The following is a 57,671-nucleotide window of genomic DNA, read 5'->3' as shown; positions in this document are numbered from 1 at the left end:
AAAGGACCTGATATGAAAAAGTTTCTTTCAGTTTTTACAATTCTTTTTGTACTGCTTCTTTTACCTCTGCCTCTGTTTGCAGAAATCAAACTGCTGAGTCCGGTTCAGGGCCAGTTTGCAAACAGACAGATGCTTGTAATTGATAATTCTGCTGGAGGAGACTTTTTCTATTCAATTGATGGGGCTGACCCGGAAACCTTTGGTTTTGCCTATGACGGCCCTGTTCTGCTGGATGTTGCCGGCCAGGTTCAGCTTAATGTAACCCGCATTGCTGCCGGCGGAAAAAAAGAAAAGACTTCTGTTTCATATACCGTTCTGGCAGATGATGCTGCTAAAGCCTCTTATCATGATTTTATCCAGACATTTTTTGATGGCGGTATTTTAAACTACAGCGCAGGAAGCGAGCTTGTTATTCCTGCAGACTTCAGTTTTTATCTTGGGCTCCCTCCGGAAGGCGGAGAGGCTGAAAACTTTAGTCCTGCCCGTACCCTAAAGCTTTCTGCTGCCAGTGTACTTTCCCGCTATGTGCCTTGTACTATTCTGGATTCTGAGCGCGGAGTCCGCTACCGTTTCATCATTAAAACTTATCCTCAGTCGGCAGGTGTCTACAGCCGCCGCGATCTTCCTTTTGAAATTACAGACTGGGAAACAATTACTTTTAATAACGAAGATTTAATTTACAAAATTGATTCTGAATACTGGGGCCTTCCAAAAGAACCTGTAAAAATCGACCGCACTGTAAGTCATATGATTTCATGGCAGCCCCTTGAATATGATTCTTCTAATCCAATTGAGTTTTTTGTACTTCCTCCAAAGCCTGAGATTGTACGAAATGAGCTTGAAGACGGAAGTATCATTTATTCAATTAATGGTGATGATTCTTACGCCCTCAGTGTAATGAACGAAGCAGACGGCTCTTATTCAGAACTCTTTAATCAGATTGGAATTGATGCCTTTTACGGAGACCATGTTTATGGAAATATGACTCTGGGAGTTTTCTCAAACTCTGTTTACCAGGGCAAGTTTAATATTTCTTACAATATAAACAGAAGACCTCCACAGATTCCTGTAATTAAAACTAATGCAGAAGCCTTTGTTTCCCGCGGTTCAGTTGATGTAAAGATTTCTGCAGCACATGGTTCAGAGCTTTATATTGCACTAAGCGAACCTCTGACACTCAGTGAATCAGAGCTTTCATATACTCCTAATGACGAGATATTTAAGAGAGTTCAGACAGGAGCCTATAAAAAGGTAAAAGGTGATTCTTTTACTCTGCACTGGGCACAGAACGGTTTGAATCCGGTTTATTACAAGCTTTCGGCATATTCTAAAACAGATGAAAATGTAAGCAGCCCTGTTGAGTTTGCTGTTGTAATTGATCAGTCTAATTATTATTTTGATGCGGCTGCAGATGCCGGTCTGGCAGATGGAACTGCTGCTCATCCTTTTACAGACTTCAGCCAGCTTGCAGATGCTCTGACAAAACAGCGTGTGGTAAAGCTGAGCGTAAAAGGCGAAATGAAAATTAATTCGGCCTATAATATTTCTGCAAATTTTGAAATTACAGATAATGGAGATGCAAGACTTAAGTTTGGGCCTGACGGTTCTCTTAATGTAAAAGCTTCTACTTTTGAGATTTCAGACTGCAGAATTTCTAATACTGCTGATATCAGCAAGAAGTCTATTCAGCCTCTTATTAAGCTTGAAAACTCCGTTCTTACAATGAAGAACTGTGTTATAGCTGCAGACTTTGCAAGAAATGGTACTGTAATTGAAGCCAGCAACGGAATTATAAATCTTTCTGATGTAATGGCTTCTACGAATGCGGTTTCTTATACGTCATTTATTTCGGCTGTAAAATCTCGTATTTCCATAAAGAATACCTCTGTAAGTGCAAATGCTGATACCAGTGTTATAATTTCTGCTGACGGCGGAAACCTTACTGCTCAGAAAAATGATTTTATGGTTACCGGCGGAAATGGTCGTGTGGCCGAGCTCTTTGGAGTAAAGGCTACATTTAAGGATAATCATTTTAAGGCAAGACTAACAAATACTACAAGTAAGATTCAACCTGTTTATGTAAACAAAGCAACAAAGTTAGTTGATGAAAACAACTCTGTTCAGGGATTCTAAAATGCTGACTGTCGGTTTTGACGAAGCGGGGCGTGGTCCTCTGGCAGGTCCTGTTTCTGCCGCGGCTGTAATTCTTCCCGAAGATTTTCCTGTTGAAATTTTAAATGATTCTAAAAAACTTTCAGAAAAGAAACGCCTGTTAGCAGAAACTATCATAAAAGAAAAAGCCTGCTGGGGCCTTGCCTTTGTTGATCACAAAAAAATTGATGAAATTAATATTCTTGAAGCAAGCATGCTGGCAATGAAGCTTGCTTTTGAGGATATGCTGAAGAAGAATCCGGATTTGAAGCTGAATGAAATCTCAGGAATAACAGACGGAACCCGCTGCCCTGATGTGCCTGTGGAATGCCGCTGTGAGCCTAAGGCCGACGGAAAATACCCCTGCGTAATGGCTGCAAGTATTCTTGCAAAGACAGCCCGTGACCGCCTCATGTTAGAAATGGATAAAAAGTACCCGGACTACGGCTACGCAAAACACAAGGGTTACCCGACAAAGGCACACAGGGAAATCTGCCATAAAATAGGACCATCTCCCATCCAAAGATTATCGTTTAAGTATTAAAGTCAGTACCGGTGGTTTCGATACGATGCTTCGCATCACTCAACCACCGGTGGTTGAGTAGGCCAAAGGCCGTATCGAAACCACATTGTTAATGGATTTATCTGGTGATATTCCTAAGCCAGCCTTTTTTGAAATAATGTCTGATTACAAACGGCATCTTTTCAAACTCATCGAGGAAGAGAACAAAGTATACCCAGAGTGGTGGCAGCTTAAGGACAAATGCCGCAATCAGGCCAAGCGGAACCGAAACGCACCACATGTTGATTGTGTCTGCTACAAAGCCGAACTTTGAATCTCCGCCTGCTCTGAAAATACCGCAAATCAAAACAGTATTTATAGAAGCTCCAATCAGTGAATATGAATTGATAAAGAGAAGAACATTTCTGTAGTGAGCCGCTGTTTCATTTAAATCAGCAATATATGGAATAATCGGGTAAGTACAGAGTAAAAGTACTGCCCCAAGCACTCCCGAAAGAATTGTCACGCGGGCAAGTCGGCTGGCATTGCGTTCTGCAACTTCCATGTCTCCGGCACCCATATACTTACCGACAACTATTGCTCCACCGTATGCCATGCCAAAACAGAGAACTGAGCCCAACTGGCGGACTGTATTTACAACTGAGTTTGCTGCAACAATATCTTCACCAAGGTGGCCCATAATTACCGAGTACATTGCAAAGGCAGAACCCCAGACAAGCTCGTTTCCTACAGCCGGAAGAGAGTAGCGGAAGAAGTCGCGGGTAAGTACTTTATTGCGGCGGAAAACACAGGCAACTGAAAATTTAACATCTGTCTGGCGGCCTGCGTAAATAAAGCAGATTACCATTTCAATAAAGCGGGCAATAGAGGTCGCAATACCAACTCCGGTAATTCCCATCTTAGGCACGCCTAACAAACCGAAAATGAAAACTGCGTTCAAGCCGATGTTTAAGAAGAGGCTTGTTGTAGAAGTGATTGTTACAATCTTTACACGCTCAATGCTTTTAAAGCCTGCCTGGAACATCTGCGAAAAAGAAAGGCAGACATAAGAAAAGCTTGCGGCCCTGAGGTATTTACAGCCTTCAGCAATAAGTGCAGGATCCTTTGTAAAAATCAGCATAAGGATGCGGGGGTAAATTGCCGCAATTAAAGCAACATTAATTTCTACAGTACAACAGATGCGAAGTCCAATGCCAAGAAGTGTTTTGATTGATTCAGTATCCTTCTTTCCCCAGTACTGGGCACCAAGCATTACAAGACCAGAAGAAAGGCCTGTAGATACCATAAAGAGAATAAAGGCTACGTTACCTGCAAGTGAAGAGGCGGCAATGGCAGTCTGGCCTATGTAACCCAGCATAATTACGTCTGCTGAGTTTACGGCTGAGGAAATAAGATTTTGGATGGCCATCGGCTGAACAACATTCCGAAGGTCCTTGTAAAATGATTTTGCCTCTTGTGTCATATATCGAAAATCTGAAAATGCTCCCGTCTGAAAATGACTTGCTTCGCTGGGATGACGCTACGCAAGGTCCTTTTCAGACTCCGCATTTTCACATGTTAGTTATCTGAAGAATCAATATCCTTTTTTGATACGATATGTATAACCTTACCAGTGCGTTTGATTCCGTCGTCGGCGCGTTTTTCTGACTTACCAGCCTTGTCGCCCTTTACGCGGTAAACCTTCTTTGCACCTGAACCGTATTTTTCTTCTTTTGCAGCCTTCTTTTCTTTAGCTGCCTTCTGGCGCTGCTTTCTGTCCTTTTCAACAAAATCCAGAGACTTTTCAAAGCCCTGAAGGAACTTCTGCATATCATCTGCAAAAATAGCAATCTGATGGCGGTCTGCTTCAACACCATCACGGTTTTTGCTTTCTACAATCTGCAGAAATACATCACCAGTACGGTTTTCCTTTACATTGAAAAAATAAGAACGATTGTCAAGATAGATTTGAGTAGTAAAAAGTTCTCCACGTGCTCCCATAATAAAACTCCTTGTCCCGCCGATTCTTGCGGGCTATAAAATTGCGGGTCAGCCCTTAAAAAATACGTAAAGAACCTTCCCTTGTAATTTGATGAATTGAGTCGCATTTATTGCGGTTTTATGTAATCTAACATAATGCAAAATAAAAATCAATCTATCGATTAAACTGAGCGTTAATTTCCGCAACTGCCGCTAGCAGCTCGTCCACTGCCTTATCTGTAGTATGGGGCCCGAAGCTGAAGCGTACTGCATTTTCGCGGAGCTTCGGATCTACGTGCATTGCTTCGAGTACCGGGCGCTTGTTTTTTTTTGCCGAGCAGGCGCTTCCTGTACTTATTGAAAAACCTTTTGAGTCCAGAGCACGGAGCATAACATTTCCCGGAATATTTTTGAAGGAAGCCTGTACAACGTATGGCGAGAAAAGTTGAGGCTTTTCCAGACGGCTTGGTGGTACAATTGTGCAGCCGGGCAGGGCAGCAAGCTTTTCAACAAAGCTATTAGTGCGTTCTACGTCGGAAGTCTTCTGCTTGTTGTAATAACGCTCAAGACATTTTGAAAAGGACACAGCTCCAAAAACATTTTCTGTACCGCTTCTCAAGCCTTTTTCCTGACCGCCGCCACGTAAAAATGGTTCGATAGTATCCTTCATATAAAGAATACCGATGCCGCGTGGGCCGCAGATTTTGTGCGAGCTCAAAGCGGCACTGTCTATGCCTTTGTATGAAAGATTCAAATTGATTTTACCTGCTGCCTGAACGCAGTCTACATGGAACTTAGGGCGGCGTTTACCTTCGCAGGCCTTTGTGATTGCATCTGCAATTTCGTAAATCGGCTGGATGATTCCGGTTTCGTTGTTTACTGCCATTATGCAGACTAAAACTGTATCGCCGGTCAAAAGGTCGGTTACCACCTTAGGCTGAATAACTCCGTCGCTGTCTGCCGGAATCTGAATAACCTCCCAGCCGCAGTTTTTAAGTGCTTCTGCCTGTTCACGAATGGCAGGGTGTTCTATGGAACTAACAAGAACTCTTCCTTTGTTAGGCTTAGCTAATACTGCAAGGAGAGGAATCTGGTCGCTTTCTGTTCCGCCGGAAGTAAAGTAAATTGTTTCAGGCTTTACTCCAAGAGCGGCAGCGGCACGGGCTCTTGCACTTTCAAAAAGCTCGCGGGCTTTTTTTCCGACACTATGTGTACTCGAAGGATTTCCCCAGCATTCAAGGGATTCGTTTAGAGATTCTTTTAATATATCTTCATCTGCAGGACTGGTCGCAGCCCAGTCAAAGTAATGTTCTTTTTCCATAAGTCCTTTTAATGTGGATTGCCACGTCGTCCTAGGCGCTCCTCGCAATGACGTTGTGGTTTCGATACGGCACTTCGTGCCTACTCAACCACCGATAATCACCGATGCGGTGGTTGAGTAGCCCGAAGGGCGTATCGAAACCATTATTTTAATACAGAACTGATGAGTTTCTCATCAACTTCTTCAATAGAAATGTCGGTAACTGCTTTACACAAAATCAGGCGGATTTTATCTGAAATATTTTTCTTGTCTGTACGCATGATTGTGATAAGACGTTCACTAAAGCCGCCGCCTTTAACAAAAGAAGGAACAGCTTCAGTTTCCCAGCCGTAAGCCTTAAGAATTGAGAATACCTCATCACGGAAGGCCATGAGACAATAATCCATATTATAAGCAAGTTCAACTGCACGGCCAATTCCCCATGCAACGGCAGCACCGTGTGTAATTGTTCCAAGACCTGCCAGACTTTCCAGTGCGTGTCCAAAGGTATGACCCAGGTTCAGAGTTGCGCGGATTCCCTGTTCTGTAAAGTCCTCTTCTACAATCTTTCCTTTTGCGCGAACACATTTATTTATAATCATTTCAAGAGTCTTAGAGTCGCGGGAATTGATTTTTTCTGAATTATCGCGGAAGAAGTCATAAAGCTCCTTATCAAAAAGAAGGGCTGTTTTAAAGGCTTCTGCTAAGCCTGAGTTATATTGATTTTCCGGAAGGTACTGAACAAAGTCCGGGAAGTAGAAAAGCTTTGTAGCAGGGAAGAAGGTTCCGATGATGTTTTTGTAATTTTCAAAATCACAACCGCTCTTTCCGCCTACAGAAGCATCTACCATGGCAAGCAGAGTAGTTGGTACAAACTGAACACTGGCACCACGTTTGTAGATAGATGCGGCAAAGGCAGTAATATCACAGATTACACCGCCACCGATTCCGATAAAAATATCTTTTCTGGAATAGTTTGCATCAAAGGCAGCGCGCACAATTGTAAGTACGCTTTCGATTGTCTTATAAGGTTCACCTGAGCCAAGAATTAAAAGATTATCTTTTCCGCAAACGCCGTCATCAAATTTAGAAATAAAAGACTGCATGCATTCAAGACTTGCAACTGTTGCATCAGTTACAAAAAAGCGGCGTCTTGTTTCAGCTGCTTCGTCTCCTTCAAAAAAGAGGGCGGCAAGATCAGGGCTTCCTGAAATAAATTTAATGTGTGATTTATCTGTTCCCGGATGAAGTGATGGATAAGAAATCTTAAAACTTTTCTGACTCATAGTGAGCCTATTTTAGTATTTTTTATCCATTTCGTTAAGTTCTTTTATGTTTTTTTCTAATCTTTCTATTTCGCGATTGAGCATTTTTTCGTAGTTGAGTTCGCCTGTGGCAATGCGTTCGCGCTCATCTTCCCAGTTCTGCTTTGCAGTGATGAACATAAAATTGAAAGATGAGGCATTTGCCTTTTCCTGCCATACCTTTGCTTCCTGCCAGTAGTAAAGACCAGCCTTGTAGCAGGTCAGGGCTTTTTCCATATTGCGAAGATATTCGTCTTTCCAGGGTGCATCATAAAAGTAAATGCACTTTTTATCATAAGTACGGCCAAGGCGCAGGTGCTGTTCAATAAGCTTGAGGTTGATATGCATCTGGAAAAGGTAGCGGTATTTTTCCCATTCCTTTTCGGTTGTGATTTTAGCGTCTGTAAACTGTGGATTACAGAAATCTGCCTGAGCGGCTTTTTCCAGCCAGTAGATATTTTCGATACAGTCATCCGGATACTGCTGGTAGTGAACGTGATAAAGCTTGTACCAGTCTTCCTTAAATTTCACCATATAGGTAAAAGCAGGTGAGGCATGAATGAAAATAATAAGACTGAAAACGATGATTGAAAATATACGCTTTTTCACCTTTACATTATCGGATAAATTAAAAAAATGTTAAGAGTTCTCAAAAATCAAAAATGCTTCCGCTACAAAACATATTCATGCCGCGGGCGAGCTGGTTTTTGTGTAAAAATCCTGCGGTTTTCGCCCGCTTCGCAGTCGAAAATCCTCGGATTTTTTTTATGGCTAAGCGCCAAATACCCCTCGATGCGGCATGATATGTTTTTTCGCTCACGCACTTTTGATTTTTCATCTTCGCTTTATTTTTTCAATTTTTCCCAAATCTCAGCGGAAATTTCATCTATGCTCTTTTCAGCATCAATTCTTATTATTTTCATTCCGCTTTCGGCGGCTGTTTTTTCGTATCCGCTGATAACTTTCTCATACTGAGCGGCGATTTTCTTCTGTTTTTCAATGGTTTCGTAGATTTCCTTCTTTTCGCCGCGGGAAGTTACACGGCCCAGGGAAACTTCCGGGTTAATCACAAAGTAAAAAAGGTATTCCGGCAGAGGAAATGGCGAGTTCAGCAGGCGGGGCAGCTCTTCTCCGCAGGAAACGCTCTGATATGCCATGCTGGAAAAGAAATATCTGTCGCTGACAACGGTTTTTCCGGCCTTACAAAGCTCTTCAACGCCGCCCTTGCCAAAAATATGCTCGCAGCGGTCTGCTGCAAAGAGGTAGGCATTGGTTTTTTCGTCTACAGAAAAGTCTCCGCCAAGCATACGGCGTAAAAAACGGCCTGTTTCGCCTGTGGTAGGCTCTGCGGTGGCAAGAAAAGCCCCCTCGCCACATTCATTACAGCCTTTTTCTACAAGCTTTTTAATCTGGGTAGAAGTACCGGCGCCATCTATTCCTTCAAAAACAATAAAATTCTTTAATACCATAACTTCTATTATATATGGTTGTTTAAAAACATACTATAAAGTAAAGAAAAAATCCGATATAATAGATAGGCTAAAATGGGCTCTTTTTATCGTAACGGCCGTGTCCGCAGTTACATTATGATTCTTCTCGCAATTGCAGCTTTACTTATTGCTGCCCCTGTAAAAAAGGTTATTACCTTGGGTGTAAACGACAGAATCAATAGCTTTACAACAATGCTGCATGACACAACAGGGCTCAGTATTACTTACGAAAGACTTTCTCCATCTATTCTGTCTAACTTTTATATCCGTAATATACGTATTTACGATGATAACGGAAATCCTCTGCTTTCTATAAGTAAAACCAGGGTAACTTACAGTCTTTTAAATCTCATTAAAAAAGATTTACAAAAAGGAATTTCCAGCGTAATTGTAGATGGTATTACACTTGATGTAGATGAACTTGTTTCGCTAATTTCACGATTTAACGGTAGTGAAGGTGGAAAAGTAAATATTGCGGCCGTTAAGAAAATCATTCCGGAAAATATTAAATTAAAGAATATTTACCTTGAGTATAACGATAAAAGAATCTCTTCGCTTGTAAATATCAAAAACATAGGCGTAAGTAATTCTTTACGCAAAAATACAATTGATATTCAGGCAGATGCCCTTATTAATGCAAGTCTGACCGCATTTAAGAAACATATTTCAGGAAAGTTTTCTGCTGCCGGTTCTATTACAGACAATTTTGACGGTTCTCAGATAAATCTAAAGCTTAGGGATTTTACAGATGGAGATTACAGGCTTAATAAACTTAATCTTCATGCATCTTATACAAACGGTACTGTTGAAGCTCATACAATTCAGGCTGTAAATCCTGTTTCGCTTGGAGTTTTTTATGATTTTAAGAGTGGTGACATAAACGGTCAGGTAAGACTGGAAAACTTAAAACCTCTTTCACTGCTTACAATAAACTCAAAGCAAATTGAACTTAAGAAATTTAAGGAGCTTTCGGTTAATACCAATACAATCATAAAATCAAACATCTATGACCGTACCCTCAATTTTATTACAGACACTTCTCTTGTTCTGCCGGATGAAGTTTTTTCCGGAGGGGCAGACATTTCTTTTTCTCTCTTTGGAGATGAAAAGAAAGCTGAACTTACCAGATTTTCTGTAGATGGAGAGAATTGTACTGCCTCGGCAAAGCTTTCTCTGATCTATGAAAGTAAGCAACTGGAAGGTTATATTGAATTGCCTCAATACAAGCTGCCGAATGGAAACATTATTTCTACAGAGCTTTATTTTGACCCTCTTGATCAGGGCTTTATGGCTTTTTCTCCTCAGATATTTATTGGTTCTCGTTCTCTTGCGGCTCTTCAGCTTTCAGTGCTTCCTCAGTCAGATTCCTATGACTTTTCTTTTGAGCTTGCAGATTATTCACATCTGGAAGAAATTGAACCAGGAAGGGTTCGTGTAGACGGAAGTTTCCTTAGTGAATCTAATTATTTTCAGTCTAACATAACACTCAGCAGTCTTTATATAGACAGCCTTACAGGTCTTGCGGCTCAAATTTTACCTGCAGACAAAGCTGGAAAAATAGAGTCCCTTATGCCAAGCCTTGAACCATATCTTCTTTCTGGAGATATTTATGCTTCTACAGATTTAAAGACTTTTTCATACAATATTCCATACGTACTTCTTGCAAACACCCGTTCCGATAATCAGGCGCTTATGTTTGCAATTAACGGAACAGATTCAAGCATTCAGTTAAATCAGCTTTCTCTCATCATTGGAAAATTTGCCCTTGAAGCTTCTGCTTCTCTGGATAGTGCACCGGACTCTTCTGATAAATTCTTTACGGCAGATTTAAATATAGATTCCATTCCATATCATTTTTCCGGTTCAATTATGCCGGAGGTTATTAATATTACCGGCGATTATGGAACTGATGTTGAATTCCGTTTTACAGAAAACAATGCTTTTGATGGTCATCTCAATCTAAAAAGCCTGCCTGTAAAGGTTCTTGATAAATCAATTATTTTTACAGCCGCAATGAATTTTACCTATGATACGGAAAACGGGCCAGATGTTCAGATTAACCATCTTGAGCTTGAACAGGCTGGAGGTGTAATTTCTGTTAATCCAAAGCTGGTTCTTTCTGGTAACGCAACCAAGTATGGAGCCAGAATTGATAATATTGCTTACTCAGATTATTACTCTGTAATGGAAGGAACGGCAGATGCAATTTTGAATATTAATGAGCACCTTTTTGATTCTGTGGGAATTGCTATGAACCTGCGAAATCCTTTTACGGATGAGATGATTATAATAGATGGAAGTATTTCCAATCCGGAGCATCTCCCTATAAATAAAGATACTCTTTTAAAATCTATTTACATGAATCTGCAGATGCAGCTTAAAAACTTCAGTTTAAGCCGTTTTGTTCCTCAGACTAATGATAATAATATGGTTACGGGAATGCTTTTTACATCTGGAACTATAGAGCATCCTTACATAGCCCTGAATATTGATTCTCTTTCTCTTCTTCTGGCAACAGATTTTCTTAAGGGAAAAGGAAACATCATTCTCGAAGACAGAGATCTGACAATTTCAGATTTGAATATTAACTATAAACATATGGATTTTTCAAACATTCAGGCTTCTGCTTCACTTACAGACTGGACCCTGGATGCAACCGGTGAATTCTATTTCGAACTGCTGGATAAAAATCTTACAGCGCCCCTCGTACTTACTGCAGGAAATGCACTGGTTCCAGAAGGAAAACTCTTTCCGGATTCTGTAATGGTAACTCTTTCAACAGCAGCTCTGGGCGGATCCCTTGTAAAACAGGCCTTTCCATTATCGCTTTCAACCCTGTATGCAAACGATGTATTTTCAATTTTTTCTTCTGATAATGGAGGGCTTACCGGTACTTATACAAAAGAAGGTCTTCTTGAACTTAATCTGGATAATAAAGATTTCCTTTCGGCAAAACTTGATGGACTCGTTAATCTAAATGGAATGAATCTTGAATTATATGATGTATTAATTGATTTACCAAAAGCATGTAATTATCTGAATATTGATGAACTCTTTATTGCAGAAAACGGACTTATGTCTGGAGATGTCGTAGTTACAGGTTCCATGAATGATCCTGAGTTAAACGGCTGGGCTCGAATTGTAGAACCGGTTGTAAAACTGCCGACCTTGTTTAAGCAGCGAATATCAGCTCCAGAGCTGGATTTAAGTATTGTCAGCAATGAAATACAAATTCCAGAGACCCTTCTTACAATTAAAAATAATCAGAGACTGCTTGCAGGACTCACAGTCTATTTGAATAAATGGTCTTTCGATCATATGGAAGGAGCTTTCAGTTCTTATAAAACAGATCTTCTGCCTCTCGATCTTAAAACCGATGTCTTTTCTCTGGAAGGAAATGTTTCAGCAGATATAAATCTCTATTTTGAAGAAAATGTAATGGATGTTTCCGGAAGTATTTCTGGTGAAAATATTGACCTTGCAATCAGACTGTTTGCACTTTCAAATCTTTCTTCGGGAGCTCAGGAAAATACCAAAGCTGTTCAATTCATCACAGATCTGGATGTAACGCTTGGAAATCATGCCACTGTGCAGCTGGATCCGGTCCTCAGATGTGTCTTTGTTCCTAATTCTACAATGAAGGTTATGGTAAATCAGCCGGATGATTTGTACATGATAGACGGCGAACTTAAGTTTAAATCTGGTGATGTGGCTTACCTTAACAGAAACTTCTATATTAAATCCGGAAACATTAAGTTTAACGAAGATATAGCAAATCCGACTATTACCGTAAATGCCGAAACACGGGAAAGAGACGATCGCGGACAGAACGTAAAAATCGTGATGTCGGTAGAAGACCAGGAGCTTTTGAATCTTCAGCCTCGTTTCTCTTCAATTCCGGCTAAGTCTGAAAACGAAATCAGGGCTTTACTTGGTCAGATTGTTGTTGCAGATTCTAATTCAGCGGGTGACTTCTTCTTTGCTGCTTCAGATTATGCCCTTCAGTCTATGGTAGTTCGCCAGGCAGAAAACAAGTTGCGGGATTTGCTTAATTTTGATATATTCTCTTTACGAACAAATGTATTGCAAAATACATATAACTACAGTATTTCAAGAAATTCTGCAAAAGAAAACATATCTCTTGGTAACTTTCTTGATAACACAACTGTTTATATAGGTAAATACCTTGGCAGTTCATTATATGTTGATGCCATGCTTCATGTTTCATTTGAAGACAGCAATGTAAATGATATTACATCTGCAGGTAAAATGCTGTTCCAGCCGGAATTCGGTATGGAACTGGAGTCACCATTTGCAAATATCCGTGTAAATATGGCTCCAGACATAAATGCTTTATTAAAAAATCAATTTGTTCCTTCTGCGTCTGTAACGCTCTCATGGAAGTTTGCTTACTAGCGGAGAAGTAGGAGTTTTTAATGTATCGAAAAGTTTTAGCAGGTCTTTTCTTCTTGTGTGTTTCCGTATTTGCACTTTCGGCACAGAGTGATGAATGGTATTGGAATCAACCAATTTCAAAAATTGATTTCAATGGACTTAAGAATGTTAAAAAATCAGATTTAACCGGAATTACAAGTTCTTTTATAGATTCTCCTTTTACCGATGAAACATATAATGAGCTTCTTGATCGACTTTACAGTCTCGAATATTTTGATGATATAACTCCTTATGCAAAGCATGCATCAAATAACAATTCTGATGTTCTTCTTGTTTTTGAAGTAGTAGAACGTCCTGTAATTAAATCAATTACCTTCAGTGGAAACCGTAAAGTAAGAAACGGTGAACTTCGTGAACAGATAAAAAACAAGGCTAGTGATATTTATATTGAATCAAAAATCCTTATAGATGAACGCCTTATCCGAAATTATTATCTTAAAAAAGGATACAACGCTTCTTATGTTACTCACAGCACAGAAGAAACAGATGACGGTATTGTCGTAACTTTTGAAATTAACGAAGGAAGCAGTTCTGTAATCCGCGAAATCCAGTTTTCGGGAAATACGATAGCTTCAAGCCGTGCCCTTAAGAGAAAGCTTGCCTTAAAGGAAGTTGGTCTTTTTAAGGACGGTGCTTATCAGCCTTCTACACTTGAGCAGGATAAACAGACAATCATTAAATACTATCAGGAACGCGGCTATGCAGATATCAGTATTGTTGATGTAAAAATTGATTCAACCTTTAATGAAGAAAAACAGAGAGATGAACTTACAATCCTCTTTATTATTCAGGAAGGAGCTCAGTATACTTATTCAGGTCTCAGAATTTCTGGAAATGAAGTATTTACCGAAAAAGAGCTCTTAAAACAGAAAAAACTTAGAGAAGGGCAGACATACAACGCAACAAAGTTCCAGGAAGACATTCAGTCTATTCAGAACGTTTATCAGGAAAACGGTTATATGATGAACGAGTTCTATCCGGTTCCTGTAAAAGACTCAGACCGTCACGAAATCTCTTATGACCTTACAATTAAAGAACATTCAAGAAGCCATGTTGAAAACATCATCATAAAGGGCAATTCAAAAACAAAAGATTATGTAATCAGACGAGAAGTTCCTCTTAAACCGGGTGATACTTTCTCTAACGATAAAATCGTAAACGGTTTGAGAAACCTCATGAACCTGCGTTATTTCTCTAATGTTGTGCCGGAAGCTCAGCAGGGTACAGAGGCAAACCTTATTGACCTTATACTTTCTGTTGAAGAGCAGTCAACTTCTTCAGTTCAGTTTGGTGTTACCTTCTCTGCTGCTACCGAAAACTCTGGAAGTATGCTGCCGGTTTCTCTTTTTGCAAAGGTTGAAAACTCAAACCTTTTTGGTGAAGGCCGTACAATTTCTGCTTCAACAACCTTTGCTCCTAACGAACAGGCAATAGACTTTACATATTCTCAAAACTGGATTGGTAACTATCCTATAGCATTCAGTACATCTCTTTCTTTGAGCCATGCAAACTCAACAAACTATGTAAACTTCTGGTCTCCGGAGCTTCAGCTTGTTCAGAACAGATACTATATGAACTATCATGACTGGTCTACAACTTTAAGTTCTGGACTTTCAAGAAGATGGACTCCGGATTATGCAATCCTTACTTTAGCAGGTGGTGTTGCAACTTCTTTACAGAAGAATATATATGATGAATCGGTTTATGTTCCTGTAGAAACATCTGTATCTTCTTATGCGAACCGCTGGGGTGTTTCAAACTCTGTATATACAAGTTTCTCAGTTGATAACAGAGATTTGAACTACGATCCTACAAAGGGCTGGTTCTTTAGCGAAAGATTGACCTGGCATGGTCTTATTCCAAATCTGGAAAAAGAGTTCTATGCAAGAACAGATACAAAACTTGAAGGCTACTTAAAGTTATTGGATATTCCGGTAACAGAAAGCTGGAACTTTAAGATTGTACTGGCTGCATATACAGGCTTTTCTGCAATCCTGCCGGTTGAAAATGGTATAAGCGCAAGAAACTCAATCTATGTCGATGGTCTTCTTAATGGACGAGGCTGGAGCGATGTCTATAAAGAATCTACCGGTCTTGCAATGCTTTCAAACAAGGTTGAATTCCGTATGCCTCTCATTCCGGGTATTATAGGTATTGATTTGTTCTGGGATGCATGTGCCGTAAAACCTAGAGTGCAGGACGCCTTCAGTTATAAACTTGATGATTTCTATTTCAGTTATGGTCCTGGAATCCGTTTCCTGATTCCACAGCTTCCATTGCACCTTATGTTTGCATGGCGCTACAGAATTGAAGACGGACAGCATCACTTTGCTGATGAGCCTTTCAAGTTCGTACTTTCATTTAATATTGTGAACTATTAATATTTGTTATAAAATAAAGGTATTATGATGAAAAGAAATATTAAGATTATAATTTCAATTGCGGTATTTGCTCTTGCAGCTTTGCCGGCTTTTTCACAGCAGATTACCAAGTTTGGTGTTGTTGATACAGCAAAAGTTTATCAGGCATATTTTACAAACTCTGCTCCTGTAAGAAGCTATGAAAAAAAGAAGGCTGAATTCCAGGAAGAAATTAATAAGCAGGTAGACCAGATAAAAAAGCTTCAGCAGAAAAAGCTTGATTACGAAAATGCAGGTAATGATGCAATGGCAATGAAGACTGAAGCAGAAATTACTAAGAAAACAGACTATCTTAATGAATATACAAATGCAAAGAATTTTGAACTTGAATCAATGCAGAAAACTTTGCGTAATTCTGATGAGTTTTATAAAAAGCTTTATAATACCCTCGCTAAAATTGCAGAGAGCGGAAGCTACAGTATGATTTTAAGTTTGCAGGAATCTAATGCGATTCTCTGGTATTCTTCTTCTGTTGATATTACCAACCAGGTTATTTCTGAACTGGGGTTGTAGGTTAGGATGGCCGAAGAAGAAACTCTTACCCCGATGATGATTCAATATCGGGGAATAAAAGAAAAATATAAAACCGAGGTTGTGTTTTTCCGCCTTGGAGATTTTTATGAAATGTTTGATGAAGATGCGGTAGAAGTATCGCGTCTTTTGAATTTAACATTAACCCACAGGGCTTCAAGGCCTATGTGCGGCATTCCTTATCATGCTGCAAAAGTTTATATAGCACGCTTACTCCGCCTTGGAAAGAAAATCGTAATCTGCGAACAGGTAGGGGAGATTCCTAAAGGCGGGAAGGGAATTGCAGAGCGAAAGGTTGTAGAAATAATTACACCTGGTACTGCAGTAGAAGCTGAATATCTTGATGGAGGTCGTGCAAATTATCTTGCAGCTCTTTGTATTGTAAAGGGAAAAGCTGCCTTTGCTTATATTGATGTAACAACATCTTCTTTTAATGCTACATCCTGGCCTGCAAACAAAATGGCAGAAAACTTTGGAAAGGAATTAAACCGTGCTTCACCAAGAGAATTACTTTTACCTGCTTCACTAAAAAACAATACCGATATACAGAATGTAGTTTCTTCATACGGGGCTATTTCACTTTCCTATTATCCGGATTGGGATTTTAACGCAGAATTATCTTTCAAGAAACTTACAAATCAGTTTAAAACTGCAAATCTTAAAGCCTTTGGTCTTGAAGCAGAAAGCCCGGAACTTGTACCGGCAGGCTTTCTTTTAGACTATCTTGAAAAAACAACAAATACTATATTGCCTCATATCGGGGCTATCAGAATTTACAATGATAATGAATATTTAATGATGGATGATTCTTCACGTCGTAATCTGGAAATAATTTCGAATATGCGTGAAGGAGGAAGCCAATATACACTTCTTGAATGTGTTGATTTTACTAAGACTGCAATGGGTGGTCGTCTTCTTCGTAACTGGCTTTTGTTCCCGCTTACCAATCTGCGTCAGATTGAAGACCGGCAGACTAAAGTTGCAAGTTTTGTTGAAAACCGCTCTCTGCTTGATAAAGTAAAAATTGATTTAGGCAATATTCTTGATGTTGAACGTTTAGCCGGTCGCATCGCAATGGAAAGAGCTCATGCCAAGGATTTGCAGGCGCTTAGGGCAAGTCTTGAATCATGGACTCACATAAAGGAATATTTAGGCCAGTATGATTTTTCATTTATTTCAGATGAAAGCGCAAAAAAAATATGCGGCCTTATAGAAAATTCTATAATGGATGATCCGTCTACCTCACTCACAGACGGCGGAATAATCAAGGCCGGCTGGTCGGAAGAACTGGATCACTGGCGTGGTGTACACGATAACTTTAATCAGATTTTAAGCGAATACGAAGCTGAAGAACGCGAGAAAACAGGTATAACAACTCTAAAGGTAAAATATAACAATGCAGCCGGATATTTCATCGAAGTAAGTAAAGGTAAGCTTGCAAATGTGCCGCCTCACTTTATTATGCGCCGGGCTCTTGTTAACGGTGACCGTTATACAACTGAACGTCTGCAGCAACTGGAACAGGAACTAAATGAATCATCTACAAAAATTCTTGAGCTTGAACGTGACCTTTTTGTAGAAATCAGAAGTTCTCTTTTACAGTATATTCCATATTTATTGCAGCTCGCACAGGAAATTGCAAATACAGATGCGGCCGCTTCTTTTGCCCAGACAGCAATTGAGCATAACTGGGTAAGACCAGAAATTGAAGAATCTACATATTTCGAAATTAAAAATGGCCGGCATCCTGTGGTAGAAAATCATCTGCCAAGAGGGGAGTTTGTTCCTAATGATTCTCTTCTTTCAGCTGATGATGAAGCAGTTCCCGCTTTTGCCCTTATTACTGGACCTAATATGGCTGGTAAAAGTACATATTTAAGACAGAATGCCTTGATTGCTTTGCTGGCTCAAACCGGCTCATACGTTCCTGCAAGTTCTGCAAGACTCGGAATTGTAGACCGTATTTTCTGCCGTGTAGGTGCTTCAGATAACCTTGCAAAGGGAGAATCAACCTTCCTTGTAGAAATGACTGAAACTGCAAATATCCTTCATGCAGCAACAAAGCGTTCCCTTGTAATTATGGATGAAGTAGGGCGTGGTACTTCTACCGAAGACGGACTTGCAATTGCCCGTGCAGTTTCTGAATATCTGCTTGATACAATCGGCTGTAAAACCTTCTTTGCAACACATTATCATGAGCTTTCCCGCATGGAGCATTCCCGCCTGCAAATGCTTTGTATGGATGTTCTTGAGCAGAACGGTTCTGTAGTCTTTTTACGAAAAGTCAAAGAAGGTGTTACAGAAAATTCTTACGGAATTCATGTAGCAAAACTGGCTGGTATTCCTCAGAATGTAATTGACCGGGCAAATGTAATTCTTTCACATATTCAAGCTCTTGCTGCTGATAATCCAATCATTCTGGATGATATAAAGAAAGAGCTTCCTGCAAGTCAGCCGGCAGCACCTGTAAGTCCCGGCTTGTTTAGTGATGAAGAAATCATTATTTCAGAAATACTTTCTACAGATACGGATAATCTTACTCCACTCAATGCCCTGCAGATAATTGCCCGCTGGAAAAAGACTTTATCCGGAAGGTAATATAAAACTCTTTTCAATTTTTTTTTTCTCTTTTTTTAAACTTTTTTTCTGAAAAAGTGTCATTTTTGATTAAGTTAATATAATTATATATGTATGAAGAAGTTGTTTTTCGAACTGGAACAATTCCTTGTTTCGGCATTCAGAATGCTTTATGTTTTCATAAGCGGCGGAGAAAAATGTGCAGTGTGCGGTGCTCTGGTCTTTACAAAACCTGTATGCAGATCCTGCTTAAAGACACATTTTAACCTTGACCGTATTCTTGAAAAGGAAAGATGCGAATGTTGTGGCAAAGAACTTGTTTGCATGAAAGGAAAATGCATGAAGTGTCGGGAAGAGCCTGTCCTGAAAAGTACAGATTCTGTCTTGCCCCTGTTTTCATATCGATTATGGAACCGGGAGCTTATGTTCAGGTGGAAAATGCAGGAGGAAAGAAGTTTTTCGCCGCTTTTTGCAAGGCTTTTATGTGAGGTTCTAAGAAAGACTGGAAATAAAGTTATTGTACCTGTTCCACCGCGTAAGGGGAAAATCCGTAAAAACGGCTGGGATCAGATAGAAGAGCTTTGTGTCTTTCTCGAAAAACGATATGGCTTTAGGGTGCTTCGGATTCTGGAACGTAATACAAGCGGGCAGCAGAAAAAGCTTTCCCGGTCGCAGAGACTGGAATCAATAAAAAGTGCCTATTCCTTGTGTTCGACATCAGTTTTCGAACGTGCCTTAAAGCCATTTTCCGGCCGTCTGCCTTCTTCTGTTTGTCTTATAGACGATGTTTGTACAACAGGCTCAACTATAGAAAGTTGTGCAGAAATACTAAAGTCGGCAGGAATAGAAAAAGTAAACGCAGTAACCCTTTTTACTGTAGATTAAAGGCCGTGCGCGGCTGTTACAAGGAGGTTAAAAGTTCAGGGTCAAAAATGAAGTTTGCATTGCAAAATCTCTGGTTTCGGAGTATTATTATATAATGATAGTTTTATATATCTTGGAGGGTATCTATGGCTAACGATATAACTTATCAAATGGTAACGTTTCATCTGGGGGAAGAATTATACGGCGTTAACATCATGGATGTTAAAGAGATTGTAAGACTTCAGAATGTCCGTGTTATTCCTAATGCTCCATACTATGTTGAGGGTATTATCAATCTTCGTGGAGAAATTATTCCTATTATTGATTTGCATAAGCGCTTCAAGATACAGTCAGTAAGCCATTCAGAAGATATTGAGATGGAAGGCGGTTTTATCATCCTGAATATCGATGGAAGCAAAATTGGTATTATCATTGATAAGGTAGAACGTGTAGTAACCGTAAAAGGTGAAGACGTTAAAGACCCGCCACAGATGCTGAGCGGTATCGGAACAGAGTATATTGAAGGCGTTGTTCGCGAGGAAACAGGATATCTTATCATGCTGAACACAAGAAAGCTCTTCAACGCAAAAGAATTACAGAAAATTATCGATATCCAGTAAAATAAATGATACAGACATACAGTACAACTATTCGTAGAAAAGAAATGGATGCGGTTTTAACCTGCATGGTCGACGAAAAAATTGGTCCCGGCGAGTTAAACGCAAGATTAATCCAGACGGTAAAGGAATTTACAAAATGTGACGGTGCAGTGGCTCTCAGAAGCCCTGCGATTGCTTTAAAATATGCCCTTCAGGCTCTCGACTTTGAAAAGGGTGGAAAGATTATGATTTCTGCCCTTGCACCTGCCTGGCAGTATCAGACTGTTGAAAGCCTTGGTTTTGAGCCACTGGTACTTGATGTAGATGAAGTAACCGGCCTTGTTACTGCAGAAATTGTAAATGAAGGAATGCAGAAGGGTGGAAGACTTTTACTTCTTCATGAAACAGAAGGTATTCTTCCTGATTTTGAAGGCATAATGGCGCTTGGAATTCCTGTTATCGAAGATATTTCACAGAGTGCAGGTGCTTCTGTTCCTGTTTTGTCTCCGGAAGGAGTTCCAACAGAAGAAAGAAAGCTTGCAGGATCCTTTGGTATTTATACCATTATGGGACTTGAAGAGCGCGATGTATTAACTGCTGGTGGAGGTGCGGTTCTTATGGCACCTGGCCGCCGCGAGTGGATAGTACTTAAAAAGTATTCGGACGAAGCACCTCTTACAGATCTTTTGCCGGATATCAACTGTGCGCTTGCCTGGGTTCAGGTTAAGGAATATCCTAGAAACGAAAAGACCCGCAAGGAAATCTTTTCTATGTTCCATCAGGCCTGCCTTATCGGACGTCACAAAATGTATGCCCGTGAAATGGAAAACGGTTCTACAATGAGCTGCTTCCCTCTGATTCTTGCATCTTCTTTTAAAGACGTTAAACAGTATGCTGCCCGAAAGGATATTGAAGTTCAGCTTGCTTATGATAATTCTGTAATTGCACTTAAGGATGAGCTTTCTGAATCCTGCATACATGCAAAATCATTATATCTGCGCTGTGTCCATATTCCGCTTTATCCGCGTTTGACCCATGCAGAGAGTGCAAAAATCGTAAAGGTTTTAAGTTCTCTGCCATAAAAAAAGGACAGAATGAAAAAGGCACTTATAATTATAAATGTTACAAAAGATGAATCAATGTCTCTTGCAAAGGAAATTGCAGCATGGCTTACAAAAAAAGGTGTAGACCATGATTTCCTTAGCTTTGACGGTTTTGTTGATAATACAGATTTCAAAGGTTATGATTTTGTAGTTTCTCTTGGCGGTGACGGTACTGTGCTTTATGCAGCCAGAAATGCCTCTAAATATGGTCTGCCTGTCTTCCCGGTAAATCTCGGAGAATTCGGTTTTATTGCTTCTGTTCAACCGGAAGAATGGCAGAAGGAATTAAAGCTTTTCTTGGACGGCAAGTCAGTTTTCGAAAAGCGGTCTATGCTTAAGGTTGAAGTACTAAGGGATGGCAAAAAGGTTTATACATCTCTAAGCCTGAATGATGCTGTAATTTCAGCAGAACGCGGGGTTTCTACAATCATGCTTTCTGTAAAGCGGAATTCACTTCCTTTATGCCGCCTTAAGGCAGATGGTCTTATTCTTGCAACACCAACCGGTTCTACCGCTTATTCTGCTGCGGCAGGCGGACCTATTGTTTCGCCAGAGGTAGAAGCTTTTGTTCTTACTCCGCTTAATTCCTTTTCACTTTCAAGCCGGCCTCTGGTTTTAAGCCCGGACAGCAAACTTGAAATATCAGTTGAAAAAAGCCGTATCAAGGGAATATGTTTAACTGTAGATGGACAGGAACCTTTTGCCTTAGCCTATGGCGATACAATAGCTGTTTCCCTCAATAAAAAGAAGGCTCAGCTTGTCGCAGTTTCTGCAGAAAAGTTTTATAACGCACTCAGATCAAAATTAAACTGGTCGGGGGTACCTCATGCTTGAAGATTTAACCATTAAAGACTTTGCTCTTATAGATCAGGATTATCTTGAATTTACTAAAGGCTTTACAGTTCTTTCCGGTGAAACTGGTGCCGGAAAATCTATTCTTATTGGTGCCCTTTCTTTTTTACTTGGTGGCAAAGCTGATGTAAATCAGATTCGAGCCGGTAAAAAAGAGGCTAGTGTGAGCGGAACATTTCTGCTTCCAAAAGGCCTTTCTGTAAGGTCTGATATTCCAGAAGATGACGAGCCCCGCAATGCCCTTGAGTGGCTTAATGTACATGGAATTGAAATAGAAAATGACCGCGTGCTTTTACGCCGGATTATTCGTGATACAGGAAAGGCCGGCGCATGGATAAACGATACACCTGTAACCCGTGGTGACCTTGCACAGTTTTCTTCTTTCCTGGTAGACATTCACGGCCAGCATGAACATCAGTCTTTAATGAAGGTTAGCGAGCATAGAAAATTTCTTGACGCCCGTGCTGGTATTACTGCAGACGTAGATGCCTTTACTGCCAAATACGCCGTTCTTGTTTCAAAGCGCAAGCAGCTTGCCCAGTATAATCTTTCTGACAGTGAACGCCTTCGTAAGCTGGATATGATGACCTTTGCCGTACAAGAAATCGGCGAAGCAAAACTAAAGGCTAATGAAGATACAGAACTCGAAGAAGAGCAGGCTCGTCTTTCATCTTACGAAAAGATTTATTCTGATGTAGATTCTATAGAACAGATGCTTTCAAATGAAGAAAGCGGTGTGGTAGGACTTCTTAAAAAAATCCGCCGCGATTCAATGCATGTAAGCGAACTGGATAAATCACTTTCAAAACTGGACGAACGTCTTGAATCAGCTTTTTATGAGCTTTCAGATATTTCTGCAGAATTTTCTGACTATAAAAACAAACTGGTCTACGATCCTAACCGCCTGCAGACTGTAGAAGACAGACTTTCACTTATTTATAATCTTAAGAAAAAGTATGCCTCTTCAGTAAATGCTCCGCTTTCAGAAGTTTTTGCCTATTTTGATGAAGCCCAGAAATACATAGAAGAAAATGGTGACGGTAACAACAAAAAGGATGCTCTTACAGCAGAAATTAAAGTTCTCGAAAAAGAAATCCTGGCTCAGGCAGAAAAGCTTTCTGCGGCACGTAAATCAACCGCTTCCATATTAAATAATGAAGTTGACCAGATTCTTGCAAAACTTGGAATGAAGGGAACTACTTTTGCCGTTCAAATCAATCAAAAGGCTGGTACAGACCTAGAACAGCTTTGTGGTCCTTACGGAAAAGATGATATTGAGTTTATGATAAGCGCAAATCCTGGAAATCCACCTCTGCCTCTTGCAAAAATTGCTTCTGGTGGTGAACTTTCCCGCGTCATGCTTGCCCTAAAAACTATTTTTGCTCAGACAGATAGTGTTGAAACTCTTATTTTTGATGAAATTGATACTGGAATTGGCGGGGAGGTTGCAGTTGCCGTTGGTGCCCATATCAAAAATCTTTCAAAAAACAGGCAAATTTTCTGCATTACACATCTAGCGAGCATAGCAGTTTATGCCGATAATCAGATAAAGATAGAGAAGAGTGTCTCCGGAGAAATTACCTCTTCAAATGTTTATCCTGTGGAAGGCGAAGCTCGTGTGGCTGAAATTGCTCGTATGCTTTCCGGTGATTCTGATACATCGCAGTCTCTGGAGCATGCACGATCTCTTCTTGCTAAATATAGCGGAGGTGTCTGATGTCAAAAATCTCAGAAGAAACAAGACTTCATTTTAGCGAAGCAATTCAGCCTTATAAGGGAAAAATTACTGCAACCCTTGAAAAAGAAAAAACTATGCTCAACGGCATGCATAAGGGCGATATTGATTATGAAAATAAAAAGCTCCTTTTGTGTGAAGATATGATTTATGCCGCATCACTTTATATGGCTCAGAACAGTCTTTCTTTGCGCCTTATGGAAGTTAAGAATAATGATGCCCTCAACGATGCCCGCAAACTTCTTTATAAGGCAATTATTTATCTTGAAGAAATTGTTTCTGATACAATTGATGTTCCTTATGCTGACTTAACTCCACTTCTGGAACCAATTCACAATGTTCCAATTGTACGACGTTATACAATTATCCGTAAGCTTGGTCTTGCAATTACCATGCTAAAAGATGCTTTTGGCGATAACAGTAAATGGAAGTGGTCTTTTGTTGAACTAGAAGGACGTTTTGCCACTGTTTCAAAGAACTTTATTGATATGAAGGCTGCCTACAAGGATTATTTTGATCCATCCTGTGCAGATTATGAAACAACGGTCCTCTATATAAGAATGATTCAAAAACAGCTTAATGATTCTGCAACTGCCTATCGTGATAAATACGAACTTTCAACCCGTCGTATTGATGATATGCGAAATGCAATCAAATATCTGCTTGCTCTTCGAAAGCTTTATATTGCTATTGGAGATGCAAACCAGGCAGAAGAAGTAAAGAAAAAAGCTGTAGTCTGGAAAGATAAGATGGACGCAGACCATAAGGCTGGTTTGAGCAACTAATATGAATAAGCAACTTGCATATAAAATCTTCGAAGGTTTTTCCATTCAGAGATGGAATGATTTAATACGCCCTTTTGACCTTGTAGAAATGGACAAGGCAGCCGAAAAAATGGTTCTGGCCTATATAATCGGTAAATACGAAGAACACCGCAAAAAGTATGTAGACTGGAAATGGATGATTTACGCATCTCTTTTCGACCTTCTGCGTAAAATTTCTTTGTGTGATATTAAAGCTCCTGTACAGCAGATGCTGCGCCGTGAATTCCCGGACGAATACATGAGACTCAACGAATGGGTTTTAAACGGCTATAAAGATATGATGCCGGATGAAGAACTTTTTTCTGAGTTTACTATTTATGTCGGTCAGCAGTCTGGTAATATTCCTATTCCAACAGAGCTTAGAACTACTGTAAATATTTACAGAGCTGCACATAAGTATTCTACAATTCGCGAACTTGAAATGCTTTCTGTAGTAAATGAAAAAGAGCGTCTAAAGAATATCCGCAATGAGCTTGAAGCAGAAATACAGCCGTATCTTGAACTTGAAGGCTTACAGAAGCTTATGACTCATCAGAAGGCTTTTGATTTTATTCTTAAAATTGAACAGCTTCGTTTCCAGACAAGATGGAATCAGACTCCACGTGTTCCTGCAACTTCTGTTCTTGGTCACTGCTTTTTCGTTGCAATAATGACTCTTTTACTTGGCCGTGAATACAATCCAGGTATGTGCGAACGTCGTGTAATAAATAACTTTTTCAGTGCCCTTTTTCATGATCTTCCGGAATCTGTAACCCGTGACATTATTTCTCCGGTAAAAACTGCAACAGATGATCTTCCTAATATCGTAAAGAAGATTGAAGATGAAATTGTAAATAAAGAACTTGTGCCGTTAATGGAACCATTCTTTGAAAAAGAAATCATTTATTACACAAGTGATGAGTTTACAGACAGAATTCTTGATAAAAACGGAAAGATTAAGCATGTTTCCTGGGAAGAACTCAATACAGAATATAATAAAACTGAGTTTGATCCTATTGATGGTCGTCTTGTACGTATCTGCGACCATTTTTCTGCCCTTATGGAAGCTGATATTTCTATCAAGCATGGAATTACTTCTGAACACCTCACTGGTGGCCGCGAAGGAATCTTAAGCCGCTATGCAAAAGATAAGGTTATCAGCGGAATTAATGTGAATGAGTTCTTTCAGAATATTGTAGCGGAATAAAAAAAATCTGCCGATAATATATTTATGAAAACACTCTTTAGTAAACGCACAGCCATTATTTCAATCTTTATGATTTTAACTTCTGCTCTTTTTGCAGACATTACTTACAAGGTTGAAAAAGGTGATACCCTATATTCGATAAGCCGTAAATATCAGATTACTGTTGCAGAACTTCGTACAGCAAATAATCTTTCAGAAAACGATGTTATTAAAGTTGGCCAGAAATTAATTATTCCGGATGCTGATATTGGAACTGCAGTTGCTCTTTCTTCTGCAAAAACTGCCGGAAATGCTGCACCCGCAGGAAAAGTTACAGAGTATACAGTCAAGAAAGGTGATACTTTATACGGCATTGCCCGCAAAAACGGAATGGCAGTTGCCGATCTTATGGCCTTAAATAATCTTGACTCTTCGGCCGTGATTAAAGTAGGTCAGAAGCTTAAGGTAACTCAAGGTTCTTCAACAGCATCTACAACATCAACAGCAACAAAAACAAGTGAAGCAGCAAAGCCTGGTGAAACTGTAATAAAAGTAAATGAACCTGCGCCTGATACCCGCACTTATGGTGCTACTGTAAATGCAGATTCAAATACAAAATGGCCTGTTGCTTCTCCAAAGATTACTCAGGTTAAAGGAAAGATTTCTGGTGTTCAGCTTTCAGCAAAAAATAATGAACCGGTTCTCTGTATTCACGAGGGAACTGTAATGTACGTTGGTTTATACCGTGGTTTTGGACAGGTTGTTTTCGTACAGACAAAAACCGGTTTGATTTATGCTTATACAGGTCTTGGTTCTGTTAAGGTTCGTAAGGGTGAATATGCAGTTTCCGGGGCAGAACTTGGAACTGCAGGCCTCGATTCAATCAGTCAGAAATATCAGATTACCTTTATGGTATTCCAGAACGGCCAGCCTATAGATCCTGCAAAAGCACCTAGAAACTAAATGCAGCGGTGGTTGAGCCTGTCGAAACCACCTGCTATCTTCTCTCCAAACACTTATTAAAAAGTTCCATACAGGTAATTGCATCGTCTAAAGCACGATGCGAAGAGCCTTTGTCTATTCCCAGAAAATCAGCAAGAAAATCAAGTTTATGATATTGGGCTTCCGGAATTAAAATACGGGAAAGCTGCAGGGTGTCTACTGCCTGATTTTTTGTAAGCGGAAGTCCACAGTTTTCACATTCAGCATTAAGAAAGTTTAAGTCAAACTGGGCATTGTGGGCAACAATTATTGAAGAGTCGAGAAAAGCCAAAAAGTTTCGGATGTGCTTATTTATCGGATCTGCTGCATCAACCATTTCCTGAGTTATGTGAGTAAGATTTATTATAAAAGGTGAAAGTATCTGATCCGGATCAAAAAGCTTTGACCATTTAGAAATAATGCCGTCCTTTGTAAATCGGACGGCACCTATTTCTATGATACGGCTTGTAGTGGGAGTAATTCCACTTGTTTCCGTATCAAAGGCAGTGAAGACTGCGCCTTCTTCGTAAAGCTTGCGCAGTCTTCTTAAATCAGTAATTTTTTTATTTGGATGCTGCATCAATAATCTTCTGAATATCAGCAGAGATTCCATCACAAAGAACGCCGGCCTTCTTTTTAGCTTCAGCTAACCATGCATCTGAACCGTCTCCTGCAGGAATCATAGAGTTGATGTAGAACTTAATCTTAGGCTCTGTTCCAGAAGGGCGGGCACTTACAATTGTTCCGCTTTCAAGATAGAACTGAAGAACGTTGCTCTTTGGAAGATCTGGATCACACAAGAGGTCACGAACCTTGAGAATCTTTTCTCCACCAAGAGTTGCCGGAGGATTGCTTCTCATGCTGGCCATCATAGCCTTCATTGTTTCGCCACCCTGAGCTCCTGGGAAGTACTGAGAAATAGCACGGTCTTCGAAGTAACCATACTCTTTGTACATATCATCAAGATGCTCAAGCAGGCTCTTACCCCTGCTTCTCCAATAAAGAATCATTTCTGCACACATAGCGGCAGCAGAAACACCATCCTTATCCATTACTTCTTTTTCAATCTTATAACCGTAGCTCTCTTCAAGACCGAATACGTAGTTGTTTGTTCCAGCTTTTTCGAATTCTTCTTCTTTAGCTGCAATCCACTTAAAGCCTGTAAGACAGTCGAACATCTTTACGCCGTATTTCTTACAGATGTAATCACCAAATGGAGATGTTACGATTGAGCGGATACAGCCAGGATTTGCAGGCATCTTTCCGAGTTCTTTTCTTGAACTCATTACATAATCCATAAGAAGGGCACCCATCTGGTTTCCGCTGAGGAGTACGAAGTTTCCGTCCTTGTCAGGGAATGCAGTACCAAAGCGGTCTGCATCAGGGTCAGTTGCCATTACACCGTCTGCCTTTTCTTTCTTTGCAAGTTCAACTGCAAGAGTAAGAGCTGGCTTTTCTTCTGGATTTGGCTTTTCTACAGTAGGGAAGTTTCCGTCCGGTTTTCTCTGTTCCGGTACAGTTATAATGTTGAGTCCGAGGTCACCAAGAACCTTTTCAACATGCATAGCACCAGTTCCGTGGAGCGGTGTATAAACGATGCGAACATCCTTTGCCTTTTCCTTAATGAGGTCCGGGCGGAAAAGCTGTGCCTTACACATAGCCCAGAATTTTTCATCAATTTCTTTATCAATCATTACAAGCTTGCCAGATTTAAGAGCCTCGTCCTTAGACATAGTCTTTACTTCTGTAACCTTGTTTACTTCTTCAATAATACCAACATCATGAGGCTCAATTACCTGAGCACCGTTATCCCAGTAAGCCTTGTAACCGTTATACATTCTTGGGTTATGAGATGCTGTAACAACAACACCGGTCTGAGCCTTGAGTTCGCGGATTGCAAAAGACAATTCCGGAGTTGGGCGAAGGCCAGAGAAAAGGTAAGCCTTGATTCCGTTTGCAGCAAAAATGAGGGCTGTAGCTTCTGCGAAAACATCTGAGTTGAGACGGCTGTCATATGCAACAACTGCGCTCAAAGTTCCGGCCTTTGCCTTGTCTGGGAATGCCTTAAGAACATAGTTTGCAAGGCCCTGAGTTGCCATATTGATTTCGAGGGTGTTCATGCGGTTTGTTCCGCCACCCATAATTCCGCGGAGTCCACCAGTACCGAATTCGAGTGTCTGGTAGAAGCGGTCTTCAAGTTCCTTATAATCTTCTTTAGCAATAAGTTCTTCAACTTCCTTGCTGAATCTTTCATCTTTTTCTGCGGCAATGTAAGCTTTTGCACGCTTTAAGATTTCTTCTTTTTCCATTTATAGCTCCTGTATAGGTTTATTATACAAATTTATTTATCTTTTGTCATAGAGGTTTCGATACGTAAGGTGCTTTAACACCTTACTACTCAACCACCCGAAATCTTCCTAACGTCCGGTGGTTGAGTAGCCCGGAGGGCGTATCGAAACCACTATTTATTTATCAGCCTTTTTAATCAGCTCTGTTTCCCATGCAAGCAGTGCCTTTTCCATCTCCGGCTTGTTTCCCTTTACGTCGCACATGATGCGGAATACAGGCTCTGTTCCGCTACCTCTCATCCAGATAAAGGCTATAGGTTTTGCCTCTTTATCTTTGAAAATTACCTTCAAGCCGCCTTTTCCAGATTTGGAAAAATCTTTGACTTCACGGGTTTCTTTTGTGCCGTTTGTAATTACTGCTTCCCAACTTTCAATGCCGTATTTCTTTTTAAGGTCACTGGCCTTCTTTTTCCAGTCTGCTTCAAAGGCCTTCTGGAATGCAGCCTTAAGCTTTGCGTGGTCTGTAGTTTTTACCTTGAGAACGGCTCTTGGTTCAGAAACTCCGGTTGTTGTATAAACAGGCAGGGAGGCAATTACATCAGAAAGTGTAAAATCAGGATTATATTTCTGACCTGATTTTGTGCACCACATTTCGTAAAGGCCGCTTTCCCTCATCATTAAAAGCTTAAGAAGGGCAAAGATTGTATTGAGAGGGTCGCGGACTGCTGCCGGGTAGGTAATTGTTCCTCCGTTTGAGCCTTCTCCGAGAATGCGTACGGTATAGCCTTCTGCTCGTTTTTCGCGGGCAAGATTTACAACATTTGCTTCACCAACTTCAGCACGGAAAACCTGAGCTCCAAGGGCACCTGCAATTTCTTCAATACGCATTGAAGTAGGGCAGTTTACGGCAACAGCAGGCTTAAAGTCTTTTTCATCTCCATGCTGCCAGATAGAATAAGTGAGTTCAGCAAGAACAGAAAGACTGAAAACTTCCTGAGCCTTAAGAATTACGGCCTTGCAGACTTTTTCATCCCAGTAAACTATGTTGCCGCGGTCACCGTCGCAGTCCGGCATATAACCGAGAACAACTTCAGAATGTCCTTCTTTATGAAGTCTTTCCATTTCCGCTGCTACGTGAACAAGGTTTTCTGCTTCCGGAATGATTTCATGGGCAATTTCAAAATCATTTATAGAATAGAAATTGATATGGCGTTCTTTAAAATATTCGCGGTCTATACACTGGTAGCGGGAACTGCCGTTAAAATCACATACAACACCAAGAGGTTTTTCTGCTATAAAGGTATCGAGCATTCCAAAGAAGTCTGTCTGATATTCTTTATTATCAGTTCCGGTGATTGTTTCATTGATGAAGTTCTTGTATGCGGCAAGGGCATTGTGTTTTGAACTGTCCTTTATATCATAAACAGCTTTAATTTCTGAAGTAGTGCAGGAATAAGCTTTTCTTACGGCCTCTGCAACTCCTGCATCGTCTTTAAGTCTGGCCAGAAAGTCTTCTACAAGCTTAGCATTTTCAGCACCGCAGAGAACGCCGCCATCATTTGTACCAAATTTAATTCCGTTATGACCAACCGGGTTATGACTTGCAGAAATATAAATAAAGCCATCAAGCTTTTTCGCATAAGCCATAATTTCTGGAGCTGAGGTAACCGCACTGTACTGGATTATTGCACCTTTTTTTACAAGGGCATGAATCATGGCATCAGCAAGGGCTGGCCCTGTAGGGCGGGCGTCTATTCCAAGTGCTATAACAGGTGCTTCCTGTCCGCTTGTCTTGCTGATATAGTCAAAAAAAACATCTGCCGCAATAACGGCAATGCTTCTGTCAGTTTCTGTAATTTCAGGACTTTTATCCTGCTCGTCTCCGGATGCTGCAAATACCTTACGCCAGCCGGATGCTGACAAAATCATATTATGTTCCAAGTTTATACTCCCATTAAACTTTGATTACAATATTTTAACACGGAACTAAATATTTAACAAATTTATCTTATTACGATATTATAATTGAGTTGTTTAACATTTCCTAACATATCAGAAATAGAAAGTCCTAATGTAACGCGGCCGGGTGTAAACATTGCTTCGCCAAGTAACTGTAAATCATCATTTGGAAAAATATCAGCATCTGTATATTTCTTTTTTCCTATAATACAAAGCTTGTTGTTTTCCTGTGTAATCATATCATAAGAAAGCTGATCTACAATAACACCATTAATTGATACCGATGTTTTATAAGGAGATGCAACGGGATTTCTTTTGAAATAAACCTTATAAAGACCTGAAGTATAGGTTTTATAGGTATTGATATCATAATAATCATTATTTTTGCTTACAATTATGATTCCTGAAAGTGAAAGAGGAATTTCTTCCTGAGCGCGAGGCATAAGAACTATAGGATTGATGGCAGATTTATTTTTTGCATCTATAATCTTGAATTCAAGGTTTCCATGATTTTCCTGATAGCCTGAATTGCCGCTGGAAGCAATAGTTGCACCTGCATCAACAGTGTGCTCATTTTCATTTTTTAAGGTAAGGGTTTCTGCATCGAGATTTCCATATACAGAAATCAATTCATCATTATGTGCAATGATAACTGCTGTTCCGAGAGTAGAAGGAAAAAAGTCTGAATCATCATTATTTTCTGTAATAATTGCAGTGATATAACCGTTTTCTGCAGCTTTAACTTCTTCTGGTTCTGAAAAAATGATTGACGTACTTAAAATGCCGCCACGATTTTGTCCGAAATATGAATTAAATGAATTTTTAGTAACTTCTGCCTGAGGCCAGTCAAATGCAAAAGCAGAGAGACTTATAAGAATTACTGCAATAAAAGTTAAGTATTTTTTCAAAATCTTCTCCTCTTTACTTTATTCTCTGGTAATTGCAATTTTTGAAATTGAATTATTCTTTCCAAGATAAATATTGTTTTTTGCTGCATGAATAAAGGCTGAATCAGCAGTAAAAGAAAATGAACCTTCCATAGTGTCAGTATTATCAATTATGGAAACTGTATAGTTGTTTTTATCTTTTCCCAGAAGTACTGTTAAATCGTCTGTTTCCTGTATTGAAAGAAGTTTATCTTTCAGCTCCAGCGTTCGTTCTGCTTTTGTTTCAAGATTATATATGCCAAGTCCATGATAGTAATTATAGAAGATTCTTTTTCCATCCTTACTAAAGTGAACAATTGTACGGTATGGTGTATCGTGATCAAAAAATCTATGATAGATGATTTTCTGCTGATTTTCTTCTCTATGTGAAAGGACAAAGCGCTGTTGGTTGTGGCCTGAAATTGATGCAATGTATTGTCCGTCATCAGAAATATCAATTCCAAGAATTACCGGATAATCGCTTCCACCTGGGGCGAAGTCAATTTCTGTAGATCCATTTTCATTATTTAATACTTTTATAGAACCATTAGAAAGTCCTACGGCTGTATATTTTTCTTTTGCAACAAAAGCCGTAATAGGGAAGGTTCCTTCAAAAGTCCATAAGATGCTTCCTGTTTCAGAACATTTTGAAAAAGAACATCCGCCAGGCAAAAAAACATAAATAAGATTATCAGAAAAATAAGGAAATCCACTTGCCTGAATAGTTCCGGCTTTTGAACCATCAGCATTATAAAAATCAGTATTTTGTGCTTCCGAATTGTAAGTTGCAAAATAAGAATCTGAAATGGAAACTTTAGAAGGGAATGTTTGATAAAGTGAAATATTTCCATCTTCATCAAAATAGCCAAGTGTCTGTCCAAGGTGAAAATAAGATTTGTGTTTTGAAGCATTATTTGAAATTACCGGATTAGCAGTACTGATTTTCCAGACAGGAGTAAAACTGTATTCTTTATTTAGTGGCTTAGCAGCCAGAATGATATAAATGATTGAAAAAAAGATTAAAAGAAAAATTGCAAGCCCAACATGTTTTTTAGTTTTCATTCCTCCATTTTATCCGATAAAAGGTATTTTATCAATTATAGTAATACAGTGTATGATAAATATCGCATTCGGAGTAAAAAATAGCATAAGACAACATCATCCCGTTGGATTATGCTATTTTTTACGGGAGAAGGCGATATTTACGTAGTCAAATTATTATATATATTGACAAAATACCGCAAAGTATGCAAAATATTACAAGGATTTCAAACGAAACGATTAAAAAAATATAAAAAAGCGAGGAAAAAATGGAAGACGATATCCTTACAATTGAAGAAGTTGCAAAATATCTTCGTGTTTCAGACAGAACTGTTTATGATTGGGCCCAGAAGGGTGAGATTCCTGCCGGTAAAATCGGAACTGTATGGCGTTTTAAGAAGTCAGAAGTAGAAAACTGGGTAAATGCCCGTCTTTCTTCTGATTCAGTAAAACAGTCAGAACAGACTGTTCAGGTAAGAAATATTCTTTCTCCAGACCGCATCGTATTTATAAATCAGACTTCAAAGCATGATGCTCTCGTTCAGCTTGCAGATGTTCTTGCAACTGCTCCTCAGGTAAAAGATGGTGCAGAGCTTATTCAGGAAATCCTTAAGCGTGAAGAACTTATGTCTACTGCAATTGGACGCGGAATTGCTATTCCTCACGTTCGTCTTTCTTCTGTAACTGACCTTGTAATGGCTGTTGGTGTTTGCCGCAAGCCTATTGCAGACTTCCAGACTATTGATGATCAGCCGGTAAATCTTCTCTTTATGATTGCTGCGGCTTATAATCAGCATTCTTATTATCTTAAGACTATTTCGCATTTCTCTGCTAAGTTTAAGGATAAGGATTTGCGCGATGCTATGCTAGGCGCATTGAACGAAAAGGAAGTTTACGATCTTTTGATGAAAGCGTAATCTGAGCTTACTCATCAAAAGATACGCACATCCATTTCGTTCTATCCGCGTGGTTGGCGGCGATAGTACCCCATGTAACATGTGCGGTGGTTTCGCCCATCAGGTATTCGCGGCCGTCTTCCATGGTGAAGGTCTGGCCTGGGGCAGGAATGTCTGTTACTACCATGGCATGGGAATATTCGCGCGAAATCAAAAGGGCAGTGTCGATTCCTGTATAATTCAAAAGGGCAGAAATAAGCATGCTGCGGCTGTCGCAGTCACTGCCTTTTCCGCTGATTGCCGCAGGAAGGCTGGTAAAATCAGATTCATTTTTTGATTTTGCCCGCTCATAGCCAAAGCCCTGTACCCAGCTTAAAAGGGCCTGTGCATATTTGATATCGGCTGTCTGAGGATCTGATTTTTTTAATTCCGGATATAGAGCCTTATAAATATCAGCTGCGGTCTGCTGAAGGCGGCCTGCATTGTCCCTGTAAATCATTCTGTAATAACGCTGCCAGGCTTCCTTCCACATCTTATGGTTTGCGTAAAGGTTTAAAACTGCATATTCAAGATCAATTACAAATTTTGCAGCTTCTTCATCAACTTTGTCCAGGGAAGTTTTTATCTGTTTTCCACCAATTTGAAGTGAAAGTGCCTTGCGTCCTTCCGGTGGAAAAGCGTAACTTGTAATAATACCAGGTCTATTCAGATATTCATCATTAATACAAAGAGAATTAACTGTAGAAATTATAAACTGCTCGCAGGCTTTTTTACTTTCAGGTGCATAACAGAGCAAAACTACATAATAGCCTTTGATTTTTACTGGAGCCGAAACAGACCAGCCGAAATAATTATCATCTAAAGTCATGGTAAAGCTGCTGATTCCGCATTCACTTCCGTTCCAGTTAAAAGAATCAGTATCTCCCTTGGCGCTAAGCTTATTAAGATTTTTTTTAAGTACTTCAGCTGCAGATTTTGCCTGGGACTCTTGGGTAATTTTCATAACCAGGGTAACCGGAATATTGGGATGAGAAAAGATATAAGACATGCCGTCCTGAGTATAATCAGCTATTTCAAAGCCTTCCGGAATATCGAGGGAAAAGCCAAAGTCTCTGTCTGTAATTTTTTCAGCAAAAAGGTTTGAATATGAAAAAAGCAGTGAAATTAAAAGTGCTGCACGAATTATGTTCTTGTAAAATCTTGTCATTTTGGAAAGCCTCCGCTATGATTATCGGATGAATATGATTCCTATTATATACGAGAATGATGAATTATTAATCATAAACAAACCGGCAGGGCTTGCTGTTCAGGGCGGACAGGGGGTTGTTCACTCTGTAGACCGCGATTTTGCCGAGCAGGTAGGCTATAAAATCTATCTCGTACACCGTCTTGATAAAGACACTTCGGGACTCATGGTAGTTACAAAAAATCCTGTGGCAGCCGGAAAATGGACTAAACTTATTGGTTCAAAGGTTGCCAGAAAGGAATATCTAGCCCTTTGTGCCGGCCGCATGCCTTCAAAATCAGGTGTTATAAAGGATGATGTTATTCAGCATGGAGATTCAAAGCCTGCTGTTACTCATTATCAGGTAGAAAAGGAATGGACAGTGCCTTATGAAAATGGGATAGGTGAGATTCCATTATGCCTTATAAGACTTCAGCTTGAAACCGGCCGTATGCATCAGATTCGTATTCATCTGGCAAAACAGGGCTGTCCAATAGCTGGGGATGATCAGCATGGAAATTTTAAGATGAATAAGCTCTTGAAAAAGGTTTGTAAAATAAAACGTTTGCAACTTGCAGCAGTTAAATTAACAATACCGCTTGAAGGTATAGAAAAAAAATTTGAAATACCTGTACCTTTTGATATTGAAGAAAACTAAAAAAAATTAAAGTGCTTCCGCGGCGGCATGAGCGAAACCGCGCGGCTTTCAGTTTTTTGGGTAAGAAATAATCAGTTTTGCAAGTAAAACTGATTATTTCTTTTTATGGCTAAGCGCCAAAAACTTCAAGAGTGCGTTTCGCCCCTGCCTCTGCTCACGCACTTCAATTTTTTACCATCACCGTATCAAATACAATACTGTCAAATACAATACTTTCAAACTTTCTACTAATATGATATAATAGAAGAATGCGAAAACTTAAAAACATTCTTATCACTGGTGGAGCCGGATTCATCGGTTCTAACTTCATTCATTATCTTTTTGGAATGTCCTCAGCTGAGGGAAATCTTTTTAATGATGCAAACTTTGACGGTACTGTTGTAAACGTAGACTGTCTTACATATGCAGGAAATCTTGAGTCTTTGAAGGACGTTGAAGAGAAGTTCGGCGGCAAACGCTACTTCTTTGAAAAAGTAGATATATGCGATCGTCCGCAAATTGAACGCATTTTCAAGCAGTATGATATTGATACGGTAATTCACTTTGCGGCAGAAAGCCACGTAGACCGCTCAATTCTCGGTCCTGAAGCTTTCATGAAAACAAACGTAATGGGAACCTTTACTTTGCTTGATGTTGCAAGAAACTACTGGAAGAAAGAAGATGGAAGTATCCGTGATGACGTACTTTTCCATCATATTTCTACTGATGAAGTTTACGGCTCTCTCGGAGAAACAGGTTACTTCCGCGAAGATACTCCTTATGATCCTCGCTCTCCATATTCTTCAAGCAAGGCCAGCAGTGACCACATTGTAATGGCTTATTTCCATACTTACGGCCTGCCTATCACTTTGTCTAACTGTACAAACAACTATGGTCCATACCAGTTCCCGGAAAAACTGCTTCCTCTTATGATCAGCAACATCCGCGATGGAAAGAACCTTCCTGTTTACGGAAAGGGCGACAATATCCGCGACTGGATTTATGTAGAAGACCACAACCGCGCTGTCTGGCTGATTGTAAACAAGGGTGTAACCGGCGAAAAATACAACATCGGCGGCGAAAACGAATGGCAGAACATCAAGTTGCTTCACAAGGTTATTGAATTGACTGCTGCTGAAACTGGCAAAAAGGTTGAAGATGTAGAAAAGACAATTACTTACGTAAAAGACCGTCCTGGTCACGACAAGCGCTATGCCATCGACTGTACAAAAATCAAGACAAAGCTTGGCTGGGAGCGTAAGATGACTTTCGAAGAAGGCTTGCAGGAAACTGTAAAGTGGTACCTCAAAAACAGCGACTGGATTAACCACATCTTGAGTGGTGACTACAAGAACTGGATTTCTAAGAACTATACAGAACAGGGCCGATAAGGAGTTTATTTTGAAAGGAATTATACTTGCCGGCGGAAGTGGAACCCGCCTTTATCCAATTACAAAAGCAGTTTCAAAACAGATTCTGCCTTTGTATGACAAACCAATGATTTACTATCCGCTTTCATGCCTTATGCTGGCAGGAATCCGCGATGTTCTGATTATTTCTACTCCACGCGACATCAGCTGTTTTAAGGAACTTTTTGGTGACGGAGCATGGCTTGGAATGCATTTTGAATATGCAGTACAGGATAAGCCTCGCGGACTTGCTGATGCCTTCATTATTGGTAAGAATTTTATAGGTAACGACAGCGCAGCTCTTGTTCTCGGTGACAATATCTTCTACGGACAGAGCTTTACTTCAACCCTGCGCCGTGCCCGCGAAAAAGTTGAAAGCGGAAACGGCAGCGTAATTTTCGGCTACTTTGTAAAAGACCCAACCGCTTACGGTGTAGTAGAGTTTGATAAGGACGGCAAGGTTCTTGGAATCGAAGAAAAGCCTGCAAAGCCAAAATCAAACTACGCTGTTCCTGGTCTTTACTTCTACAGCAATGCAGTAGTTGATATTGCGGCAAATGTAAAACCAAGCGCCCGCGGTGAAATCGAAATCACATCAATCAATAACGAATACTTGAACCGCGGAGAACTTTCTGTTGAACTCCTTGGTCGTGGTATGGCATGGCTTGATACAGGAACTTACGACGGCCTTCTTGAAGCAAGCAATTTTATTGCAACAATTCAGAAACGTCAGGGAATGTATGTAAGTTGTATAGAAGAGATTTCATACCGCAACGGCTGGCTTACAAAAGAACAGCTGCTTGAGCTTGCAAAGGGCTACAAGACAGATTACGGCCGCTACCTCGAATACATTGCAGAGAACTAGGAAATAAAAATGGCATTTGAATTCAAAAACTGCACACTTTCAGATGGAACAGAAATAAAGGGACTCTACGAAATTCAGCCAAAGATTTTTGGAGATTCCCGCGGATATTTTCTGGAAACCTACAGCGAGCGGGACTTTTTTGCAGCAGGTCTTACAATGAAGTTTGTACAGGACAATCAGTCTAAATCATCAAAGGGAGTTCTTCGCGGACTTCATTTTCAGACTCAGCACCCTCAGGGAAAGCTTGTTCGTGCCCTTGAAGGCCGTGTTTACGATGTAGCTGTAGACCTCCGCAAGGGAAGTTCTAGCTTCGGCAAATATTATGGCGTAATCCTTGATGCAGAAAAACAGAATATGTTTTATATTCCGGAAGGTTTCGCACACGGTTTTTACGTTCTTTCAGACCAGGCAATATTTACTTACAAGTGTACAGACTTCTACGACCCTAAAGGCGAGGGGGGACTTATGTGGAATGACCCTGCTATTGCAATAGACTGGAAAGCTGTAGCCCCACAAGTAAATCCGCTTTTGTCTGAAAAAGATGGAAAACATCCGGCCTTTGACAAGTCTAAGGATTATTTTGATATTAACGGAAAGTGGATAGGAGCATAAAATGTTTGATGTAAAAGATACCGACTTTTTTGACATGGAAGATGAAGCTTTCGATACAATTGTAGAAAATGATATTGCTTTTACAGGTTCTATTAAAATAAAAAAAGCATTTATGATTCGAGGCAAAGTAAACGGTAAAATTGATTCTACCAGTGATCTTGTAATTGATTCAGATGCTGTTGTTAATGCTGATATTACGGCAGAAAGAGTTTTAATTCGTGGAAAAGTAAAAGGGAATGTAATAGGTAATAAACTGATATTTATTACAGCTTCAGGCTCTCTGGATGGAGATATTACAACAGGTAAAGTTGTCCTTGAGCCTGGATGTATTTTTACTGGAAAATGTCAAATGGTGAGAAATGAAAATGAAAAATAAAATTTGTCTTTGTCTTATCTTTTTAATGTCACTAACCGGCTTATATGCACAGACTTCTGCAACAAAGCAGGATGCTCTGGTTTTGTATCATAATGGAAAGTACCGCGAAGCTGTTCAGGTTTGTGAAGAGGAACTTTTTGAAAATCCAAACCGCGTAGAATCCTACGTTGTAATGTGCTGGGCACTTGTAAAAAACAAGCAGTATGCAGAGGCTGAAGAAAGAGCTTCTGAAGGTCTTGTAATAAGTCCATATGATTTACGTCTTATTGAAGTACTTGGTGAAGCAAAATATTATCTTGGAAAAAATACAGGAGCAATGGAACAGTTTAGAAAATACGTAGCTTCTGCTCCAGAAAGTGGTTCTCGTGTAGGAATTGCCTATTATTATATGGGCGAAATCTTTATTCGTCAGGCTCGTTATCAGCATGCTGATATTGCACTTTCTTCAGCTGTTAAAAAAGAGCCTCTTCTCGACACATGGTGGGTTAGATTAGGCTATGCTCGCGAAATGGCTGGAAATTATTATGAAGCAGTTGCAGCATACGACGAAGCATTGAGATTGAATTCATCTTCTGTAGATGCTTCAAGAGGTCGTGAAAGAGTTAACGCAAAATTGCAATAAATAAAATCAAAGTATAATACCGTGAGTCAAATACATATAGAAACTTTAGGCTGCAGACTCAATCAGATTGAAAGTGAAGCTGCAGCCCGTTTTTTTACAGATTATAAATTTTCTGTTTCAATGGAAGGTCTTTCTTCATCTTCTGAAACTGATAACACAACCTTAATTGGAATAATCAATACCTGTACAGTTACTCAAAAAGCAGAGCAGAAGGCAAGAAGATTAATTCGTCTTATGCTTAAGAAATTTCCTACTGCTCTGATTATTGTTACCGGCTGTTATGCTCAGCTTGCAGAAAAAGAAATAGAAGCAATTGATAAAAGAATCTGCGTAATAGGCGGACAGATGAAAAGCCGTATTTCAAAAGTGCCACAGCTTCTGTCGAATGTACTTAAAGAAAACGAATGGAATCCAGAAAAATTCAAAGAGAGTTTGAAGAAAAATGTAACATCAGAGCCGCAGGCAAAGGCCGGATTTCCTGAAAATTCTTTTACACTTTCTGCAACTTCTTTCCTTTCTCACAGCAGGGCCAGCCTTAAGATTCAGGATGGTTGTAATAACAACTGTGCCTTTTGTGCAATTCATATAGCCCGGGGCCACAGTGTCTCTCTTAATGTTCAGACTGCAATTGACAGGGTGAAAGAACTGGAAGAGAAAGGTCATGATGAAGTTGTCCTCACCTCAGTTAATATTGGACAGTATAAGGCAGAGTATAAAGGTAAATATATAAACTTTACACAGCTATTGTCCTTATTATTGGAAAGTACCAGCAGAATTCATTTTAGAATCTCAAGCCTTTATCCTGATGTAGTTGATGATGATTTTTGCCGTGTAATTTCAAATGAAAGAGTACAGCCGCATTTTCATATTTCTGTACAAAGTGGAAGTACAACAATTCTTGAGCTGATGAATAGACCTTACAGTTCACAATCAGTTATTGATGCCTGCGAACGTCTTAATAAAGCAAAGTCAAAACCATTTCTTGCCTGCGATATAATTACAGGATTTCCCGGCGAAAGTGATGAAGATTTTTCTCAGACAATGGAACTGTGCAGAAAATGTAATTTTGCCTGGGTACATGCCTTTCCATATTCAGAAAGACCTGGCACTGCAGCCGTAACAATGAAAAATAAAGTACCTCAATCTGTTTCAGGAGAAAGGGCTAAAGAAATAACAGAATGGGCTGTCTCACAGAAAATAAAATATGTTGAAGGTTTTATTGGCACTGTTCATGAGGCAGTGCTGGAAACTGTAAAACGTCCTTTAGCCTTAGCTGCCGGAGCTAGAAGCGGTCGATTTATTTATCACGCAGTAACTGATAACTTTATTCATTGTGAAATAATTTCTGAAAAGCAAATTGAAGCAAACAAAATGATTAAAATCCGTATTACAGGTGTCCTTTCAGATAAAATCAAGAAAGGTGGAGATATAGAAGCCTCTGCAGAATTTATATAAAATTTTGAAAAATTCGCCCTTTAGGTATTGATTAACTTTGATAAAAAGTATATATTAATACTCACGTAACGGGCAATAGCGCAGCTGGTAGCGCGTCTGGTTTGGGACCAGGATGTCGGGGGTTCAAATCCCTCTTGCCCGACTTAAGGACTCTTTAATAGAGTCCTTTTTTATTTAACCTTGCCTTTATAATCCTGTTGTAAAGCCGTTTATCATATTGTAAACCTGGCTGGTGGCAGAAAGGTTTCTGTCTGATGCGGAAACGGCTGCTTCTGCTGTGTTTTTCATTTCTTCCATACGTACAGAAACGTTGCTTGATTTATTCATTGTACTTTCAGCAAGAGAGTTAAGTACCCGGATACTTTCAAATACATTTTCACTTTCTCCCTTCATGTGAGCAGAAGCTGATGTGATATCTTTTGTGGTTCCTTCAAGAGTAAGCATTGTGTTAAGAATATTTTCAGCTCCAACTCGTTCTTCATTCATACCACCCTGAACTTCTTCAATAAGCTGTTCAAGATGTCTGATCTTATTTCCTACACTTTCAAAATTCTTTGAAGAGTTCTTTGAAGATTCAACGATTCCTTCAATTGCTTCTGTAATACTCTGGAGCAGGTGAGAAATAGAATCAGACTGCTTTGCTGACGTCTCTGCAAGCTTACGAATTTCTGCAGCAACAACTGCAAATCCTTTACCGGCTTCACCAGCATGAGAGGCTTCGATTGCGGCATTCATAGCAAGAAGGTTTGTCTGATTTGCAATAGAAGCAATGGCCGTGTTAGCAGCAAGCAGCTGTTCGCTTTGCTGAGCAATGTTTCCGATTTGTGTTGAAACTGTATGCTGATGATTCTGGCCTTCGTTTGCTTCCTGAACGAGAAGTTTATACTCACCAAGAATTTCATTTACGTTTTTATCAACCGATTTAATATTAGCAGTAATTTCTTCAATTACAGCGGATGATTGCTGGATTGCATCTGACTGCTGTGTAAGCTTCTGGTCAAGACTCTTAATTTCAGATTCAACTGTCTGCATTCCATGAGTAATTCCTTCTACTTTATCAGACTGTTCAGTAATACTGTTAGCAATCTCTGAAATATCCTGGGTTGCAGCTGAAAGAACAGTAATATGATCTCCCATTTTGCTTGAAAGTTCAGTACCTGTTTCATTAAGAATTCCAGTTTCGCTTTGAAGCTCCTGAATGAGTTTATGTAGGCTTTCTATAACTTCATTACAATGATTTGCAAGCTGACTAAGTTCATTATTATCTCCATGAACAGGAATTCTAAATGTAAGATCAGCATTTCCAGATGCAATTTCTTCCATTGCATTAGAAATTGTTTTCATTGTTCCGAAAATTCTTGAAGTAAATAAAGTGATGAGTACTATACCTATTATAAGTACAATTACACTTACAATTGCTATATAGAGAATTCGTTTATACAACATTTTAAGAATTGAATCTACATTAAAATCAACACCAATAAAACCGACTACCTGACCTTTGGAGTTTATGATTCCTTTATAAGTAGAAATTGAATAACCCCATCTGTCTTGTTTTTCCAGTCCTGAAGAGTGATAGCCGCCATCCTTCATTGCAAGAAATGGGCCTTCGCCGTAATCTTTTAAATCTTCATGAGTTCCTAATTCAGAAAAATTATCTGTATCGCTTGGGTCACAGGAACCATCAATCATATAACGGAAAAAAGTGCCACCAACTGGCATCATAGTATAAAGATACTGACAGTTTACAGTTTCCTTTATTGCAAGCAGTTTTAATCTTGCTTCTTCATAATATGGATTATTTACAGAAGGATTTTGACATAATTCTTCGAATTTATCGCCGTCTATTACTTCATTAGCTTTTTCGGCAATTGGGATTCCCTGCTGCTCACAAAGAGCAACACCGGTGTTTATAATACTGAAGGCTGAAAAAACGCCCATTACGGAAGAGGAAATTAAAATAAAAAGGCCGAAAACAACAATAAATCGAGTTCTAAGGGAGTGCATATAAAAAACCTCGTTGTAATAATATAATTATATTTTACAACGAGGTTTCTTCTTTTTCAAATAAATAATTTGTCATATTTGGGTCTGCCTTGTCTTGATATGGCATGACCCGAACATTCCTTAGATATCAGTACCTTTTTCTTCGTTCTTTTTCTGAACATATGCAATGAATTCTTCAATCTTCATTGTCTTCTGTTCAAGACCGCTGTTCTGGCGGAAGCGAACGGTTACAGTACCTTCCTTCTGTTCATTTTCACCAACAATCAGAATATAAGGAGTTTTGTGTTCCTTTGTGATTGTCTTGATCTTGTTTCTCATGTTTTCTGTAGAAAGGTATGCATTGGCACGGATATCAACACCAATAAGAGACTCATAAACCTTCTTAGCATAATCATCAAAATCATTTGAAACTGGAACAATTGCTGCCTGCTCAAAAGCGAGCCAGGTAGGGAAGTTACCAGCAAAGTTTTCAATGAGGATTCCAAGGAAGCGCTCGAAAGAACCGAGGATAGCGCGGTGAAGCATAACTGGGTGATGTTTCTGGTTATCAGCTCCAATGTAAGTTGCGTCAAGGCGTTCTGCACTTGGAAGCTGATAGTCTACCTGAATTGTACCGCACTGCCATTCACGGCCGATGCAGTCGTAAAGCTTAAACTCAAGCTTTGGACCATAGAAGGCACCTTCACCAGGCTGAATCTCATATTCAAGACCTGCTTCATGACAGGCATCAGCGAGTCCTTTTTCTGCCCTTTCCCAGGTTGCAAGGTCACCAACGTGATCTTCAGGCATTGTAGAGAACTTTACTACAAGGTCATTAAAACCAAAGTCATGGTAAACCTGCTTTAAAAGCTTACAGAACTTTGCAACTTCAGGACCAATCTGTTCTTCTGTACAAAGAATATGTGCGTCATCCTGAACAAAGCCGCGAACACGCATTACACCGTGGAGAGTTCCGCTTGCTTCGTTTCTTACGTCGTGACCGAACTCAGCCAGGCGCAATGGAAGATCCTTATAAGAACGCTGGCGGCTCTTGAAAATCTCAAGGGCGCCAGGACAGTTCATAGGCTTAATAGCAAACATACGTTTTTCAGATTCAGTGATAAACATGTTCTGCTTATAGTGTCCCCAGTGACCTGAGCGCTCCCAGAGAGAGCGTGGCATGATAGCAGGAGTATTAACTTCCTGATAGCCGTCACGGCGAATCATCTTACGCATATAATCCTGCATAACAGTATAGATAGTCCATCCGTTTGGATGCCAGAAAATCTGACCTGGGTCTTCAGGATCGAGATGGAAAAGATCCATTTCCTGACCAAGCTTACGGTGGTCGCGTTTTTCTGCTTCTGCCATCATGGCAAGATAATCTTTAAGATCATTTGGCTTTTCAAAACAGAGAGCGTAAACGCGGGTAAGCATTGTGCGGTTTGAGTCACCACGCCAGTAAGCGCCGGCAACACGGTCCAGCTTAAATGCCTGTCCGTTGATTTCTTTTGTGCTTGCTACGTGTGGACCACGGCAAAGGTCAAGATAACCATCCTGCTCGTATGTAGAGATAGTTTCACCTTCCGGTAAATCGTTAATCAGTTCAATTTTATATGGCTGGTCAGCGAAAAGCTTGAGCGCCTCTTCCTTTGAGATTTCCTTGCGAACGAATTCATGATTACCGGCAAGGATTCTTCTCATCTCTTTTTCAACGGTAGCAAAATCGGTCTCGGTGAAGCGGGTGTCGGTTGGGAATTCAAAATCATAGTAAAATCCGTTTTCGATAGCAGGTCCGATAGCAATCTTAGTGCCCGGGTAAAGCTTCAAAATAGCTTCTGCCATCACATGAGCGCAGCTGTGTCTTACAGTCTGCAAGTGTTCATCAATAGCCATTTTTGTACCTCTTATAATTTAAAAATGTTTAATCATTATATCGCTTTGATTGTAAGTAATCAATAAATCTACTATATTATGTGTATGATTAAAGCACAAATAACAGATAAAGAGCTTATTGCTCACTTAGATAAAATTGAGGCAGATCAGCTTCGCATTTTTACAATGGCTGATGGTCGTATCCGCGGAGCACTTTTTCACGGTACACGTTTTGTAAATCAGATGAGAGCCCAGCATAAGCTTGGCATTCTCGAAACTTATATCCTTGGTCAGGCCAGCCTCTGCGGTGCCCTAACAATTCCTATGATGAAGGATATGGAGCATACCCTGATTCGTTTTGAAGGAACAGGCCCGGCCGAGGGCTACACCGTAGAAGCAGATTCTACCGGCTATGTAAGAAGCTATCTTGAAAACGAACATATAAAAATTGATAAGCCTCTGGAAAACTGGAATCTTAAACCTTTCCTTGGAGTAGGAAACATTACTTTTTCCCGCATTCACAAGGATGATAAGTATCCGCAAAGTTCGACAGTAGATGTAGACGGCGAAAATATTGCCCGGGATTTTGCTTCTTACTTTGCGCAAAGTGAACAGATAAACACAGCTTTTAATTCAAGCATTCAGTTTGATAAGGCGGGCAGGGTAACTGGTGCCGGTGCAATGTACATTCAGATTATGCCAAAGACTGGAGGAACAGCAGAGCTTGGTTCTCAGGTAGACAGCCACCAGGAAGAGGATAAAGATGAAGAAAATTTACTGCGCCGTGTAGAAAATGCCTTCCGAGCCTGTCCTAGCATAGGTCAGCTCTACAGTGAAAGTGAAGTTGATTCAGAAGATATTATTCTGGGACTATTCCGCGAGTTCCAGCCAACAATCACAATGAAGCGTGATATAATCTGGGATTGCCCATGTAACAAAGAATACTACATAGAACACATCCGCGGCCTCCCGGCCAAAGATCTGGAAGACATAAGAAAGAACGGCCCAGATCCACTGGAAGTTGTGTGCCGAAAGTGCGGCTCAGTTTACCACATACCGGTTAGTGAAATATAATACTTGACGACCAGTCATTTCTTTATTATATTTTTTAATGCTAGGGGGTGTCCCGGTTTCGACGGAATTGGGAAATCTTGTACTGCAGGTAGGGGTGAAGGTCCCTTAAACTGACGACAAAATAACTGCAATTTTCGCAAGAAAAGAAGAAGAAGCTGATGAGGCTTCTTTCGAAGCAGAAGCACTCGCTGCGTAAGTAGCCGTGCAGGAATCCAGGCGGCCCTGTTCCGCGTTGCCTGATATTCTTTTACCTTATCGGGACTTGCTGCGCATTGTGTCTGGTCTTTGCGTGGGACTCTTAATCAGAATACGGAGGCGACGCTTGTTATGCTGCTACCGTCTCCCGACAACCACCTCGCATAACTAAACTTGTAGATGTACCTGGTTTACTTTTTCGGACGGGAGTTCAATTCTCCCCACCTCCATAAAAAAATAAGGACTGCTTTGCAGTCCTTATTTTTTTATAACGAGTTTTTGCTTTGCAAAAACTCGCACATCACTGGCTCGTACACGGAGCATTTTTTATTTAACGAGTTTTTTCAGAATTATATAGGTAATATCATCATTAAATTTTTCTGAGCCAGAGAATTTTTTAAGTGCATAAGGAAGTGCTTTTACCTGATCTTTTAAATCAAGGCTGATATTACTCTTAAATACCGCAAGAATTCCATCGCTTCCAAAGTATTTATTTTCAGAGTTGGTACATTCTGTAATTCCATCTGTATATAAAACAAGCTCATCTCCCTTATTCATATTAAAATGAACTGTTTCAAATTTAATAGGGAAGTCAGAAATACCAATTGCTCCATATTGATTCACACCAGCTTCTTCAACATTCCCAATTTTTCCACTTTCAGAATCATATAAGATTGCTTTTGGATGGCCTGCATTTACGAGTTCAATATCATCTTTGTTAAAACGAATAAGCATTCCTGTAAGATAGTTTTCAATATTTCCTTTTTCAATAATGATTCTTTCATTGATTTTGGACATAACTTCGTTAAGAGGAATATCCATTCCGTTTCTGAATTCCTGTTCTATGATATTTTTTACAAGCATAGTAACAAGGCCTGATGCAATTCCGTGACCAGAAATATCAAAAATACCAATTCCATCAAGCTTGTCTTTTGATATAAAAACAATATACAGGTCCCCAGAAACTCCTGCCATTGGTTTTGAAGTTATCTGCACTTCATAATCTTTTAAGCCTGATGTATCTATTTTATAAAAGCTTTTTTGAACAAAGCCTGCAAGGTCAATTTCCTGTATGGCTCTGTTCTTTTCTTTTTCAAGAGCTTCTGTTCTTTCGGTAACCAGGTTTTCGAGATTCTTATTCATGAACTCAACTTCATTCGCAAGTTGGACAAAATGCATAATGAGAATTCCAAGGAAAAGAAAGATTACAATAACCCAACTTACTGCAAGTAATAAAGTATCGAACTTTTGATGGAAAATTGTTTTTGATATTATCTGACTTATTGAGGCAATTAAAAATGGTGTTATACAAAAAATAAATTGAAGCAGTCTTTTATTTTTTTTCTTTATTGAAATATAGATAATTTTTCCCAAAAATATATATTGTAATGAAACAAATAAAAAGCTTATTCTTAATCGGTCTCGGAAATCTGGAATATTAGTAGCCGTGAAAGGAATTATTATAGCAATAAGGGTAAGGAGAAAACGGAAATATTTATTATGTTTAGATTCATTATAATGCAAAAAGTCACGGGTGAATCCGACAATCATATATCCTGTTAATAGCGCTGTTGCACCCTTAAATATTTTTTCGAAAAGCAAATATGAAATATTAATTGGTTTTAAGAAAGGGTATTCGCCATAGAAAAATACAAAGAGATAAAAACCTGTAAATAAACAAACTTGTGAAAAGGAAAGATTTTCAAATTCTGAACGGCGGAGTAAGTAAAGGAAAAAATATATTAAATTTATAAAGAGAAGAATGATTGATAAAACTAAATAGATTTTAGAGTAGATAAGGGAAGAATAATCAGCATCTTTTTCAGCATCATTATATTCAGAAATAAATGGTACAGACCCGATTGAACCATAACCATGGCACCATAAACAAATGGTAATAGTATTCTTTTCTCCCAGGTTTATATATTCCTTTGGAATTTTAATAGCAAAAGAGGTGTTTCCTTCCGTAAACTCATGAGGTGGAAATAAGCCGGTTTTACCAATTGAATGATTATTAATATATATTTTGGAAGCAATTTTAATCTGACCGATATTTAATGCTATTTCTTTATGTTTAAAACTATCGGGGATTTCAAAAGTATTTCTGATAAAAATATAACCGATTTTTGAAGCAAGTAAATCTGAAAGCTTATTCAGATTATTGTCTGGGAGTTTTTGATAAGGATAAGGTTCACCTTTTAATGAATATTCCCAGTTTTTATCTAAGTAAATGCGGTAATCAGGGATGTTTTTTTTCTTGCATGATATAAAAGAAAAAGAAATTAAGAGAAAAAATAATACTGCAAAATACTTTTCTATTTTTTTCACAAAAAATCCAAAAAAAAAGTCTGTAATCTTAAAAACTCTTATGAAGATACTCAGATTACAGACTTTTTATTTTAATTATTTTAGGTTATATAATCAGAATCAATTATTCACCATCATGGTTTGCATTATGGAATTTCTGCTGGTATTTCTTAAGCATTGCAACAGCATTTCTTTTTCCATTGTATACAAAACCGCCATTCCAGTATTCCAAAGCAGCAAAAAGGGCGTTACCACCATCCTGGCTGTCAGATTCCTTAGTACGGAATGATACGTAATTTGAAAGCTCCATAAAGTCATTGTTATGAAGACATTCAAGACGCTTTTTGTTGAATTCATTCCATTTTTCAAGATCCTGGAAACCTTCTCCTTCATCCTGTACAATGATATGAGCGTGAGTAGGGCTGAAAGAATACCAAACGGTTACTTTCTTATTAATATCACAATGATTTCCATGCTTTACGGCATTCTTAATTACTTCACTAATCTGCTGCTCAAGAAGATTTAATTCTTTAATTTCTGTAGGTGCTGACTGAACAATCAGCAAAGTAAAATAACGAATCTGTCTGAAATCAGAAGGAAATTCCTTCTTCAGCATATTTGTTTTATCAAATAATGGGTCGTTCTCATCCGATCTGAGTTCCTTTAATTCCTGAACCATCTCAGTTCCTCCTGCAGTTTGCTTACTTTAATTAAATGATGACTTTTTTAATAATTCAAAAAGAGATTATTCTTTTACCATCAAAAGGGCTTCTTCAATACTGTTGGCAATAGGGAAGTAACCCATGAGTTTTGTAAGTTCAATTACCTTTTTTACTGAACCATGAATATTTGCAATTGCAAGATTCAAGTTCATTTTTTTGATTGTAGAACAAATGTAGATGAGTGCACCAATTCCAGACGAATCGATGTAGTCTACCTGCTCAAGGTTGATGACAAAGTTCTTTACATTCTTTTCGAGCATTTTCATAACAAGCTCTTTAAGCTTATATGAATTGTAAAGATCCATCTCACCGGTTACGTCAATGATGTATACATCACCATTCTTACGTATTTTAAGTTCCATATAGAATCTCCTTTTTAATTCCCTATTAAATTATTGTATCTTAATAACCAAAAGGCTTTGATCATCATACTGCTGGGCAGTACCGCAATATTTCTTCAAATCGTCTTTTACACGGTTTGAAATATCTTTAGCTGCTGCACCGGCATTCTTTGTAATTACTTTTTTCAGATTCTCAATAGAATATTGTACACCATTTTCATTGAGAGATTCAAGTAATCCGTCAGTACAAGTAGCAATGATATCACCAGAATTAAGTTTGAGTGCAAGATTTGTAAATACAGTATCTTTTGTTACACCCATTGGTTCGCTTGGTACAGAAACCTGTTTAATTGTACCTTCAGAAGCAGAATAGTGGAATACAGGATTATTACCACAGGTTGAAATTTCAGCTTCTTTTGAAGTTGTATCATAATTAATAAGGGCAATACTTGCAAAGTGGTCAATTTTTGAACTTTCGAGACAGATACCTCTGTTAGCCCATGACATAATTGTAGATGCAGACTGTGCTGTGTGAACAGCAAGACGGAGAATTGCACGAATCATAATCATAACGATAAGAGAGTTCATGCCTTTTCCTGCGATATCTGCCATAACAAAGGAAATGCGGTCTTTTCTTGAAACAAGAATGTCATAATAGTCGCCGCAGACATTTTCTGCAGGATTTGAATAACAGCCGATTGAAATGCCAGGAATAACAGGAAGCTTTGCAGGAAGCATATCCTTCTGGTATTTGGAAGCAATAGAACCACCCTTGTTCAATTCTGTATGTTCAGCGTAGTCAAGGAAGCTGTAAAGAGGTTTAATTGCAGTTGAAACTGATTCTGCAAGCATTACTGCTGTATCGAAATCATCTTTGTTAAACTTTTCGCTGTCCGGCTTGCGGGCAAGGCCTACAAGTCCTACAACAGAATCAACCTGTTTGATAGGTGCGAAGATATAACTTCCGCAGCGGAGGAATTCTTCTGGTCCATTCTGATATACACGAGGGTCTTTTACAGAGTCAGTAATAAGAACAGGCTGACCTTCTGTAAAAATCTGTCCGAAAATATTGTCCTGAAGCGGGAACTGGGCGAAACGAAGGTTTGTTTCTACACGGATTGGCTTATGAGGAAGGTCTTCCGGCAATTTATATGGAGGAGGGAAGGCTCCTTTAAATGATTTTACAGCGAGGGTGTTATCATAATCATCTGCAATAAGGAAAATACAACCGTCTGCTTTAACCTTTTCAGTCATAAGGTCGTTACAATACTCGAGGAAGTTTTCCATACTGTTGTTATTAGTAAAGAATGTAGAAAGTTTAGCAATAAGATCGCGGTTAAGTTCGATATAACGCTGGTTTTTCTCTTCAATCTGCTGAATTACAGCTCTGTTTACCATATCGTTATCACGAGAAGCAGAAATTTCGGCTGCTTTCTTAGCTGCTTTTTTCTCTTCAATTTTTTGAGGATTTACAAAGGCCTTGACAATGAGATAAGGCAGCAGAACCACTTCTGCAAGTATAATTGTAAACACTACATAAGAGTAAAAGCCTTTAAAAGTGCTGTAAATTGTGCCGATCAGTACTATTCCGGTTGAAATAAAAAATACCAGACTGATTTTCGCCTTGTTTCTGAGTTTGATTAACAGAAGAAAGATGAAAAGCACTGCACTGATACCGGCTGCAACATAAAGCGGTACATTTATAAATGAATCAATGGTAAACAAATTTTTCTCCTAACGAATATAGTATTACTATATTATCGGCATTATTTAAGATTTTAACATTGAAATTTTTTGCCGTCAAGGAATTGTTTGACCTAAACTGGGCTTACGCCCAATATTAAGAAACTTCCCTTATAGGCCTGGCATATCATTATTTGCATCTGTCATGGCACGGCGTAAAATTATGCATTTTATGCGGTTTAAGATGCGTTTATAGACTGGAATCTTATAATGTTTCTTAAAATCGGTTACAGCCTTGTCCATTGAAATATTATCGCCGAATTTTTTCTTTAAATCATCCCAGTAACGAACGGTCCAGACGTAAAGATCGCCAAGAGTGCGGCCAGGAAAATTACGGAGAATGTATTTTTCGCGGATAATTGAGACTAGAGGGAAATAAACATTAAAAAACCAGGATTTTATGGCTTCTTCCATGGTTACTTCTGTCTCTTTATTAAGATTCATATAGTATTTATGAGTTAGAATATGATTATAAATTACGTCATAGCGTCCAGGACTAGAAAAATCGAGGCACCAGTAGTCGGTAATGTCGCCAAAACAGGTTTCGCTGTAGAAAACACGCTTTTCGTAGTTGATAATCTGTTTCTGGATTTCTTTAAGGGAATCTGCCTTCTTAAGCTTGATTTCACTCTGAAGAGATACTACCTCTGCATCGATAAACTCTGTTCCACGGGCTTTTGCTACAGAAACACGGTGATTTCCATCTCGAACAAAGTAAAGTCCTGCAATTTCATAAACTTTAATTGGAGGTAGTGTGATGTCGTTTAAAGCAGCTTCATCTACATGCTGCCAGCGGTTCTTTAAATGAGTACTTTTTGGGAAAAAGCGGTTATCAAAGTCATTATAACGGCCTTCGCTTCCAATAATCTTTTCGATAGGAATAACCTTCATTCCAACATAGGTTTCTGCATTAGACTTAATCATCTGCTTTACGTCATTAAGGGAAATAAGTTTTGCTTCTTCCGGAGAAAGCAGGTGCTGAATCTCATTTATAAATGCTTTTGTGTGTGCTTTGTTAAAATCTTCTTCTGATTTTGCCTTTGAAAAATCCATCCTAGTTGTCCTTTTCTTTGTTTTCTTGTTCTTTTCTTGTCTCAGGCAGTTCAATTACATAGTGTGCATATGCATTGACTACTGTAGAATCATAGTATTTGCCTATGCGTTCTTCACGCAGATCATAAAGATGAATGTGGCCATGTACCATATAAGTTGGCTTAAAACGCTGTAAAAACCAGTTATAGCATTCAAAACCAAGGTGACAAGGGTCTTCATGATCATGAATGTGCCGTGGAGAAGCATGGGTCATGAAGATATCCAGATATCTTCCATATTTTAACTTATTATAAATCAATTTTGGAACCAGTTTCAGAAGGCGCCTTTTCATCTGCGCATCTGTAAACTGGCATAGTCCGTTGTTGTATCGCATAGAACCTGAGGCTCCTGCAATTAACAGTGGAGTCATCTTACCGGTTTCAGGGTCTTCAAACATAAGGTTTTCATTTACAAAACTCTTAAAACCCAGGTATGTAGCCCCGTGTCCGTGCATAGACTGTTCATATCGCGAAGGTCCACCATCTAAGTGGCTTTCGCGGTGGTAAAAATGATATTCTTTTAAATCGTGATTTCCAAATACAAAATATGTAGGCTTGTTAAAAACCGTAACAATAAAATCTACATAGTCCATAGGAAGGTCGCCGGCGCACAGAATGAGGTCTATGTCAGGAAAAGCAGCCTTAACATTCTGTGTGTAGATAAGGGGGTCTACATAGTCGGAGACACATAGAATTTTCATTTAACATTACCAGCTTTTGCAAGAAGTGCTTCGAGTTTTTGTTTTTCTACAAGTTCTACAGGCCGGTTTTCTGCAAATCTTTTTGCGGCTGTATTAAAGCCTGAACTTGAGAACAAAAATGCTTTTACGCTGCTTAAGGTTTTCATTGTATCAAGAGATTCATGAATCTGTGCTTCGTCAACCGGTTCCGGATCCCGATAAAAACGCATGAAAACAACCTGTTTTCGCACAGACATCCAGGAATCATCGCTTTTGTTTACACCTGTAATCTGACAACCCCATTTTTTCTGGTCAAGAGAAAGAACCTGAAGATTCATGCCTTTAATTACTGCATTTTTACATATATAAGGGAATTCTTCGTTACTGCAGGTAAGATAATCTTTAAGATAGTCGTTTGCCTGAAGATCTTTATACTCAGAAAGCTTTGCTGAAACATCGCGGAAACCTTTGTTTCGTTTGTAAATTAGCTCCCACTGTTCAATTGCCTTATCAATTTTGCGGCTTTTTTCGTAGCAGGCGGCCAGAAAATAGCGGGCATAAAGGGTTTCCGGCATGGAATTATCTTTGTCCAGTTCTATTGCGCGCTGGAAATCTACCAGGGCATTGTCTGTTCTTCCTGCAATCATATAGCAGGAACCGTGTTCAATAATAGCCTTTTGTTTTACTTCCGGGTCTCGCTGAGCTTTTTCAAAGGCCTTAATTGCTCCCTGCAGGTCTTTTGCATCTTTAAGAATCTTTCCCAGATAGTAATATGAAGAATATGTATCCGGGCTGAGTTTAATAGCAATATCAATTTCTTTTTTTGCTTCTCCGAACTGTTTTGTGCGGTAAAGCATAAGGCCTATTTCTGCATGGGCTTTTGCGTGCTTTTTGTCAATCATTGCACATTTTTGCATAAAGCCAAGTGCTATATCGTAACGGTTCTGGTCTTCGTAAATACGGCCAACCTGATAAAAGTTTTCTCCATTCTGCGGGTCAAGCTTTGTAAGTAAAAGAAAGTTCTTGAGGGCTTCATTCTGCTGGTTATACTTTAAAAGGAGCTGTGAGTATTCCTGACGGAATGTAAGTTCGTTGAGTCCTTCTCCGAAAAGCGCATTGTCATTTACGTTTTTGTATTCAATTACGGCAAGTTCTGTACGGTTTTCCTTAATATAGGCTTTACCAAGATAATAATGAGCCAGATAATTTTTAGGATCTTTTGCTAAAAGCTGCTTAGCGATTTTTATGGCATTTTGGGTTTTGCCTTGTTTTATGAGACGGGGAAGTGCTTCTATCTTCTTGGGCGAAACAAAATTCTTCAGTATAATAATAAGAAGTGATATTATTACAACTGTTGCAATTGCTATTACGATAATAAACATCCTTTTACTCCAAAGGAATCTGATGAATGGTAATCTGCTGGATGTAAACAAAGCAGATTAAGTCTTTTCAGAATCTCTCGATAATAAGAGTAGTAAATTTATGTCAATGTGTCAAACATGAAGGTAGTATATATGAGAATTAAATTGAAAGGTTTTATTACTGCAATTCTGATTTTTTCTGCTGCATATCTTTCTGCGCAAAATGCAGCTGGTGTAAATGGCGGCCTTTCACGCGGAGAATCTTTGTTTAAGGAAAATAATGCAAAAGATGCCGTACAGGTTCTTGAATATGAGATAATGAACGGTCAGATTTCTGATAACTCTTATAATTTTCTGGGGTTAGGTTACTATCAGCTGGGGGAATATGATAAATCTCTGGATGCCTTCAGGCGCGGCTTAAAAGTACAGCCGGACAATAAAAAAATCCTTTCATATAACATGGGAAATACTTACTATGCATTGAAGGATTATACCTCTGCTATAACAGCATATTCCGATGCAATGAATGCTGAGCCATCTTTTTATGAAGCCCTTTTGAACAGGGCAAATGCTCTTTTAATGGCTGGTCAGCTCAATTCTGCAAAGGATGACTATATTGATTTTGTGGGAAAATGCCCTGATGATCCTCAAAGAGAACGAATTGAATTATTGATACAGGCTTTGGAAGAAGAAATTGCAAGACGTGAAGAAGAGGCGCGGCTTCTTGCAGAACAGAATAAGGCTAAATGGGAAGAATATGATGGCAATCTTGCAGAAAAGAAAAATGAAAATGGTAGACCGGACTGGGAAGAGGTTGATGCAGGATTGGAAAATACAAGGAAGAATCCTGATGATCCTGAGTGGGAAAAAATTCATAGTGAAAATCCTGGCGCGGTAGCAGATAATTCAAATAAGCAGAAAATTGATGATACAAATAAAGATTATGGTAGTGAGTTTGACTGGGAAAAGCTTGAACATGAAAATGAGCAGTCAGTGTCTGCCGTTGAAGAAGTTGTAAGTGATGATGAGGATTGGCTTACCTTCAGTGACGCTGAACTCAATGAGATGAAAAAGCTGGAAGAAGAGTCGCGAGAGGAACATGAAAAGTGGCTGGAAAACGAACGCCGTCGCGCGCATGAACTGGCAACACGCGAGGCTCTTGAAAAGCAGAAGGAACAGGAGCAGTCTCTTGAGAATGAACGCCGCCTGCGTGAGCAGCTGATTGAAGAAATGCGTAAGGTTGATGAAGACAGACGAAAAGCAGAAGATGATAGAAGAAAAAAACTGCTAGAGGATGTAGCAAATTCATTACAGGGAACTGATTCAACAAATCTTACCTCAGGGGCAGAAGATTTAATAGAATACGACCTTGAAGGAGAACTTGATTAAAATGCAATTTAAGCGCTGGAAAGACTTATCTGACGAAGAAAAAAATATCCGCTTAAGAAGAATTTGTGGTGGTGCAGTTATAGTTTTTGTTATTGTGATGCTGCTGCTTCTGATGAAGTGTGAAGGTTGTTCTTCTGCAAGCCGTAGAAAAAACGGACGCAACTTTTATGACGGTAAGGGGCATTCTTATGGTGAAGAGTTTTCCGGCGCGGATCTTTTTGATAATGAGTATGGAAAAGGTGTAGAAGATTATAGCCTTTTAGATTCTGATTCAAATTCTGACTCTGACTTAGAAAAAGCCGCCCGCGAAGCTGAGGCAAAGGCCGCCAGAGAAGCTGAGGCAAAGGCCGCAGAAAAAAAAGCTGCAGAAAAAAAGGCCGCCGCAGAACGTAAGGCTGAGGCAGATCGCAAGGCAGCAGAAGAAAAAAAGAGAAAGGCAGATGAGAAAGCCCGTTTAGCAGCAGAAGAAAAAGCCCGCAAAGAAGCAGCGCAAAAAAAAGCCGAAGAAGAAATCCGGCAAAAAAACGAAAGAGAGCTGGCTGAAAAAAAGAAGGCTGCAGAAACAGCAAGGCAAAAAGCAGAGGAAGAAAAGCGGCTTAAAAAGGCAGCCGAAGAAGCTGCTGCAAAAAAAGCAGAAATTGATAAGAAAAATGCAGAAGAAGCTGCTTCTAAAAAAGCTGCAGAAAATGCAGCTGCAGACAGAACAAAAGCCAAACTTGAAGAAATTGCGAAATGTCTTGCAGAGGCAACTTCTGCAGCAGAAAAACAAAAGCTTATTGATGAAGGTCTAGAGCTTGCAAAGAAACTTGTAGAAAGCGGACAGGACAGTGATGCAGCTCATTACATTCAGGCACAGGATGCCCAGAAGAAAAAGGATTATTACAGGGCCTTAAGTGAACTTGAAAAAGCAATTGCCCTCAATGAATCAAATTATCTTTATTACTATGATATGGGTAAACTTCAGTACATGCTCAGAAGATATACAGACGCCAAATCTTCTTTTACCCGCTCAATAGAACTGAACAGTCAGTTCCCTCCTAGTGTATATAACCTGGGCCTTACCTATGTAAAATTGAATGATGAAAATAATGCTCTTGAATCATTCAAAAAATCAGTAAGAATTAATCCGGATTATGAAAAGGGGTATATAGAGCAGGCGCGGGTTTATAACCGCCAGGGGAAGCTTGCCGAATGCGTAAAGGCTTATGATAATCTTATTCAGCGATTCCCTGATAATACAGCTGCAGTAATGGAACTCGGTTCTGTTTACTATCAGTATGGAAAATATGCTGAATCTGAAACTCAGTATAAAAAGGCATTGGAGTCTTTGAATAAAAGTGAAGAAAAAACTCTAACTGCTTACAATCTTTCTAAGGTTTTGTATGATGACGGAAAGTATGAAGAAGCTTCCCGTTATGGCTGGATTGCCTATGATGAAAAAGACTTTTTGATTAATGATTCTCAGCAGGCAAATATCACTTATAATTATGCACTTATTCAGGAAAGAAATAATAAAACTGATGATGCAAAAAAGTTTTATCAGGAAGCACTTTCTTTAAATCCAGATCATGTTAAATCAAAAATTAATTTGAGTGCACTTTATATGGCCGAAGGCAGTGCCGATGTAGACAAAGCACTTACTCTTTTGCAGGAAGCTTATAAAATTGATAAGGATGATTTTAGTGTAAATAATAATCTTGGCACGGCTTATATGCTTAAAGAGGATTTTATAAATGCAGAAAAATACTATAAGGCTGCTCTTG

At 39.3% G+C, this 57,671-nt stretch carries 46 protein-coding genes, 1 tRNA gene and 1 other RNA gene (1 of these 48 only partly in view); 27 read left to right on the top strand and 21 right to left on the bottom strand.

The genetic code is table 11. The annotated features are described in order from the left end of the window. Positions 1–12: 12 nt before the first annotated feature. Complete coding sequence (locus G626_RS0100510; RefSeq protein WP_022930832.1) at positions 13–2,133, top strand: hypothetical protein; 2,121 nt, start codon at positions 13–15, stop codon at positions 2,131–2,133. Further along, a complete protein-coding gene (locus G626_RS0100505; protein WP_231365040.1) occupies positions 2,105–2,695 on the top strand; it encodes a ribonuclease HII in 591 nt (196 codons plus the stop codon). The genes G626_RS0100510 and G626_RS0100505 overlap by 29 nt, the downstream gene beginning before the upstream one ends. Before the next feature lie 97 nt (positions 2,696–2,792). Here the strand turns inward: G626_RS0100505 and G626_RS0100500 are convergent, their stop codons facing one another. The 6 genes from G626_RS0100500 to tmk all read right to left on the bottom strand — a co-directional run bounded on the left by G626_RS0100500 (position 2,793) and on the right by tmk (position 8,706). Further along, positions 2,793–4,136, bottom strand: a complete 1,344-nt coding sequence (locus tag G626_RS0100500) for an MATE family efflux transporter (protein WP_022930830.1) — start codon at positions 4,134–4,136, stop codon at positions 2,793–2,795. 95 nt (positions 4,137–4,231) lie between these two features. Then, on the bottom strand, positions 4,232–4,654 hold the full coding sequence (locus G626_RS0100495) for a PUR family DNA/RNA-binding protein (RefSeq protein ID WP_022930829.1): 423 nt from the start codon (positions 4,652–4,654) through the stop codon (positions 4,232–4,234). Positions 4,655–4,808: 154 nt separating this feature from the next. Then, positions 4,809–5,954 (bottom strand): cysteine desulfurase family protein, encoded by a 1,146-nt coding sequence (locus G626_RS0100490; RefSeq protein WP_022930828.1) that lies wholly within the window; start codon positions 5,952–5,954, stop codon positions 4,809–4,811. A 143-nt stretch (positions 5,955–6,097) separates the two neighbouring features. After that, positions 6,098–7,219 carry a 3-dehydroquinate synthase gene (locus G626_RS0100485; RefSeq protein WP_022930827.1) on the bottom strand — a complete coding sequence of 374 codons (1,122 nt, stop codon included), beginning with the start codon at positions 7,217–7,219 and terminating at the stop codon, positions 6,098–6,100. A gap of 12 nt (positions 7,220–7,231) precedes the next feature. Continuing rightward, complete coding sequence (locus G626_RS0100480; RefSeq protein ID WP_022930826.1) at positions 7,232–7,846, bottom strand: hypothetical protein; 615 nt, start codon at positions 7,844–7,846, stop codon at positions 7,232–7,234. A 236-nt stretch (positions 7,847–8,082) separates the two neighbouring features. Next, positions 8,083–8,706: a dTMP kinase gene (gene tmk / locus G626_RS0100470; RefSeq protein WP_022930824.1), complete on the bottom strand. Its 624-nt coding sequence runs from the start codon at positions 8,704–8,706 to the stop codon at positions 8,083–8,085. A gap of 75 nt (positions 8,707–8,781) precedes the next feature. Here tmk and G626_RS0100465 point away from each other — a divergent pair, with 75 nt between their 5' ends. From G626_RS0100465 to G626_RS0100410, 12 genes are all read left to right on the top strand, one after another. Continuing rightward, entirely contained in the window at positions 8,782–13,143 is a 4,362-nt protein-coding gene (locus tag G626_RS0100465) for a translocation/assembly module TamB domain-containing protein (RefSeq protein ID WP_027726884.1), read from the top strand. A gap of 20 nt (positions 13,144–13,163) precedes the next feature. Further along, positions 13,164–15,563 carry an outer membrane protein assembly factor BamA gene (gene bamA / locus G626_RS0100460; RefSeq protein WP_022930822.1) on the top strand — a complete coding sequence of 800 codons (2,400 nt, stop codon included), beginning with the start codon at positions 13,164–13,166 and terminating at the stop codon, positions 15,561–15,563. 24 nt (positions 15,564–15,587) lie between these two features. Beyond that, a complete protein-coding gene (locus G626_RS0100455) occupies positions 15,588–16,115 on the top strand; it encodes an OmpH/Skp family outer membrane protein (protein WP_022930821.1) in 528 nt (175 codons plus the stop codon). A 6-nt stretch (positions 16,116–16,121) separates the two neighbouring features. Then, complete coding sequence (gene mutS / locus G626_RS0100450; protein WP_022930820.1) at positions 16,122–18,731, top strand: DNA mismatch repair protein MutS; 2,610 nt, start codon at positions 16,122–16,124, stop codon at positions 18,729–18,731. A gap of 93 nt (positions 18,732–18,824) precedes the next feature. Continuing rightward, on the top strand, positions 18,825–19,595 hold the full coding sequence (locus G626_RS0100445; RefSeq protein WP_027726882.1) for a ComF family protein: 771 nt from the start codon (positions 18,825–18,827) through the stop codon (positions 19,593–19,595). Positions 19,596–19,720: 125 nt separating this feature from the next. Beyond that, entirely contained in the window at positions 19,721–20,194 is a 474-nt protein-coding gene (locus G626_RS0100440; protein WP_022930817.1) for a chemotaxis protein CheW, read from the top strand. A 5-nt stretch (positions 20,195–20,199) separates the two neighbouring features. Beyond that, positions 20,200–21,255, top strand: a complete 1,056-nt coding sequence (locus tag G626_RS0100435) for a DegT/DnrJ/EryC1/StrS family aminotransferase (RefSeq protein WP_027726881.1) — start codon at positions 20,200–20,202, stop codon at positions 21,253–21,255. Positions 21,256–21,267: 12 nt separating this feature from the next. Further along, positions 21,268–22,110, top strand: coding sequence for an NAD(+)/NADH kinase (locus G626_RS0100430; protein ID WP_022930815.1), 843 nt, complete (start codon positions 21,268–21,270; stop codon positions 22,108–22,110). Next, on the top strand, positions 22,103–23,845 hold the full coding sequence (recN, locus tag G626_RS0100425; RefSeq protein ID WP_022930814.1) for a DNA repair protein RecN: 1,743 nt from the start codon (positions 22,103–22,105) through the stop codon (positions 23,843–23,845). Before G626_RS0100430 ends, recN begins: the two co-directional genes overlap by 8 nt. Continuing rightward, positions 23,845–24,648, top strand: a complete 804-nt coding sequence (locus G626_RS0100420; protein ID WP_022930813.1) for a hypothetical protein — start codon at positions 23,845–23,847, stop codon at positions 24,646–24,648. Before recN ends, G626_RS0100420 begins: the two co-directional genes overlap by 1 nt. A 1-nt stretch (position 24,649) precedes the next feature. Beyond that, entirely contained in the window at positions 24,650–25,873 is a 1,224-nt protein-coding gene (locus G626_RS0100415; protein ID WP_022930812.1) for an HD domain-containing protein, read from the top strand. A 24-nt stretch (positions 25,874–25,897) separates the two neighbouring features. Next, positions 25,898–26,815 carry a LysM peptidoglycan-binding domain-containing protein gene (locus G626_RS0100410; RefSeq protein ID WP_022930811.1) on the top strand — a complete coding sequence of 306 codons (918 nt, stop codon included), beginning with the start codon at positions 25,898–25,900 and terminating at the stop codon, positions 26,813–26,815. 34 nt (positions 26,816–26,849) lie between these two features. Here the strand turns inward: G626_RS0100410 and G626_RS14870 are convergent, their stop codons facing one another. The 5 genes from G626_RS14870 to G626_RS0100385 all read right to left on the bottom strand — a co-directional run bounded on the left by G626_RS14870 (position 26,850) and on the right by G626_RS0100385 (position 33,068). Next, complete coding sequence (locus tag G626_RS14870) at positions 26,850–27,413, bottom strand: 3'-5' exonuclease (protein WP_022930810.1); 564 nt, start codon at positions 27,411–27,413, stop codon at positions 26,850–26,852. Beyond that, positions 27,397–29,142: a phospho-sugar mutase gene (locus G626_RS0100400; RefSeq protein WP_022930809.1), complete on the bottom strand. Its 1,746-nt coding sequence runs from the start codon at positions 29,140–29,142 to the stop codon at positions 27,397–27,399. The genes G626_RS14870 and G626_RS0100400 overlap by 17 nt, the downstream gene beginning before the upstream one ends. 156 nt (positions 29,143–29,298) lie before the next feature. Then, positions 29,299–31,050, bottom strand: coding sequence for a phosphoglucomutase (locus tag G626_RS0100395; protein WP_022930808.1), 1,752 nt, complete (start codon positions 31,048–31,050; stop codon positions 29,299–29,301). Positions 31,051–31,124: 74 nt separating this feature from the next. Then, a complete protein-coding gene (locus G626_RS0100390) occupies positions 31,125–31,988 on the bottom strand; it encodes a M23 family metallopeptidase (protein ID WP_022930807.1) in 864 nt (287 codons plus the stop codon). 18 nt (positions 31,989–32,006) lie between these two features. Then, positions 32,007–33,068, bottom strand: coding sequence for a WD40 repeat domain-containing protein (locus tag G626_RS0100385; protein WP_022930806.1), 1,062 nt, complete (start codon positions 33,066–33,068; stop codon positions 32,007–32,009). Between the two features lie 248 nt (positions 33,069–33,316). On the opposite strand from G626_RS0100385, the gene G626_RS0100380 reads away from it, so the two are divergent. Then, positions 33,317–33,964, top strand: a complete 648-nt coding sequence (locus tag G626_RS0100380; RefSeq protein WP_022930805.1) for a PTS sugar transporter subunit IIA — start codon at positions 33,317–33,319, stop codon at positions 33,962–33,964. Positions 33,965–33,971: 7 nt separating this feature from the next. Here the strand turns inward: G626_RS0100380 and G626_RS0100375 are convergent, their stop codons facing one another. After that, complete coding sequence (locus tag G626_RS0100375) at positions 33,972–35,150, bottom strand: hypothetical protein (RefSeq protein WP_022930804.1); 1,179 nt, start codon at positions 35,148–35,150, stop codon at positions 33,972–33,974. A gap of 34 nt (positions 35,151–35,184) precedes the next feature. Here G626_RS0100375 and G626_RS0100370 point away from each other — a divergent pair, with 34 nt between their 5' ends. The 8 genes from G626_RS0100370 to G626_RS0100335 all read left to right on the top strand — a co-directional run bounded on the left by G626_RS0100370 (position 35,185) and on the right by G626_RS0100335 (position 41,286). Beyond that, on the top strand, positions 35,185–35,826 hold the full coding sequence (locus G626_RS0100370; protein ID WP_231365038.1) for an RluA family pseudouridine synthase: 642 nt from the start codon (positions 35,185–35,187) through the stop codon (positions 35,824–35,826). A 248-nt stretch (positions 35,827–36,074) separates the two neighbouring features. Beyond that, positions 36,075–37,196 (top strand): dTDP-glucose 4,6-dehydratase, encoded by a 1,122-nt coding sequence (gene rfbB / locus G626_RS0100365; protein WP_022930802.1) that lies wholly within the window; start codon positions 36,075–36,077, stop codon positions 37,194–37,196. 10 nt (positions 37,197–37,206) lie between these two features. Further along, positions 37,207–38,079, top strand: coding sequence for a glucose-1-phosphate thymidylyltransferase RfbA (rfbA, locus tag G626_RS0100360; RefSeq protein ID WP_022930801.1), 873 nt, complete (start codon positions 37,207–37,209; stop codon positions 38,077–38,079). A gap of 9 nt (positions 38,080–38,088) precedes the next feature. Further along, complete coding sequence (gene rfbC, locus G626_RS0100355; protein ID WP_022930800.1) at positions 38,089–38,691, top strand: dTDP-4-dehydrorhamnose 3,5-epimerase; 603 nt, start codon at positions 38,089–38,091, stop codon at positions 38,689–38,691. A 1-nt stretch (position 38,692) separates the two neighbouring features. After that, on the top strand, positions 38,693–39,067 hold the full coding sequence (locus tag G626_RS0100350) for a bactofilin family protein (protein ID WP_022930799.1): 375 nt from the start codon (positions 38,693–38,695) through the stop codon (positions 39,065–39,067). Beyond that, the gene (locus G626_RS0100345) at positions 39,057–39,689 is read left to right on the top strand and encodes a tetratricopeptide repeat protein (protein ID WP_022930798.1); all 633 of its coding nucleotides are present in this window, start codon (positions 39,057–39,059) and stop codon (positions 39,687–39,689) included. The genes G626_RS0100350 and G626_RS0100345 overlap by 11 nt, the downstream gene beginning before the upstream one ends. Positions 39,690–39,710: 21 nt before the next feature. Next, on the top strand, positions 39,711–41,144 hold the full coding sequence (gene mtaB, locus G626_RS0100340) for a tRNA (N(6)-L-threonylcarbamoyladenosine(37)-C(2))-methylthiotransferase MtaB (RefSeq protein ID WP_022930797.1): 1,434 nt from the start codon (positions 39,711–39,713) through the stop codon (positions 41,142–41,144). A 69-nt stretch (positions 41,145–41,213) separates the two neighbouring features. Next, positions 41,214–41,286, top strand: a tRNA-Pro gene (locus tag G626_RS0100335). Between the two features lie 44 nt (positions 41,287–41,330). Here G626_RS0100335 and G626_RS0100330 read toward each other — a convergent pair. Beyond that, the gene (locus G626_RS0100330) at positions 41,331–43,085 is read right to left on the bottom strand and encodes a methyl-accepting chemotaxis protein (protein WP_196800445.1); all 1,755 of its coding nucleotides are present in this window, start codon (positions 43,083–43,085) and stop codon (positions 41,331–41,333) included. Positions 43,086–43,271: 186 nt separating this feature from the next. After that, complete coding sequence (thrS, locus tag G626_RS0100325) at positions 43,272–45,026, bottom strand: threonine--tRNA ligase (protein ID WP_022930795.1); 1,755 nt, start codon at positions 45,024–45,026, stop codon at positions 43,272–43,274. Between the two features lie 84 nt (positions 45,027–45,110). Between thrS and G626_RS0100320 the strand changes: the two genes are divergently transcribed. Both G626_RS0100320 and ssrA read left to right on the top strand, forming a co-directional pair. Beyond that, positions 45,111–46,079 (top strand): Hsp33 family molecular chaperone HslO, encoded by a 969-nt coding sequence (locus G626_RS0100320; RefSeq protein ID WP_022930794.1) that lies wholly within the window; start codon positions 45,111–45,113, stop codon positions 46,077–46,079. Positions 46,080–46,122: 43 nt separating this feature from the next. Then, positions 46,123–46,507, top strand: a transfer-messenger RNA (tmRNA) gene (ssrA, locus tag G626_RS17805). 94 nt (positions 46,508–46,601) lie between these two features. On the opposite strand, the gene G626_RS0100315 is transcribed toward ssrA, so the two are convergent. The 7 genes from G626_RS0100315 to G626_RS0100285 form a co-directional block, all read right to left on the bottom strand. Continuing rightward, positions 46,602–48,602 carry a PP2C family protein-serine/threonine phosphatase gene (locus G626_RS0100315; RefSeq protein WP_022930793.1) on the bottom strand — a complete coding sequence of 667 codons (2,001 nt, stop codon included), beginning with the start codon at positions 48,600–48,602 and terminating at the stop codon, positions 46,602–46,604. A gap of 103 nt (positions 48,603–48,705) precedes the next feature. Then, the gene (locus G626_RS0100310; protein WP_022930792.1) at positions 48,706–49,260 is read right to left on the bottom strand and encodes an ATP-binding protein; all 555 of its coding nucleotides are present in this window, start codon (positions 49,258–49,260) and stop codon (positions 48,706–48,708) included. A 66-nt stretch (positions 49,261–49,326) separates the two neighbouring features. Continuing rightward, positions 49,327–49,665 (bottom strand): anti-sigma factor antagonist, encoded by a 339-nt coding sequence (locus tag G626_RS0100305; protein ID WP_022930791.1) that lies wholly within the window; start codon positions 49,663–49,665, stop codon positions 49,327–49,329. Between the two features lie 30 nt (positions 49,666–49,695). Next, positions 49,696–51,369: a GAF domain-containing SpoIIE family protein phosphatase gene (locus G626_RS0100300; RefSeq protein WP_022930790.1), complete on the bottom strand. Its 1,674-nt coding sequence runs from the start codon at positions 51,367–51,369 to the stop codon at positions 49,696–49,698. Positions 51,370–51,498: 129 nt separating this feature from the next. Then, complete coding sequence (locus G626_RS14865) at positions 51,499–52,440, bottom strand: hypothetical protein (protein WP_022930789.1); 942 nt, start codon at positions 52,438–52,440, stop codon at positions 51,499–51,501. Between the two features lies 1 nt (position 52,441). After that, positions 52,442–53,179: a metallophosphoesterase family protein gene (locus G626_RS0100290; RefSeq protein WP_022930788.1), complete on the bottom strand. Its 738-nt coding sequence runs from the start codon at positions 53,177–53,179 to the stop codon at positions 52,442–52,444. Continuing rightward, on the bottom strand, positions 53,176–54,540 hold the full coding sequence (locus G626_RS0100285; RefSeq protein WP_022930787.1) for a tetratricopeptide repeat protein: 1,365 nt from the start codon (positions 54,538–54,540) through the stop codon (positions 53,176–53,178). Before G626_RS0100285 ends, G626_RS0100290 begins: the two co-directional genes overlap by 4 nt. A gap of 132 nt (positions 54,541–54,672) precedes the next feature. Here G626_RS0100285 and G626_RS17070 point away from each other — a divergent pair, with 132 nt between their 5' ends. Together G626_RS17070 and G626_RS17065 are read left to right on the top strand one after the other, a co-directional pair. Next, entirely contained in the window at positions 54,673–55,908 is a 1,236-nt protein-coding gene (locus tag G626_RS17070; protein ID WP_196800444.1) for a tetratricopeptide repeat protein, read from the top strand. Position 55,909: 1 nt separating this feature from the next. Further along, on the top strand, positions 55,910–57,671 hold the 5' portion of the coding sequence (locus tag G626_RS17065) for a tetratricopeptide repeat protein (protein ID WP_022930785.1). The gene runs 266 nt beyond the window's last position; 1,762 of the gene's 2,028 nt are visible here — the first part of the coding sequence; it begins with the start codon at positions 55,910–55,912; the stop codon falls past the right edge of the window.

It is taken from the genome of Treponema bryantii NK4A124, from assembly GCF_000421345.1.
Taxonomy (GTDB): Bacteria; Spirochaetota; Spirochaetia; order Treponematales; family Treponemataceae; genus Treponema_D; species Treponema_D bryantii_B.
This window is presented reverse-complemented; position numbering and strand designations above follow the sequence as displayed.

Excerpts from the sequence above, each read along its gene's own strand:
- G626_RS0100510 (WP_022930832.1), top strand. The coding sequence starts at position 13 with ATGAAAAAGTTTCTTTCAGTTTTTACAATTCTTTTTGTACTGCTTCTT.
- G626_RS0100505 (WP_231365040.1), top strand. The coding sequence starts at position 2,105 with ATGAAAACAACTCTGTTCAGGGATTCTAAAATGCTGACTGTCGGTTTT.
- G626_RS0100500 (WP_022930830.1), bottom strand. The coding sequence starts at position 4,136 with ATGACACAAGAGGCAAAATCATTTTACAAGGACCTTCGGAATGTTGTT.
- G626_RS0100495 (WP_022930829.1), bottom strand. The coding sequence starts at position 4,654 with ATGGGAGCACGTGGAGAACTTTTTACTACTCAAATCTATCTTGACAAT.
- G626_RS0100490 (WP_022930828.1), bottom strand. The coding sequence starts at position 5,954 with ATGGAAAAAGAACATTACTTTGACTGGGCTGCGACCAGTCCTGCAGAT.
- G626_RS0100485 (WP_022930827.1), bottom strand. The coding sequence starts at position 7,219 with ATGAGTCAGAAAAGTTTTAAGATTTCTTATCCATCACTTCATCCGGGA.
- tmk (WP_022930824.1), bottom strand. The coding sequence starts at position 8,706 with ATGGTATTAAAGAATTTTATTGTTTTTGAAGGAATAGATGGCGCCGGT.
- G626_RS0100465 (WP_027726884.1), top strand. The coding sequence starts at position 8,782 with ATGGGCTCTTTTTATCGTAACGGCCGTGTCCGCAGTTACATTATGATT.
- bamA (WP_022930822.1), top strand. The coding sequence starts at position 13,164 with ATGTATCGAAAAGTTTTAGCAGGTCTTTTCTTCTTGTGTGTTTCCGTA.
- G626_RS0100455 (WP_022930821.1), top strand. The coding sequence starts at position 15,588 with ATGATGAAAAGAAATATTAAGATTATAATTTCAATTGCGGTATTTGCT.
- mutS (WP_022930820.1), top strand. The coding sequence starts at position 16,122 with ATGGCCGAAGAAGAAACTCTTACCCCGATGATGATTCAATATCGGGGA.
- G626_RS0100445 (WP_027726882.1), top strand. The coding sequence starts at position 18,825 with ATGAAGAAGTTGTTTTTCGAACTGGAACAATTCCTTGTTTCGGCATTC.
- G626_RS0100440 (WP_022930817.1), top strand. The coding sequence starts at position 19,721 with ATGGCTAACGATATAACTTATCAAATGGTAACGTTTCATCTGGGGGAA.
- G626_RS0100435 (WP_027726881.1), top strand. The coding sequence starts at position 20,200 with ATGATACAGACATACAGTACAACTATTCGTAGAAAAGAAATGGATGCG.
- G626_RS0100430 (WP_022930815.1), top strand. The coding sequence starts at position 21,268 with ATGAAAAAGGCACTTATAATTATAAATGTTACAAAAGATGAATCAATG.
- recN (WP_022930814.1), top strand. The coding sequence starts at position 22,103 with ATGCTTGAAGATTTAACCATTAAAGACTTTGCTCTTATAGATCAGGAT.
- G626_RS0100420 (WP_022930813.1), top strand. The coding sequence starts at position 23,845 with ATGTCAAAAATCTCAGAAGAAACAAGACTTCATTTTAGCGAAGCAATT.
- G626_RS0100415 (WP_022930812.1), top strand. The coding sequence starts at position 24,650 with ATGAATAAGCAACTTGCATATAAAATCTTCGAAGGTTTTTCCATTCAG.
- G626_RS0100410 (WP_022930811.1), top strand. The coding sequence starts at position 25,898 with ATGAAAACACTCTTTAGTAAACGCACAGCCATTATTTCAATCTTTATG.
- G626_RS14870 (WP_022930810.1), bottom strand. The coding sequence starts at position 27,413 with ATGCAGCATCCAAATAAAAAAATTACTGATTTAAGAAGACTGCGCAAG.
- G626_RS0100400 (WP_022930809.1), bottom strand. The coding sequence starts at position 29,142 with ATGGAAAAAGAAGAAATCTTAAAGCGTGCAAAAGCTTACATTGCCGCA.
- G626_RS0100395 (WP_022930808.1), bottom strand. The coding sequence starts at position 31,050 with ATGATTTTGTCAGCATCCGGCTGGCGTAAGGTATTTGCAGCATCCGGA.
- G626_RS0100385 (WP_022930806.1), bottom strand. The coding sequence starts at position 33,068 with ATGAAAACTAAAAAACATGTTGGGCTTGCAATTTTTCTTTTAATCTTT.
- G626_RS0100380 (WP_022930805.1), top strand. The coding sequence starts at position 33,317 with ATGGAAGACGATATCCTTACAATTGAAGAAGTTGCAAAATATCTTCGT.
- G626_RS0100375 (WP_022930804.1), bottom strand. The coding sequence starts at position 35,150 with ATGACAAGATTTTACAAGAACATAATTCGTGCAGCACTTTTAATTTCA.
- G626_RS0100370 (WP_231365038.1), top strand. The coding sequence starts at position 35,185 with ATGATTCCTATTATATACGAGAATGATGAATTATTAATCATAAACAAA.
- rfbB (WP_022930802.1), top strand. The coding sequence starts at position 36,075 with ATGCGAAAACTTAAAAACATTCTTATCACTGGTGGAGCCGGATTCATC.
- rfbC (WP_022930800.1), top strand. The coding sequence starts at position 38,089 with ATGGCATTTGAATTCAAAAACTGCACACTTTCAGATGGAACAGAAATA.
- G626_RS0100350 (WP_022930799.1), top strand. The coding sequence starts at position 38,693 with ATGTTTGATGTAAAAGATACCGACTTTTTTGACATGGAAGATGAAGCT.
- G626_RS0100345 (WP_022930798.1), top strand. The coding sequence starts at position 39,057 with ATGAAAAATAAAATTTGTCTTTGTCTTATCTTTTTAATGTCACTAACC.
- G626_RS0100330 (WP_196800445.1), bottom strand. The coding sequence starts at position 43,085 with ATGGGCGTTTTTTCAGCCTTCAGTATTATAAACACCGGTGTTGCTCTT.
- thrS (WP_022930795.1), bottom strand. The coding sequence starts at position 45,026 with ATGGCTATTGATGAACACTTGCAGACTGTAAGACACAGCTGCGCTCAT.
- G626_RS0100320 (WP_022930794.1), top strand. The coding sequence starts at position 45,111 with ATGATTAAAGCACAAATAACAGATAAAGAGCTTATTGCTCACTTAGAT.
- G626_RS0100310 (WP_022930792.1), bottom strand. The coding sequence starts at position 49,260 with ATGGTTCAGGAATTAAAGGAACTCAGATCGGATGAGAACGACCCATTA.
- G626_RS0100305 (WP_022930791.1), bottom strand. The coding sequence starts at position 49,665 with ATGGAACTTAAAATACGTAAGAATGGTGATGTATACATCATTGACGTA.
- G626_RS14865 (WP_022930789.1), bottom strand. The coding sequence starts at position 52,440 with ATGGATTTTTCAAAGGCAAAATCAGAAGAAGATTTTAACAAAGCACAC.
- G626_RS0100290 (WP_022930788.1), bottom strand. The coding sequence starts at position 53,179 with ATGAAAATTCTATGTGTCTCCGACTATGTAGACCCCCTTATCTACACA.
- G626_RS0100285 (WP_022930787.1), bottom strand. The coding sequence starts at position 54,540 with ATGTTTATTATCGTAATAGCAATTGCAACAGTTGTAATAATATCACTT.
- G626_RS17070 (WP_196800444.1), top strand. The coding sequence starts at position 54,673 with ATGAGAATTAAATTGAAAGGTTTTATTACTGCAATTCTGATTTTTTCT.